Source organism: Flagellimonas aurea, assembly GCF_017313785.1.
GTDB classification, from domain to species: Bacteria; Bacteroidota; Bacteroidia; order Flavobacteriales; family Flavobacteriaceae; genus Flagellimonas; species Flagellimonas aurea.
On record NZ_JAFLNL010000012.1, the window covers coordinates 57,672 to 115,342 of the forward strand.

Annotated in this window: 40 protein-coding genes (2 of these 40 cut by a window edge); 8 read left to right on the forward strand and 32 right to left on the reverse strand. The window is 43.8% G+C overall.

The features are described 5' to 3' along the window. From J0656_RS17235 to J0656_RS17390, 32 genes are all read right to left on the reverse strand, one after another. Positions 1–161, reverse strand: partial view of an OmpA family protein gene (locus J0656_RS17235; RefSeq protein ID WP_207036174.1) — the beginning only. 1,978 nt of this gene lie to the left of the window's left edge; 161 of the gene's 2,139 nt are visible here — the first part of the coding sequence; the start codon lies at positions 159–161; its stop codon lies off the left edge, out of view. A gap of 2 nt (positions 162–163) precedes the next feature. Further along, a complete protein-coding gene (locus J0656_RS17240) occupies positions 164–1,102 on the reverse strand; it encodes a PorP/SprF family type IX secretion system membrane protein (protein WP_207036176.1) in 939 nt (312 codons plus the stop codon). 23 nt (positions 1,103–1,125) lie between these two features. Then, on the reverse strand, positions 1,126–4,002 hold the full coding sequence (locus J0656_RS17245) for a T9SS type B sorting domain-containing protein (protein ID WP_207036179.1): 2,877 nt from the start codon (positions 4,000–4,002) through the stop codon (positions 1,126–1,128). Positions 4,003–4,827: 825 nt separating this feature from the next. Then, the gene (locus J0656_RS17250) at positions 4,828–5,730 is read right to left on the reverse strand and encodes a hypothetical protein (protein ID WP_207036181.1); all 903 of its coding nucleotides are present in this window, start codon (positions 5,728–5,730) and stop codon (positions 4,828–4,830) included. Positions 5,731–6,092: 362 nt separating this feature from the next. Continuing rightward, positions 6,093–6,590, reverse strand: coding sequence for a hypothetical protein (locus J0656_RS17255; protein WP_207036183.1), 498 nt, complete (start codon positions 6,588–6,590; stop codon positions 6,093–6,095). Beyond that, entirely contained in the window at positions 6,587–7,552 is a 966-nt protein-coding gene (locus J0656_RS17260) for a hypothetical protein (protein ID WP_207036185.1), read from the reverse strand. Before J0656_RS17260 ends, J0656_RS17255 begins: the two co-directional genes overlap by 4 nt. Further along, a complete protein-coding gene (locus tag J0656_RS17265) occupies positions 7,536–8,060 on the reverse strand; it encodes a hypothetical protein (protein ID WP_207036187.1) in 525 nt (174 codons plus the stop codon). Before J0656_RS17265 ends, J0656_RS17260 begins: the two co-directional genes overlap by 17 nt. After that, positions 8,061–9,248: a hypothetical protein gene (locus tag J0656_RS17270; RefSeq protein WP_207036188.1), complete on the reverse strand. Its 1,188-nt coding sequence runs from the start codon at positions 9,246–9,248 to the stop codon at positions 8,061–8,063. It lies immediately after the preceding gene. Next, on the reverse strand, positions 9,248–11,140 hold the full coding sequence (locus J0656_RS17275; protein ID WP_207036190.1) for a type II secretion system protein GspD: 1,893 nt from the start codon (positions 11,138–11,140) through the stop codon (positions 9,248–9,250). The genes J0656_RS17270 and J0656_RS17275 overlap by 1 nt, the downstream gene beginning before the upstream one ends. A gap of 1 nt (position 11,141) precedes the next feature. After that, positions 11,142–12,548 carry a GspE/PulE family protein gene (locus tag J0656_RS17280; RefSeq protein WP_207036192.1) on the reverse strand — a complete coding sequence of 469 codons (1,407 nt, stop codon included), beginning with the start codon at positions 12,546–12,548 and terminating at the stop codon, positions 11,142–11,144. A gap of 21 nt (positions 12,549–12,569) precedes the next feature. Beyond that, positions 12,570–13,040 carry a hypothetical protein gene (locus J0656_RS17285; RefSeq protein ID WP_207036193.1) on the reverse strand — a complete coding sequence of 157 codons (471 nt, stop codon included), beginning with the start codon at positions 13,038–13,040 and terminating at the stop codon, positions 12,570–12,572. A gap of 5 nt (positions 13,041–13,045) precedes the next feature. Further along, on the reverse strand, positions 13,046–13,459 hold the full coding sequence (locus J0656_RS17290) for a type II secretion system protein (RefSeq protein WP_225604577.1): 414 nt from the start codon (positions 13,457–13,459) through the stop codon (positions 13,046–13,048). Positions 13,460–13,485: 26 nt separating this feature from the next. Then, entirely contained in the window at positions 13,486–14,619 is a 1,134-nt protein-coding gene (locus tag J0656_RS17295) for a type II secretion system F family protein (RefSeq protein WP_207036195.1), read from the reverse strand. Next, a complete protein-coding gene (locus J0656_RS17300; RefSeq protein ID WP_207036197.1) occupies positions 14,609–15,103 on the reverse strand; it encodes a PulJ/GspJ family protein in 495 nt (164 codons plus the stop codon). The genes J0656_RS17295 and J0656_RS17300 overlap by 11 nt, the downstream gene beginning before the upstream one ends. Beyond that, complete coding sequence (locus tag J0656_RS17305; RefSeq protein WP_207036199.1) at positions 15,087–15,428, reverse strand: hypothetical protein; 342 nt, start codon at positions 15,426–15,428, stop codon at positions 15,087–15,089. Before J0656_RS17305 ends, J0656_RS17300 begins: the two co-directional genes overlap by 17 nt. Next, complete coding sequence (locus tag J0656_RS17310) at positions 15,406–16,623, reverse strand: hypothetical protein (RefSeq protein ID WP_207036201.1); 1,218 nt, start codon at positions 16,621–16,623, stop codon at positions 15,406–15,408. Before J0656_RS17310 ends, J0656_RS17305 begins: the two co-directional genes overlap by 23 nt. Then, positions 16,616–17,461 carry a toxin-antitoxin system YwqK family antitoxin gene (locus tag J0656_RS17315; RefSeq protein WP_207036203.1) on the reverse strand — a complete coding sequence of 282 codons (846 nt, stop codon included), beginning with the start codon at positions 17,459–17,461 and terminating at the stop codon, positions 16,616–16,618. The genes J0656_RS17310 and J0656_RS17315 overlap by 8 nt, the downstream gene beginning before the upstream one ends. A 47-nt stretch (positions 17,462–17,508) precedes the next feature. Further along, entirely contained in the window at positions 17,509–18,957 is a 1,449-nt protein-coding gene (locus J0656_RS17320) for a hypothetical protein (RefSeq protein WP_207036205.1), read from the reverse strand. 418 nt (positions 18,958–19,375) lie between these two features. Continuing rightward, positions 19,376–19,795 carry a hypothetical protein gene (locus J0656_RS17325; RefSeq protein WP_207036206.1) on the reverse strand — a complete coding sequence of 140 codons (420 nt, stop codon included), beginning with the start codon at positions 19,793–19,795 and terminating at the stop codon, positions 19,376–19,378. Next, positions 19,782–20,432: a hypothetical protein gene (locus J0656_RS17330; RefSeq protein ID WP_207036208.1), complete on the reverse strand. Its 651-nt coding sequence runs from the start codon at positions 20,430–20,432 to the stop codon at positions 19,782–19,784. Before J0656_RS17330 ends, J0656_RS17325 begins: the two co-directional genes overlap by 14 nt. Before the next feature lie 161 nt (positions 20,433–20,593). Continuing rightward, positions 20,594–21,100 (reverse strand): ankyrin repeat domain-containing protein, encoded by a 507-nt coding sequence (locus J0656_RS17335; protein WP_207036210.1) that lies wholly within the window; start codon positions 21,098–21,100, stop codon positions 20,594–20,596. 10 nt (positions 21,101–21,110) lie between these two features. Further along, positions 21,111–31,889: a GH-E family nuclease gene (locus tag J0656_RS17340; RefSeq protein ID WP_207036212.1), complete on the reverse strand. Its 10,779-nt coding sequence runs from the start codon at positions 31,887–31,889 to the stop codon at positions 21,111–21,113. Positions 31,890–31,902: 13 nt separating this feature from the next. After that, a complete protein-coding gene (locus tag J0656_RS17345) occupies positions 31,903–32,304 on the reverse strand; it encodes a hypothetical protein (protein WP_207036214.1) in 402 nt (133 codons plus the stop codon). Positions 32,305–32,316: 12 nt separating this feature from the next. After that, positions 32,317–37,299: a hypothetical protein gene (locus tag J0656_RS17350; RefSeq protein WP_207036216.1), complete on the reverse strand. Its 4,983-nt coding sequence runs from the start codon at positions 37,297–37,299 to the stop codon at positions 32,317–32,319. Positions 37,300–37,304: 5 nt separating this feature from the next. Beyond that, positions 37,305–38,045 carry a hypothetical protein gene (locus tag J0656_RS17355; protein ID WP_207036218.1) on the reverse strand — a complete coding sequence of 247 codons (741 nt, stop codon included), beginning with the start codon at positions 38,043–38,045 and terminating at the stop codon, positions 37,305–37,307. Next, complete coding sequence (locus J0656_RS17360; RefSeq protein ID WP_207036220.1) at positions 38,023–43,833, reverse strand: hypothetical protein; 5,811 nt, start codon at positions 43,831–43,833, stop codon at positions 38,023–38,025. Before J0656_RS17360 ends, J0656_RS17355 begins: the two co-directional genes overlap by 23 nt. 7 nt (positions 43,834–43,840) lie before the next feature. Then, the gene (locus J0656_RS17365; protein WP_207036221.1) at positions 43,841–44,458 is read right to left on the reverse strand and encodes a hypothetical protein; all 618 of its coding nucleotides are present in this window, start codon (positions 44,456–44,458) and stop codon (positions 43,841–43,843) included. Further along, positions 44,448–44,990 (reverse strand): OmpH/Skp family outer membrane protein, encoded by a 543-nt coding sequence (locus J0656_RS17370; protein WP_207036223.1) that lies wholly within the window; start codon positions 44,988–44,990, stop codon positions 44,448–44,450. The genes J0656_RS17365 and J0656_RS17370 overlap by 11 nt, the downstream gene beginning before the upstream one ends. Before the next feature lie 2 nt (positions 44,991–44,992). Further along, positions 44,993–45,796 (reverse strand): hypothetical protein, encoded by an 804-nt coding sequence (locus tag J0656_RS17375; RefSeq protein WP_207036225.1) that lies wholly within the window; start codon positions 45,794–45,796, stop codon positions 44,993–44,995. 21 nt (positions 45,797–45,817) lie between these two features. Then, positions 45,818–47,668 (reverse strand): DUF2341 domain-containing protein, encoded by a 1,851-nt coding sequence (locus J0656_RS17380; RefSeq protein WP_207036227.1) that lies wholly within the window; start codon positions 47,666–47,668, stop codon positions 45,818–45,820. After that, positions 47,665–48,945 (reverse strand): fibronectin type III domain-containing protein, encoded by a 1,281-nt coding sequence (locus J0656_RS17385; RefSeq protein ID WP_207036229.1) that lies wholly within the window; start codon positions 48,943–48,945, stop codon positions 47,665–47,667. The genes J0656_RS17380 and J0656_RS17385 overlap by 4 nt, the downstream gene beginning before the upstream one ends. A gap of 741 nt (positions 48,946–49,686) precedes the next feature. Next, positions 49,687–50,019: a hypothetical protein gene (locus tag J0656_RS17390; RefSeq protein WP_207036231.1), complete on the reverse strand. Its 333-nt coding sequence runs from the start codon at positions 50,017–50,019 to the stop codon at positions 49,687–49,689. Positions 50,020–50,396: 377 nt separating this feature from the next. Between J0656_RS17390 and J0656_RS17395 the strand changes: the two genes are divergently transcribed. The 8 genes from J0656_RS17395 to J0656_RS17430 form a co-directional block, all read left to right on the forward strand. Continuing rightward, complete coding sequence (locus tag J0656_RS17395; RefSeq protein WP_207036233.1) at positions 50,397–51,047, forward strand: hypothetical protein; 651 nt, start codon at positions 50,397–50,399, stop codon at positions 51,045–51,047. Positions 51,048–51,091: 44 nt separating this feature from the next. Beyond that, a complete protein-coding gene (locus J0656_RS17400) occupies positions 51,092–52,261 on the forward strand; it encodes a helix-turn-helix domain-containing protein (protein WP_207036234.1) in 1,170 nt (389 codons plus the stop codon). Between the two features lie 183 nt (positions 52,262–52,444). Further along, positions 52,445–53,791, forward strand: a complete 1,347-nt coding sequence (locus J0656_RS17405) for an amidohydrolase (RefSeq protein WP_207036236.1) — start codon at positions 52,445–52,447, stop codon at positions 53,789–53,791. A gap of 127 nt (positions 53,792–53,918) precedes the next feature. Then, positions 53,919–54,536 carry a hypothetical protein gene (locus tag J0656_RS17410; RefSeq protein WP_207036238.1) on the forward strand — a complete coding sequence of 206 codons (618 nt, stop codon included), beginning with the start codon at positions 53,919–53,921 and terminating at the stop codon, positions 54,534–54,536. A 47-nt stretch (positions 54,537–54,583) separates the two neighbouring features. Beyond that, positions 54,584–55,153 carry a hypothetical protein gene (locus J0656_RS17415; RefSeq protein ID WP_207036241.1) on the forward strand — a complete coding sequence of 190 codons (570 nt, stop codon included), beginning with the start codon at positions 54,584–54,586 and terminating at the stop codon, positions 55,151–55,153. 19 nt (positions 55,154–55,172) lie between these two features. Then, complete coding sequence (locus tag J0656_RS17420) at positions 55,173–55,637, forward strand: META domain-containing protein (RefSeq protein WP_207036243.1); 465 nt, start codon at positions 55,173–55,175, stop codon at positions 55,635–55,637. 25 nt (positions 55,638–55,662) lie between these two features. Beyond that, the gene (locus tag J0656_RS17425) at positions 55,663–56,817 is read left to right on the forward strand and encodes a hypothetical protein (RefSeq protein ID WP_207036245.1); all 1,155 of its coding nucleotides are present in this window, start codon (positions 55,663–55,665) and stop codon (positions 56,815–56,817) included. Between the two features lie 47 nt (positions 56,818–56,864). Beyond that, positions 56,865–57,671, forward strand: partial view of an amidohydrolase gene (locus J0656_RS17430; RefSeq protein WP_207036247.1) — the 5' end (the start) only. It continues 1,002 nt past the right edge of the window; the window shows 807 of its 1,809 coding nt (coding positions 1–807); it begins with the start codon at positions 56,865–56,867; its stop codon lies off the right edge, out of view.

Below are 57,671 nucleotides of genomic sequence, written 5' to 3' on the forward strand. Positions count from 1 at the left end.
AGTTCCGGGCTCTTATGGCGTTCCAACAACTGCTCGTACAATGGAATGGCATCACTATAAAACGTTCTTTCAAAATACAGGTTGGCACGTTTAAGCCCGTCTTGTGCAAAAATACCTTGCGAGATACCCAAAACAAATATGATGAACAGTAGTTTTTTCATGTCTAGTAAAATCTTGGGGATTTGTCGTACCCTTTTCCCAGCCCCAAAAGGTCCAGGTCAAAAAGAACAAAGATTTCATGTGAACCGGAGCTATAGTTGCCAAGGTTGGAGAGGGTATGATCATAGGCATAACCGATACGCAGGGCCGGTAAAACCGATAGGTTGAACATGCCGCTCACGGCATCTTCCAAGCGATAGGAAAGACCTCCCTCGAACCGATCGTTGAACAACAGGTTCAAAGACACATCCACCGTAGGCAGTGTACCCTGTACCACTTTCGCCATTGCCGAAGGTTTTATCTTTAGATCGGGATTCAATTCATATACATAACCGGAGGTTAGAAAAACATGTATGGCCTCGGATCCGATCCGATGGATACCATCCTTATTTTCAATATGTTTCGATGTCAATAGGTTCGGAGCGGAAATCCCTGCATAGAAATTGTCCCTGTGGTAAAAGGCCCCTATACCCACATTGGGGAAAGTGTTGTTCAAATTTTCGTCAAAGGCAATATCCTCCTGAAATTCCGGAAGCACAAAACCATTGAAATTGGTTTCGAAGGTAGTGATGCCCCCTTTAAGACCTAAGGACAGATTACTATTTTCATCCAATTTAAGGATATAGGCGAAATCCATATAAATGTTGTTTTCCTTGAGAACGCCGTCCCCAATATTATCGGTGATCAGTGATATGCCCATCTCTACTTTCCGGCTTAAGGGTGCATGTGCAAAAAAGGTCAGGGTCTTGGGTGCACCAACGGCATTTTTCCATTGTGATCGATAGAGCGAACCAAAATTCAACATACCAGGCTCATTGGTGGTATATGCAGGGTTTACAACGCTCATGTTGTACATATACTGTGTATACTGGGGGTCTTGTTGCCCCTTCGCCGCAGCATGGACCAATAGTAGAAGAATAAGATATGGTTGAATTTTTTTCATGGTCTTTTTATATCGACAGATGGTTATCGGTTGAGGTATAATCTGCCCTGGATAGGTCCATAACCTTCTTTATGGTAATCGATGATGTAGAAATAAACACCGTTCGGGGCCATCCCGGACCGGTTCCTGCCATCCCATGCGGGAGTACTTTTATCACCTTTGAAAAGAGTGGTGCCATAACGGTTTAGGATCTCCAAAGTGAAATTTGGAAAAATGACCTCGATATTGGGAACAAAAAAAGTGTCGTTGCGGCCATCCCCATTGGGCGAAAACCCATCGGGAACAAAGAAACCGTAATCTTCGGGATCGCAATGGGACAGGTCGACGGTCACCATGGCCCTTTCAGGGTTCGTGCAGCCGGTGTCGGGGTCGAAGCTTTCCGCAAAATAGACCATACCATCCACGAGCAAATCCGTATCGGCCAAAGGTGTTCCATTTTCCGGGGCATCATACCAAACAATGTTATATGGGGTGTCCTCTATCGCCCCTACTAGATTCGCCACCGTAGGATGTTCTAGCCCGCACAATGCCAAGGTAGGATATTCCGCTATGGCAGGTTCAAGATGATAGATTGTTGGGACCACCTCTACCCGACCTACACCGTAGCACTGTCCATTGGAAGTGGCCGCAAAGTAGCTTTTATTGTCGATGAGCAATGTAGTACCCTCCATAGGGGTTCCCCCTAAAGCCGTTTCGAACCATACGATATCCCCCGTGCTGTTGACACTGGTATTCAAATCGGTGATCATTGGATTTTCGGAACCGCAGAAGGTCGGGTTCATACCCATAACAGTAGGTGGTTCGAGATCGGACAGGGCCACAACGACTTGAATCCGGTCGGAACCCTCACAATTGTTGTCGGGGTCCATACTTGATATGAAATAATCCTCGCCATCGACAAGTGGGGTGTCCAAAGGCAAAATATCCATATCGGTCGCGGTCGCATAGAACAAGAGTTGGCCATTGGCCGACACCTCAATATCGGCCAACATGGGCGTGTTAGGGGCGAACATGCCAAGACAAAAGGTCTGTAATGCATCTGCCGTAGGGGTTTGGGGTATGCCTTCAACGGCAAAGTTTTCACTCAATTCAAAATCAAAGTCAATCCTGCACGGGGTCGTATCGTTCTGGGTACTACCGACCGTAACGGTATAGTTGCCTTGGGGCAGAGTCGCCAAGTCTATTTGGTAATCCGCCATACCTCCTGCAAAATTGATGGTATTGTCGATCAGAACAGCATGGGTCTCCTGCGAAATCACTTCGTAGCTGACCACGTAGCCTCCATCGGCCAACAATGGGGCATCCACCATGACATCGATTCGGGTGGCATCGCATGAATTGTCCACGATAAGGTCAAGGTCAATGGCAGAAGGTATTGGGGTTATGGTGACCGTATCGGTAATAACACAATCCAATGTAAGTCCGCTGGCCACTTCAAAACCAATGGTGTGATTCCCGGTCTCACTGATCTGATCGGCCGGTAGGGTCAAGGCGGCGTTTCCGGAATCGAAAGCAACGGCGTTCATCGTGAACGTGTTGGTGGTTCCACTGGGCGCCAATATGGTATAGGTAACATCATAATCGCCATTGGTCCTATCGAAGGAGGCATCAAAAATATTCGTCAATGAAACCGTGATATCCTCACCTTCACAGGTATCGATCACATCGGCCATAGGGTCGCTAACGATAAAGCTTATGGGGTCTACCTGTATATCGGGGCAGACTTCCTCCCCTAATGAAGTAATGTTCAATACGGTGACCTCGTTCAAGTTGGTGAGGTCTGCATCGATATTAAAAGATCCGGTTCCGTCATTTCCAAGGACCAAGGTACTGGTACTTTCCCTTGTAATTCCCCCTGAGGTCAGTGCGTATGAGATGTCATATGTCCCACTTTGGATCAGGGTATCATCGTAATCCGCGATGTTGACCGTGTATTCGGAGGATCCGTTACAATAATTGACGGCTTCCATGGTGGCCTGGAATGTCGGTAAAATTACGATGTTGACCGTTGTTCGCTCTACAGAACATACGGCATGGGCCGGAAATACCGTATAGGTAAAGGAGAATGTGCCCATCGTGTTTTGGTCACGTATGGCCTGTACATCTATTTCATGATCGGTCAGATCTTCCAATTGATCGGTATTCGGCCCTTCGGACCAAGTGCCGTTCATATCCTCACCGGCCAGCAGACCATCCAGGTCAAAATTGGTCAGGCCCGAAAGATCATCGGTGGTACAAACGATCAGGTCTGTCCCGACACCTGAGTTTGCCGGCCGCTGTACCTCCAATATCAACCGAACCTGTCGGCTGGGGCATGTATCCACTTCGGGCACGGTATGTGTAAATTCATAAACGCCGACACCGGCGGCTTGGGCATTGAAAATATTACCTGACAAATGGCCCGCGGCCGATGGGGTAACGGCTTCCCATAGCCCATTGAAATCTTGGATCTTACCTTGGGTATCGTCCCCAATAAAGCTATGTAGGTTTACCGCAGGATCGTCACCACAGGCATCGGCACTGCCATCCACATTGTCCTCACCGGGATAACCCCCCAAATTGATAGTGACAACGGCCGATTCATTACAGTCAGGGTTGGTATAGGTAAACTCATGAACTCCCGAATTCTTGACCTCCCAAAGGTTAACAATGCCGTTCACCTGGTCCAATGCAAAAAAATTGGCAGGGTCGGTAGTAGACCAAGTCCCCCCAGGTGCTGGTGATCCACCAAGGTTTGAGAACAAATCAAAATTTTGTGTGCCCGGGTCTTGGTCCTTGTTACAGACCGTAACCGTATTATCGGTTCCCGCACATTGCGCCGAAAGATTATGGGAAAGCCCTAACAGACATGCAAACAGTATCCAAAACAAGATGGGCTTGGACATTTTTTTGAAGGTCATTTTAACTTTTTTGAAAACTGTGTCATCATGATTTTTATGGTCTAAATGTAACTTAAATGGTGGCTTCGCTGAAAATTATGTTGTGAACGGCTTCAAATGTAGGGTAAATTTTACACAACACCCGGATAACTTCTTTCAATACAAATACAGTAGAAGAGGAGGTTTGTCAAGAATTTTGGCCCTGTTGCCATTCGATTGAATCAATCCCATATTCAGGAACAAAAAAATAGCGTAAAGTTTACCGAAATCATTTTTGTGCTTATAGATGATTCTTATATATGGGTATGTTCAATCCAGAAGATAAAACACACAGTAAATAACAAACTGTTTATATAGACCATTGTCTAAATCTTTATAAATATAAGGAGTCATGAGCCTTTTCCTTGAATTACTCGGCTGGATCGGCTTCCTTTGTTATCTTTTTCCTATTACAACCTTATCACGGGCAAATGGAATTCCCATCAACCTGTTTATCATTGGTATAAAATTGTGGGGGGCTCTTTGTGGCAAATGCAGCATTCTATGCTCCTTGGGCCGTACGCTTTATCAACCTGGCTCGGGTTTGAATGCCTGCTTTGGGCTGTATAGATTCATAAAGCACTAAAATGAATCATACAATATAGTTGCCCATCCCCTATAAATTCAGAGCACAGTTGAAGCGCAACACAATCTTCCATTATTTCTCCATCGTCAACTTGGATGGGTTTACACAAACCTAAACGACATTCAAATCGGTCCATCCAGCGGTAAACCCAAAGGTTTCCACACCATTATTTAGTCCTAAGTAAAATCTGACCAGTTATCTAGTTTTCATAAACCGATAATTCAATCTTTTTGGTCAAGCAATTCTTGAAGTGCCTCGATTTGATTTTGCTGCCTTAACAATACGTCTTGTTGTTGAAACAAGTAAAGGGTCAGTTCTTCAACTTTTTCAAGTAAAAGCTTGTCCATGTCCCCCAAGCTAAGCCCTTCGGCCCTGACCTCTTCCGCCGAAGGGACTTTAGGCAAGTGACCATGTTTTCTGATGTATTCTTTGAGTTCACTCAAGGATAATAGGTCATAGTAATCCAGAAATACATAATCCGGCCAACTGCCATTTAATTGAACCTGTACTTCTTCCGCAATCAATTTACCATTGACCGCCATTTTAAAACCACTAGGAACCACTGTTGTCCCAATGGCAACCTCACCGGAATAGTGGGCAGTGCCATTGTCCTCATCCCATATGGAACCATACGGAATATTAATAAATGTTATGGTAAAAACATCCGTGCCCTGGAGCGTGCCATTTAGAATATAATCCACCTCAAAGGTATATGTTCCCTTAACAGGTTGCCATATTTCATAATCCCCGCTGATATCCACGAAGGCAGCATATGGGGCAACCCCTTCGCTTTGGGAATGTATAACCGACCCTTGATAACTTACCTCAAAAACTACCTGGTCTACAGTATAGCTGTTCACAGCTTGTAGGTTCAAGCTCCCAATATCCGCCAAATTCCAGATCATACCATCATTGATTTGCACCAATACCGTGTCCATTTCGGCATCAATGAGGTTGTATGTACCCTCGGTCATTTGACCAATTGACATCATGGGCAAACAAAATAGCCCGATATAAAATGTAATTCTAAGTTCCCTGCCAGTTCCAAACACGAACCTGAAACCCTTGAACAACTTTAAGGAACAAGGTCGACATCCCCCGACTTTATGACTGTTACGATTCATTATCAGTAGCTTTATATGAAACATTCATGATTTTGTAAGAAAATACATCTAAATATAAATGTTTTATCCTAAAGGTGTCCTGTTCTTCCCAGATTTTCGTTGAACAACGAAACATATGAAATATTAGGTATTGTAACATGGCCTGCAATGGTAGTAAAACATAATTTATACGGGTTCCCCAGTACAGATTAATTAACCAAAGGGCCATAACCTTAAATGGCTAAAGATTGTTCCATTACGACCAGTTCTACATCCCACCCCATTTTCTCCCGAACTTGAGATAATCACATAATGTTCTCTAAAACGAGTATTACCTCTGGTTGGGCTTGGAGTCTGACTATTGGGAAGACCAGCCATCCATTTTATTTGGCAATGACCTTACGGCTTCCGTCTCTTTTTAGGACAACGGAGTCCTTATATACTTTCATCACCTGAATACTTTCAACTGTCGTTTTTTCCCTTATCCTATGAAGTTTACCGTCAATTTTGATCAACGCCATTTTTTCCGATCTGGAATCTGCTTGCAGGTATCCGTAATATTGCAATTTGGGCCATTGGGTCTTTGATGCTTTGGCCACCTTGGGAGCAGTGTTTTTTTGGACCCGGGGTCTGGTTACTTTATCGGTTACCTTCAGTTTTCTCTCCGACCGGTACTCTAAAAAAGGATCTCGATCCAACACGAGCAATTTAAAGGTATCCTTTTCAAAATAAGGGATCTTTGCAGGAGTGGCATTTTCCACAAGATTGCGGACACCTTCGGATTCCTTTCCCCATATGGAAAAAGCCCTCTTGAGCACAAAGACCCAGATGACCAACACCCCCAATAACAGCACCTTGTTCATTATTTTCCTCTGTTTCATTCTACCGTGATGGTTTTAACGACACTATACTGACCTATGTTGCCCGCCTGGTCTTCCATACGGACCCTCCAAAAATATTCTCCGGGGTTCGAAAACTCATGCTGCCTTTCCCCGCTTCCGCCCGCAACCGTATATGTTTGTAGTATGGCAGAAAAGTCCTCTTCCGTTGCAATCTCCAACAAACTTTGTAACGGGGACTGCACCGCACCGATATCTTCTGGCGAACCCCAGGAAAAATCCACGATGGTACCTACTGTCTCTGCATCGTTGGGAGAAATCAAGGATGGCTGGTTGGGCACTTGGGTATCCAACAAAATCGTTCGATTCGAGAAAGGGGTCTCACTGGTCTCATTTACCCCCTTGACCGACCATTTAAAGGCTGCATCCCCATCAAGTGTATTGGCATCCAAAGTGAAGGAGGTACTGACAAGTTCATCCTGTTGCAAGGTCACCGAACTATTTCCTCCGATGGTCTTGGTTACTTGAAGACTATAGGATTCGGCTGCCTCCAATACAGACCAATTGAGAATAATAGTATTGTTTCTAGTATAAAAATTATCTGATGGGGTGCTTAGAAAAACATTTTGTACGGAAAGGTCATTACTGGACTCGACCAAGAAACCTTCCGGAAAAGTATAACTTGTAGTGTAGGCGAAATTTTCGCCACGGACGCGCCATTCAAATTCTCCCGAAGGAAATGGTACGCTCAACGATGTTTTCCCCACCAATGAATCCAATGTCATCTCCGATGTGTTGGATCGCGATACTTGAACCCTGTAGTTATCCGCCCCTTCCAGACCATTCCACATAAAAGTCACGGTATTTCCAGAAATCACCTCATCTTGGGTAGGGGTTATGATAGTTATAATATCATCCGAAATATCCTCCTCAAAAATATCGTCGCAGGATGTGCATACCAAAACAGCAGCCAAACCAACCAATAGATTACTTATTCTTTTCATAGTTCTGAAATATTAGAAGGACCTTTAGTTCCTTAGTTCTTTTATTGAAGTTTTTCTCCGTAAAGTATTGGATACCCACCAGAGAGGAGACATCAAAACTTTTTTCATATGCGTACACCACCTGGGATAGGGAGGAATAGTCTCCTTGTAGTATGAGTTGATTGGTAACCACATCAAAACCTTTGGTCTGCGAAAAGTGGGTTTCCTTGAGCTCTGCTATGCTTACATCATCATAATTGGTGGCGAAATCCAAAATGGATTGCTGTGCCACGCCGGGATCAACATGTTGCTTCCCGATGACGCGATCATAGCGTTCCAACTGTCGCTGCAGGTCCATAGACCCCTGCCCGGACATTCGCATAAACTCCAACTGCCCACGTACCTCTTGCAATTGTTGGTAGGCTTGTGCGGTCACCTTGAAGGATCTTTTATTCGCAGTAATCAGCAAGAGCACCAACACGATGGAAAGCGCTATCAACTTTTGTTTATATGAATACCTTTCAAACATCTAATCGATTTCTAGTTTAAGGGAAAATGTTTCTTTATCCCCATCAATCCGGTTCAAACGCATGATCTCGATCTTCGCGACCCAGGGAAATGTCATCAGTTGCTTTACCCATTGGTTCACATAATAACTGTTGTTGGTTTCCCCTGATACCAAAATCATATTGGATTGTAGGGAAACCGGCTCATTGGACTTTACTTTTTTATCCAGGGGATTGACCTCAACATGGTTCAACAGCACACCTGATGGTGTTGTCCCTATAAGTTCGTTCAAGTAGAAGGATAGGAAGTTCTTATTGGACACCCCCGAGTTTTCAGCGATAAAGCGCTTGTTGGCTAAATCTTCCTCCATTTTTTTAATCTGGGCATAATTGTCGGTAAAGTGATAGAGCTGTTCTTCACACCTTACATATTCTTTATTGAAATAGAGTAGCAACAGATAACTGCCCAAAAGGGCTGACATAAAAGCAACAAGTCCGCTAACGGCCAACAGCTCAAAAATCTTTTTGCGTTTATATTCCCTCTTATCGCCCCATAACATCCCTTTTTCATATTCGATACGTTCGGAAGGATGCAAATAGTTGAGTACGGCGGCCAACCATACCAATTCACCGCCTTTTACCTTGTCGTTGCCCAGCGTATAGGTTCCTTCCCCTGCATCATTGGATAGCATCTCAAATTTCACAAGGCTTCCATTGGAGAAGGAAAGTTCACCATGTTGGGTCCGTATCTTGTCTTCTTCAATGATTCCCGAGCACTCCCCTACCACAAAGGGACCTATGCTATAATCCACAAGATGGTATCCGGCCCCTCGCAATTGTCCAATATGCTGATCGACAACTTCCTTCCTGCAAATGGACACAAAGTTGTGCTCATTGCCGTGGAGTACATAGCTGTAAAAATCTTCCGGCCGAGCGTTAAAAAGTACCTGTTTTAAGTATTCACCTTGGGCCTTGACCATTCGATTGATGACGCCTTTGTTGGAAAAATTTAGAATCACCGGAATCTTTTTAGGAATAGCATTTTGGACCTCCAGGAAATTGCTACACTCAAAGGTTCTGGACAATCGAAGTTCTCCGCTCTCTTTGCGAACGAAGCCGATATGGAATCGCACTGGATTTCCGAGAACAACGCCTATGACCGCAAATTCCTTCGCATCAAGAAGATTGATATTTTTGATTTGTGCCAACATCAATAGACAACTGTAGGTTTTATAAATACATGGAGCTTGGATTTGCTATTGCTCTTTCTTCTACTACTGAAAAACCATTTCAGCACAGGTATTTTTGACAACCCTGGGGTTCCCGTGCCCGAGTTTTGTTTATCCAGTTCGTCCAATCCCCCCAAGAGTATCATCTCGCCGTTAAGACAGCGAACCATGGATTCGAACTGCTGAGTTGCTTTGCCAGGAGGAGCGTTCTCCCCTTGTCTTCCCAAGAAGGTGCTGCGTTCGACAATAATGTTCAATGTAATCTGTTCATCCTTGGATACAAATGGTCGTATGTTCACACTGAGGTTGGCATCCGTTGACTTCCATTGGCCCGATTGGAGGACATCATTGCCCAGACCACTATTGATCAAGCGATTGTTCTGTTCAAAATAGTAACTGGTCTCCCCTATGGACAGTTTGGCATCATGCCCGTTCAATGTGGATATTTTTGGTGTGGATTTGAGGTTGATCACCGAATTGTTCTCCAAGGCCCTTAGGTTGAGATAAAAATTTTCCGTGACCTTCCCCAAATTAAATATTCCAAAACCGTTAAAAGCATCAATCAAGGAATTCACCGAAGTACTGTTGGCCTGCACATCCGTAGTGGGGAAAAGAACACCCGAGGTAGTTCGGGGCTCACTGTCCAGACCTGCCTGTATGCCTGTCTGTACCTCACTGGATTTTTGATACTGTACGATAAGCACCTCTATCAAGATCATAGGGACCACCACATCGATTTCCTTTACATATTCCTTGATTTCCAATATTCTGGGTCGCGATCCGGAAACAACAAAGCCGTTCAGCTCCAGAAACTCCTTGATCTCAATATTTTCCAACAAATCTTGAGGGAGGGTCTCCAATACCGTCTCAATGGTCCGGTTTTCCAGTTGTATCAATTCCGTACTCCGCAGTCCTTCTACATTTTGGTCCCCGATCAGGTAAAAATCCCCCGACTTTTTATAGGTAAATACCTTCCCTTTGAACGCATGGTCCAAAAGATCATCAAAAGTCATCATTTCTGATACCAGGGTAGTGGTCAAACCATCGGGGCGATTGTACATAAAATAGTTGATATGGAGCTGCTCGGCCACTTCGGCGATCAGGGCCGTGATATCGGCATCGAATGCCTTAATGCTCAAAAAGCCATTTTCCTGAACTTTCACTTCGGCAGAGGACTCGAGACTGGCCAGTGACACTATCCCTTTTCCCTTGCTTTTTGGGGATAAGGCATTGTTTTCCATATCCAATGCCTTTTCCAAATAATAAAATCCATTATCATCAATGGTCAGTACCATCTGATTAGATCTGGCCATCATTTCCACAACTTGGGCAAAGGGCCTGTTCAATATATAAGCGGAGACCTTTTTGTCCCGAAGCGAAGGACCGATCACCAAGTTTCTCCCCGAAACATCCGTGATTTTTTGGGCCACGTTTTCCAATGCCTCATTGGACAGTTTGACGGACAAAAAATCATTTTCTTCATTGTAGGACACCTCTATTTCCTTTGGCTTGGGAGGTTCTACAACAGGCCTTTCCTCTTGTTTCTTGGTAAACACGATAATTTCATTGACAATTTCGACATCGACCCTGTACTTGTTGGCAATGAACATAAATACATCCTTCACAGGAATCTCAAAGAAACTGCTCTCGACCATATTGGTAAGGTCAGCATCCGCACTAAGGTTGATTTTGTGTTCCAGGGCAACCGAATTCAAAAACTCATAAATAGTAAGTCCCGAGATGTCGATGGTGATGGTTTCCTGCAGTTCGGGATGATCGTTTGCATAGGCATTGAGCAAGGCCTCGGTCTCCGTTTGGGAGTGACCATGGAAGGCCCAGATGAATATCGTTAGGTATACCAAGTATCTTTTCATATTATGTTCTGATTAAAAGCGAATATATTTCCTCAATGGAAGTGCGCCCGTCTGCCAATAGGTCGAAAGCTTTCTGTGAAAGCGTAGCGTAGTCATAATGGATATGCTCCTTCAAATTTTGGGGATGTTCCTTGATGGCATGGGCGATTTCCGGTGTAATGGGCAACACCTCGTAAATGGCCACCCTACCCTTGTATCCCGTATAGTAACAATCAGGGCAGCCGCTGGGTGCACAATAGCCCAAAAGCGGACTTGGGAGACGATAGTCCATGGGAAAGTCCTTACGGTCAAATGGGATTTCCGTTTTACAGGAATCACATAATTTCCGCAATAAGCGCTGGGCAATCGAAGCGTTCAGGGTCTCTGCAATATAAAAAGCGGGAACCCCCATATCCACTAATCTTGAAATGGTCCCAATGGCCGAGTTGGTGTGGATCGTGGAAAGCACCAAATGTCCTGTCAAAGATGCCCTAATGGCCATTTGGGCCGTTTCCGCATCCCTGATTTCCCCTAACATGATGATATCTGGATCTTGTCGCAAAAAGGATCGTAGGGCACTGGTGAACCCCAGGCCGATATCCTCTTTTAGCTGTACTTGATTGATTCCCCTCAAGGTATATTCGATGGGATCTTCAACCGTGACTATATTTCTTTTGCTATCGTTGAGGACCTTTAGTGTGGCATATAAAGTTGTCGTTTTTCCAGAACCGGTGGGACCGCTGATCAACACCATCCCATTGGACTGTCTTATGGCCTCGGTATAGATGTCATATTGGTCTTCCTCAAAGCCGACCTCTTCCAAGTTCAGGTGTGCCGTATCCTTCCCCAATAAGCGCATTACGGTCTTTTCTCCGTGCAAGGTGGGTAAAATGGATACCCTTATATCGAACTCCCCAAAATGTATCCTACCATCTTGAGGCAACCGTTTTTCCGTAATGTCCAGATTTGCCTCTATTTTAATTTTATTGATGAGCTCTAGATAGGATTCCTTTGGCACCTTATATTTTTCTATAAGCAGTCCGTCGATCCGAAAACGTATCCGGGCATCTTCCTCATAGGCTTCAAAATGGATATCACTGCTTCCGATCGACTTGGCCTCCAAGATCAGGTCCTCCAAAAAGCCACGTTGGGCCGTAATTCTACCCCCGGGGGATTTCAATGCGATATCCTCCTTTCTGTAGTACTCAAACAGTGCCTTGTTCAACACTTCCTTGGCCACCTCACAAAACATGACCTTCTTGCCCAAGTAAAGCTGAAGTTCCTCCAAGATGGCATCCGTGGGCCTTCCGATTTCTATGAAAAGTTCCAAAGCATCCGCGGAGTCATTTTTGGGTACGATGCGGTAATGGTGGGCCAAATCGGCATTAATGATCTGCCTTAGTTCTACACCTATTTCGATATGTTCCAAAGGTTCCAAGTTTAGTATAGCCTAGGTTAGAAAATAATCGTCCGTGAGGCCCTCCATGATCTTGTTCCCGATAAGGAACAAGGAAAGAAAGCCTGCCAAGGGAACCGTCCTGTATCGGGGATAGATCGTTCGCATGAGCAAAAAAAGAAGCAGTGAAAAAATCATGCCCATTACAAAATACTTGATATAGCCCCTGAACGAGAACAACGGTAGGACCCCGATCAAAAACAGCACATCCCCCCACCCTATCATCTTGTCGATCGGATTGACAAAGGCCCTTTGCTTAAAAGAAAAATATAGGGTCACCACGATGAAATTCAATAGCAGGAACCCCAAGGACCACAACCAGTCCCTGTAGGCAATACTTCCCCAATTCAAGCTCAGGGACAAACCGAAGATCAACAACGGGAGCACGACATGGATCATCCTCATTTTTAAATCCTGATAGACCACCAAGGCCAGAGCGACCATTAATACTATTTGCAGCACCATCCCGATCAATCTTTAACCGATTCCACCAACAACTTGTTCTGATCGATCTCCCAGGTATTGAAATTCCCGTCACCATCAAAATCCGAAAGGGATACCGCCCGTGCCTTAAAGGAATTTACCGAGGCCTCGATAATCTCTATCCGATAGATGGCCTGTCCCCCTTCGTTGATCGTAGGGGCGTGCTCGAAGCCCAAGGCCTCCAGATCATTGGAATATTTGGAAAAGCGGTAAAAATGGCTCTTTTGCAGGCCATACAAATGATTGAGCATACTTTGCGCCTCTATAGCCTTGGCCTGAGCAATGACCGAGGTTTGGTTGGGAAGCACCAATAAGATCAATATCCCTATAATGCACAGGACCACCAAAAGTTCCGACATGGAGTAGGCTTTGGCCCAAAGGGTTTTGGACGATATTTTCATTATATTATGTTTTGGTTTCATTCTTATCATTGTTGTAATATTTTGCTTAAATCGAACATGGGCGAATACATGGCGATAAGGACCACCCCAACAATGGATCCGATGATCACAATGATCAAGGGCTCCACCACCACCCCTATCATTTTGGTTTGGTGCTGGGTTTCCTCTTCGTACTGTAGGGCCAATCGCTCGAACATCTCATCCAAGGTGTTGACACGCTCCGCAACACTGACCATGGAAATCATCTTAAAATCATATACCGGATGTTTGGAAAGAGCCGTTGACAACTGTTCTCCCTTGGACACATCTGCTTTGACCCTTTCCAAACTGGATTCAAATGGATAAAACCCTATCATTTTATGCACCAGTTCAAGGGAGGTGATCAGGGGTGTCTTCGCTCCCAACAAAAGGCTCATCGATTGGCAAAAACGGGTCGTATAGACCTGATGTACCAATTTTCCCAAAAAGGGAACCTTTAACAGGGCCTTGGCGCGGAAGGCTTTATAGGCAACGTTCCTTCGATACAGGTAATGGAGGGCCAACAAAACCGTGAAGGTTAGCAAGGAGGCCACCATGATCCCAGTGAAATTTTCCGATAGCACAATAACTTTTTTGGTCAATGCGGGCAGTTCCTTTCCAAATTGCCGGAATACGGATGAGAACATGGGCACCACATATTGCAGCATAAAATAGAGCACTCCCAAGGTCAACATCAAGACAAAGGAAGGGTAAGTAAATACAGAGATCATTTGTCTTTTGGTCTTTACCTTTCTATCGAAGAATTGGCTCAATTCATTGAGCACCTTACCAAGCTTCCGTGTTTCTTCGCCTATTTTGATACTGTAGTACTCATAAGGTGAAAACTTCCCGGAATCTTTGAAGGCCGCATAGAGCGATTTTCCTTTGATCACCTGCTTGGTAATATCTGCAATAAATTCCTGGTGTACCTTTTTCTTTTGCTGATTTTTCAAAATGTCCAGCGCCTGTCTAAAGTCCACTCCTGAATTCAATAAAGTGGCAAACTCCTTATAGAACTCCACTTTGTTCTTATTGGAAAATCCCTTATTGAGTTCCAATTCCAATAGTTTGGTTACTTTTCCCTCTTTTTTTACAGCCGTTTTTGGCCTACTGGATCGATATGTGGATATATCAACGCCCATGGCCATACATTTTATTGATTTGGTCTGCAATCGGGGTTTCCATCACCTCGGTCATCGTAATGGGTATCCCTCCCAGTTCGGTCTCCAATCTGAGCCTCGTGCCCCATTGATTTTCTTCCCAATGAAATGCGGTAATTCCGATAGCAAAGGTATCCCGCAGCACATCCGTCCGCTCCCGCACTACCCTATGGGCAAAAAAGTGATACTCATGCGTCCTTCCTTCCTTAAAACCAAGTTTTATCACATTGTCTTCCATAGCCTCTATCTCATGGGCATGGAATAGATCGGAAGCCAGTATACTTTTGAACTGATTGTACTCCATCTGCTCCTGTGCATAATCCCTATAGGCATACAATTGCTGGTTCAGCTGTACATAAATGGCATACATCATTCCCATGATCAGGGAACTGACCACCATGGCGATCAAAAGTTCTTGGACCGTAAAGGCCTTTCGATATATCTTGTCACTATTGCAGTACCACATATTCATATATTTTTTCATCATTGGGCAAACGCACGGTAAACTTGATATGATACGCTTCGACCCCTTCCATTTTCGACACCTCTTTCTGGATGGTATATGTGGGAAAGGTAAAATCCTCATGCTCCGGAAACCGTGTTCCTTTATCTGACCATAACAGTTCCTTGACCTTTTGTTCGGCCTCATAGAAGGGCAAGGCCCTATCACTCTGTAGAACATTCACATAAATCACCAGTGCAATTCCTAGACAGACTGCTACAATGACCATTGCCATAATGGATTCCACCAAAGAGGCGGCCTTTATGTTATAGTTTTTTGATGATGCCATACGATCCTATTATATTGTCGTCTATCATAGTCCCCAGAAAACCAGGGTCCAAAGCTTTTTGGTCCACACGGCCATCTTCAATGTAATTTTCATAGGATGAAGCCTCGGTCTTCAGATAAAAGTCATGGGTAAACAGGGAACCGATCACCTGTCCTTTAAGCTCTGTGCTCCCCTCACAATACACTTCTCCTATGACCTCAGCATCTTTTCCTATGGTTATCCGGTTAACCCCGGGTTTACCCCCGACAGTGCCCACCAGAGCGACCTTGCCCAACACCTTGCTCCCGGATTCCAAATAAATCAATGATTCTTCGGGCTCCTCGAAATTGAGATATAGACTTGAAGGATATTCAAGGACCGCACCCTCTTGCAATATGATCTTTTGGGAAGCGGTCACTTGGACGCTGCCCACAAATCCTTTTTGAAAAACCACGATGGGCGCATGGATGACGATATCCTCCAATCGATTGTCCCTATGTATAAAGATGGAGTCCATGGCCTTGAGGACCACTTTTCCCTCCAATTCCCTTTCCAATAGTTCATTTTCCCTAAGATTTAGATACAGTGGAGCATTCCCGAATGCGTTATAGACTTTCTCTCCCTTTTTCAGTTCCTCGACAAAAGCGACCGTATCGGTAAGCCGCGCCGGAACTACAAAACCTGCCTTAGGTTTGGGCAGTTTATGGGTTGAATGCCATTGGGCACCCTCCAAAAAGGTAAAGGAACTAAAGGATTGGGAAGTGATATACCCTTTCTTGATTCCTTTTTGGGGCACATAGGCATCCCCTATGATCTTGGCCTTGCCCACCATCTGCAAAGGTTTTTCGCTATCCGCTAGGTATAGGGCCGGCCGCTCTTTATATTTTTGTCCGATAAGAACACTTCTTGAAACCGTATCCTGTTTTAGCGTGGAACGGACCTGAAGGACATGGTACAGCCCCCAAGGATGGGTTGTTGCCCTCGAAACGATACCATTATCGAAAAGATCGATATCATCGGAATCCCCGATGCTTGTAGGCCCCTTTGCCAAAAAATAGTTGATGGCCGATCGGTTGTTGGCCAAAAGTTCGGTCCGCATTTCCATTTGCAGGGCAAATAAGTTGGAATACTGACTGATCAGCAATAAGGCCGAGCAGCAGATACCAACGACCACACAGATCAAGATTGCATAATATATCGAACTGGCCTTAATCATTTTCCTTGGGCTTTTTACGTTTTCCTTGAAACAGGCGCTTGAAGAAACCGGGCTTTTTTGGCTCCTTTTTTGATGGTTTCGCATTCTGTTGCTCGATCATCCGCTGTCGTGCCTTGGGACTAACCCTTCCATTGGCCTTTTTTTTCTGGAACAAGCGATGGAAAAAGCCTTGCTTTTCCGCAGTTTCCCTGTTATCTACTTCCTCGTTTTCCTTGTTCTTTTTGGTGAAGATGCGTTTGACCCATGAGTCCCTTTTGGCAAGGGAATCATTGCCGGTGGTGTCGATGGGGACCAGACGGCCCCGCTTATACCGGAGGGTATCCCCATGGGCATGGTCCACCCATTCTCCTACTTTGTTGCCCCTCCTATATTTTCCGTGCTCCAAAGCACTGCCCAAACTATCCCATTGCAAGAATTTTCCGTGCTCCCTTCCCTGCTTCCATCTGGACTTCGAGGCCAAATTGCCGTTGGGGTACCAAGTGGTCCACAGCCCCTCCCTAAGGCCTTTTGTATAGGTGCCCTTTTCGGCCAGTTGATTGTTCGGATAATATCTGATGTAGTCTCCATCCAACAATTCCCCGGCATAATTGTCCTGGGAACTGTGCACACTACGGGTCTTGTACCAATAATAGGTACGTTTTGTTTTTGGAACGGGAGTTCGATCCGTGACATGGACGATCTCTCGAAAGCCATCTTCATTGATCACCTTTCTATTTAGGGACATTTCAGGAGCCTGTCCCCGTAGATTCAGCGGCACCCATATCAAAAGTACTCCCAGGGCGAAGATTGCCCAAGGATTGTGAATACGCCAAAAGTCTTTTATAGGAATTAGATGCATAGGTAGGTTGTTGTAGGATTTGGGATGACGTTACTATGATCTTGTGTTCATATCTTGAATTTTTGGAAGGTGATGACATTTCCCTTTTTGGAACTACTGATCGTATTGAACCCGGATGGGGTATATATTCCTTTGAACAAATATTCACCTGTAGCATTGAGCTGTTTCAAATAATCTTGAAACGACCGATCATAAAGGGCTGTATAAATTATCGAACGCTCCAATTTTAAGTTTTTATAAGCATCCGTTTTTATTTCATATTCCGCGGAGAGTCCATTGTAGTGTCTGGATTGACTATAGAATCCATAGCGCTTGTATCTTTCTTCGGCCACCACAGCTCCCGTATCCTTGTCCAACACATAGAAGTCACAATAGTTTGTGCCTTTGGTGGAATTGACGGACACCCCAATAAAGGGCTGGTAAACATCAAATGACAGATACCTGTTGGCACTATTGATATAATGGAGGCTGGTATCCTCCAGGGTATGTTGCTTTTGCCAAAGGAGATTTCCCTTCATGTCGAACTTTTTGATCAGAATTCCCGAATCACCCCGTTTTGGTTTGATACCGGCGTAGATATAAACCGTATGATCATAAGGGTCGAATTTAATATGTCCCTTCGCATTGTCAGTGGCAAAGCTGTAGTTGTCCGTATCCGTGGAACCGACAGTATTTCCCAGGCCGTATCGTTTGACGACCGTGGTCGAGGTAAAACTGCCGTTTTCCAGGTTTGCGATGGCAAACTTATCGTTCGCCGGATCCAGTACTTCAATAGGAAGGTCATGGGTTTCGATGGGCTTTCCTTGATAGGAGAACCGAACCAGCTTGTATGTTCTGGTTGTATCATTACCTTCCACGACAAAGGAAGCCCAAAAACCGGAGTCGTCATGATCCAACACCCTGGTGGCCGAACTGTTCCAATAGCAGTTTTCCGGCGTTTCTATCGAATGGACCTCAATCCCTTCGGAGCCCAATACTTTTTTGACCAAATAATCCGATGCTGAAAAGGTCGATGATTGTGATACCAGGGTTCCTTCACTGAAAAATTTTGTCTTTTTCCCTGTAATTTCCTTCCCGATGATAAAGTAGGCCCCATCGGTCAAAAGTTCATGGTATACCGAATAATCCTTTTCGGATATACCATTGAGCTCCAAAACCCCATCTGAGACCAGCTCCCATTGGCCCGCCTTCGGCTGGTATGTAAAATATGCCCCGGACTCCGATGTGGAATCAAAGTTGGATAGATCGACCTTGTCATCCAAAACTAACGTTCTGGAGGTTTTAAAATCATCGTTCCAAACGCTGTAACGCGTCTTGTAATCTTCCTTATGGGCCCGCTCCAAGATATAAAAGTTACCGGTTTCCGTATATCCCGAATAGGTGATGGAATGGTTTTCATCGAGAACAATCTCTTTTGACTTCACTTGTGCTCCCATATGGGAATTCAAAAAAAGTGATAGGCAAAAAATCTGAAATAGCTTTTTTGACTTGTTCAAGGTTAGTGTTTTTGTATTATTTATCCTACTTTTTTCAAAGAAATATAAACATACCACTATTGATGCAACAAGTGAAAAACATGTTGTCAAAATGCATTTTCTGTATATGAGCGAAGTGTATTACAAAGGATGCTCGCCTTTATGAAAACCAAACCTTGGAAATCGCCCGTAATCCAATACTTGTTTATCCAATGGATACAACATAGATTTCTGATTCCAAGAACCAAAATGCTAGTCTTCTAAATGAAAGTTCTAATTGGGCTGTGGCAAACCAAAGGTATAGTAATTGTTATAGGCAATCACATCCGCAGTCAGTTCATCCATATCGGTACAAAGTTTTTACTGTCCCTACTACTAATCTTATACTTCCTAAGTTTGAATACATTTTTACTTTTAAGGCACAAGAAAAATCCTTGAGTTAGCGAGGAAATTTATATGCCTTTATCTTCATGCTGTCAGACTCCAAATCAACACCCAATAATCCACGCTTTTTGTTGTGAAAAAAATTCATTCTATACAAACCATTAAATCTATGATTCTTAGTTTCTATCCTTAAATATTGAACATTGTCTATTGTTTCAATTCCCCAAATTCCAGTTGTTCTCTCAAATTCAATAGTTTTTGGAATTGTCAATACTGGAAATTTTTCATCTTCAAAAAAAAGAACATTCAAAGACAGGGAATCATTATAAGGTTTTTGATTATAGTATATTTCGTTTATCTCCCACGTTCCTTTTATCTTATCAAAGTAATAATCCTTACTACTCTTACATCCAACCATTAAAAGTATTGGAAAGATTAAATGCAAGAATAACAGTTGTTTTTTATTCTTCCTCATTTACACCTTTACTTTTAAGCGATTTAGATTGGATGTTGTCCTTTTTCACTTCCAATACTTCTCTAGTTTTATCGTCAGCCATTGTTTTCAATTGCTCTCTGTTAGGAATCTCAGGTTTCTTTGCTATCTCATTATAGATTTTCATGCCCATTTCATATAAGTCCTCATAGTCTTCAACTTTTTCTCCGTAAAGAATCGTATTTGCAATCAAGGACAAACTAAAATCATTTCGTGCATATTGTGGGATATATTTATCTCCAGAATTCAAAGTCTCTGTAATAGCTGGTACTACAAATTTTAAATAGACTTTCTCATGCTCTTCGGAAAGTTTGTAGTCCTGTTTTACCTCATAGTCTACCCATTTGCTCAAACCCCAATTAATGGTCTCCACAGCAGTAATAGCTACATGTCCTTTCGCATTTCTTAACCCACCCCCTACTAATCTAGGGTTATATCTATTATCGTAAGTTCCATTGTTTTTAAAGTATCTGAACACTTCGGGTTTTGAGCCTTTCAAAAACTCCATTGTATCATCTTGCTCTAATAAACTCATGTATTCAACTTCCGAATAACCATAGTCAATAGTATTCAATGCTGGATATTTAAGCGACCCATACTTATCTCTAAACAAACTCATGGTAGATGGATTTGAGTTCTTTAGGTTAAGCCTAGCTGTACCCCAAGAAATAAACACTCTACTCTCTTTATAATCCAAATATTCCGCACCTTCCAATTCAAAACCATCACTTAACTATAGACCAAGTTCAGTCCACTTTTAGTTGAAGATTTACAGTCACATCACAACAAATCATCATTTTTCGAACGCAACATCTTTAAAATACTTTCGTCATATTCTGCATTTTCTGCAAAAATTAATGGACTTCTACCCGCATTATTCAAATGATTTGGGTTTGCTCCCTGACCTAAAAGTGCTTGAATCATAGTCAATCTTTTATTACCATATCCATCATCATTAAATACCGCGGCCCATAACGGTTGGTTCCCATAATTGTCCTGAATATCAATATCCACACCTTTTTCAAGACATTTAATTAAGACTTCTTCATCATAAAAAACAGCTAGATGATGTAGAATAGTTTGCCCTTTATTGTCTTGGTGGTTTAAATCTATTCCTCTACCAATTAAATAAAGGGCCAGCATCTTTAATCCCCTAAAAAGAGATACCATCAGTAAATTATAACCCTCATCGTCCTTAGCATTGATATTGACCCCCTCCTTTTCAATCAAATCGATTACTTCGCCCTCTTCATTCTGTTCGGCAAAGTCAAACAATAAATTTTCCATATTTTTATAATTATCTATAGTCTTCTTTCTGAATATCATTTTTACCACTTCTATTTGATGAGGGTGCCTCGGGCCTATAGTTTTTGGGGTCGTTGTATCTTTCTAGCACCTGTTCCCAAGATATATCTCCATCTATGTACTGCTGCCTTAACTTGTCCCATTTTTCTTGTGGTAAATGCCCCATGTCCCATTGGCCGTTTCTAGATTTTGATTTGTCCCACATCAACAATTCTCCAGTATTTGGATCGTATACTTTGCCATTAGGTTTCCCTTTTTGGGCATTCTTCCAAACTTCATCTACCACTCCTTTTCTAAAAGACGGTCTGTTTCTTGATTTATATATCCTTTCAATGGCCTGTCCAAGATTGTTGGCATCCACTGCTGAATAACTCGCTATTGGTAAACGCGAAAAACTCAGCGTATTGCTTTTAATTGATTTAAAAGCTTTGGACTTTGCCAAAAGCCTTAGCTCTAAAAGACCCAAGCCAGCATCCAATGCTGCCCACCCATATTCTTCATTATGGATATTGTTTGTCAAGGAGGCAGCCGTTCCGAGCGGGCTGAACTCAAAGGTCAGCCACAACGGATTGCTTAACCTCTGATACTCCCTGTATGACTCTAAACTTGCTATTTTACTTTCCCTAGCCGATTTTGCCTCTATGAGTCGTTGAGCATGTGATACAGCTTCCAGAACATCCGATTCTTTTTTATAAAAACCATATTGGCCTAAATCCGGCCTACCATCATTTAAGTTTTTGTAAACATACGGAACAATTTCAATAGTTGTTTTACCAACCTTTTTCGCCATATCATCCCAGTAATAATATTCTTCCAGCCCATCCAAATCAATTGCTTGTATAGGAGTATTCCCTGCAAACTGATAAGGAGTATACCAAGGGTAAGATTTGAACAATGGGTCTTGGGATAAAAACCTACCGCCCCTTGAATCATACACTCTAAAGCCATAATCGTAGTGATGACCTTGTCCCTTTAACTCATCATCCTTTTCCTTACCGTTAAACCCATAACGGTATTCTTGGGAGTCAAAATTCCGATTAGGCTGTTGCATCCCGAAGGGATAGTAATTGTTGTAAGCTATCACATCCGCACTCAACGCATCGGTTGCTGTATCCAAGTTTTTCCTATCACCTACCACTACACGAACATTGCCCAAATGGTCTTTCAGTTCATATTGCTTTTCTCCCACATTACGGTACACCACTCCCTGTGCGGCCGGTGGTGTCACCCCATTGACCACAAAAGATTGGTAGGGCTGGTAGCCCGTGGTCCCGTTACTGGATGTAGGTAGGTTGTTCAAGTTTACTACATTGGTGGCAGCCAAGTTGTACTCCGACCCGCTGTCCGTTCCTTCCATAAAGGTATAGAACTTATGGTTCCCATTGGCACGCAGGTCCCCTATCTGGGTGCCCACCACTTCGCCATTAGAGGCACGCACCACCATTTTGGCCTGCTCCCCATTGGATTCCTGCACATGCTGGGTATAGTAGATTTCCTCTCCCGTATGCAATAGCGAACCCTTGCCGATGTTTCCGTCAATGGCCACTTGCTGCACGCTGCCCTCCATGGGCAACCAATTTTCATTGAACTGCCATGTGCGCACCTCGGCCTGCGCCATTTCCGTCCACTGCGTTGGCAGTCCCGTATAGTTGTACATACTTAGGGCACTGCCATCAAGGGCCACTTGCAGTTCGCCATTGCCCAATGTATCATAGCTGTCAAAGGCGGTCAAAACGGCTCCTTCCTCTGTAATGGTTCCCGTTGCGTCCAAGGCAAAACGTACCAGGGTCGCCTGTGGCGGAGTGGTCACGTTCCCACTGCCGTCCAGCACGGCATCCGTGTGCATCGTGGCAAAGACATAGGCCTGTTGTTCCTTGCGGTCCTCCACCACGGCCATATGGCGGCCATAGTTGCTAAAGCTCCTTGCGGAAACCGCGGTTACCTCCAGATTTCCGGAGGCCGTGCTCAAGGTCGCCGTGTTCAGGTCTCCGGAAGTGTCCCTATAGAACAAGTAATAGGTATCGTTACGGCCCGGGTGTTTTACCACCACACTTTTAGCACCGTAGTCCACAGGGTCGGCAGTATCGGCATTGATCAAACCAAGTCCAGGTATTAGTTCCCCATTGGCACCATAGATCAACATGACACCCTGATCTGTAGTATTGCTGAAGTAACCACTGGATACCACACCGTATCCCAAGGATCCTCCCTGGGCATCCTCAATCACAAAGATATTATTGGCCGTGGACACCGGGGTGCTGTTGCCGCCCTGTATCAAATTAGCATTGTACGTCAGTTCCACGAACTCCCCATCCACCATTGCTGTTGCCAGATTGGTTCCAGGAACTATAACTGTGTTGTCTTCATCATCTGTTAGTTCTTCGTCAACGTTCTGTGCTATAAGAACATTCTCAAGGGCCACACTGTTGATGCTCTCGACAAATTCCATGATTACCGAATCATAATCGGCATCATCGGTAAAATCATATACTGAACTATAAACCTCAGCTACATGCACATCCTGTCCGATACGGTCACTACCATACATGGGACGCTCTATAATGCTATATACCGCCCGATAGCTCGTATCTTCGGCATCCCCTGGGAATACTTTGACATCCTCCCGCTTATAGATCCCCATGACATTCCCCTGAGCATCCAAGCTATAATACGTGGTTTCCATCGCTTCGGGGTCATTGATCTGCGGTCCGCTGCCGGCGACATAGGGCAAACGGTTCACCTGCTTGACGATACGGTTCCCCATCCCATCATACGTAAACTTCATATGAACTTTTTGTGTCGCAGGATTGCCCGTATCATCGGGAATGATTTCAGAAACCTTGCCCGAGGTATTCCAGACATAGGACAAGCCCTCACTTTCGTCCCTAATCAACTGGCCAATGGCATCATAGAGGTAATTTCCACTGTTCTGGTCAGGAAGATCGTTGATCTCCGTGCTTATCTGACCGACACCATCATCCACATAGGTCAACTTGTTGGACTTGTTCGGGTCGGTAAGGTCATAATGATAGAGCAGGTCATCCATCAACTGGCCATCATCCTTATACCGTTGTAGGGTCTGTAAGTTTCCATTGCCATCATATGTATAGGCTGTTCTAAAACTATTGGCTTGGCCATTGATATCCTCAAAGGTCTGGTTCCCTTCATTGAAGGCCTTGGTGGTCGCTTCCTTGATACGGTTGAGTTGATCATACTGGTAGGCATTGCCCACTAAATAACTGCTCACCGCTTTGTCCCTGGCCTCTCCAGCCGTCTGGGACACCCAAGTACTTATGTTTCCATTGTACAGGTCCTGGGGAATGGCATTGATCTGGTTTTCCAGCACAAATGGGTTGTTGGCCGTCAATCGGGTATCAAACACTCCATCCCGGGCAAAATCACCGCTGTAATAGCCCAAGGCCATCCCAAACTCATCTTTTGCATGCGTATCCGCAGGGTCCCCAACCGTATTGGGCCCATCTGGATTATAGGCACTTTGTGCAAGATCTGGCGTATTGATGCCCTTCAGCCATCCATGAATCGTATAGGTAAAGTCGAGTCCTTGGATTCGGTCCTCACCCAACTCGGTACGTGCCAAGGGGCCATGGAGGTAATAATCGTAACGGGCATCCTCGTCCCATAGATGGCCGTCCTTAGAGGTCCTTACCGATATGATTCGGTTATCCTCATCATAGGAGTATTGGTGATGGTACTCGTCCACTTTGCCCAAGTTGAACACCACTTCGTTCACATTTCCAGAGATCAGATCATAGGAATAGGCCACGGTGGTCTGTCCAACGCCGGGAAGATGTTGAACAATCCACTCAACGTTGCCATGGGGATCATAGCTATAATAGGTATGGCTTTCTTGTCCATTTTTGTCCAGATTATAAATCTGGCTCACCCTGTTTCTTAGGAAACGCTGTTCCTCTCCGCGATAGGCAATCTCTGCCTTTTCGTTGAAAGTGGTCCGTATATATTCCATCTTTTCTTCTAAAAGAATGGAACTGGCCACGCTTTCATCCGCCTGTCCATTGGCCAAGAAATCATCGGGAAAAGTTTTGCCTGCTAATTGGGCCTCTCCAGCTTCCACGATACGGCCAAGTTCATCATATATACTGTAGGAGAACACATTCCCACTGGATTGACGGTCATTTTGGGAATACAGCAATTGCCCTATATCGTTGTACAGGAACCTTGTTTCTCCACCATCCGGGGTACTTTGTCGACCCAATTGGGAAATACTGTTGTAATCATACCCAGTTACATGGGTATGGTTGGTGGGAATCCTATCGATTTCGCCACTTCCATTGGTGGCCAAGTTAACTCCTTCGGGGGGTACGGTTCGTACCAAGTTACCCGCCCTATCATAATAATACAGGGTATAATGATAAACATCGCTGGAATTGGTATACGCCAAGCTTACGGTATCCTGCAGCTGTTCCACATCCTTTAGCAGATTGGCAACACTGGCCATGGACACTTCTTGGGCCTCCTGTATACAACGTTCCACCATGGCAGCCAAGGCCTGTCTGAAATTGGACGGCCCAATGGGATCGATTTCAAAGGTCCTCGGGTCGGCGTTTTCATTTTCCTGTATCACTTGGGAACTCCAAGATAGATTGATATTGTATTGACGTGCCACATCGGGCTGTGTTACCGTAGTTACCAAACTTTCAACGGTACACCCATTGGCATCGGTCACTGTGACCTTGTAATCGCCAGGGGTAATCCCGGGATAAGTGGAAACCCCTCCATCGGGCACCGACTCTTGATAAACAAAAGATTCGTTGGTCACAGGATTATCCTCAAAATCCGTTGTAGTCAAGATTTCGTACCACCTAAAGGTATATGGTGCCACACCAGAGGAATACCCTATGGCCGATGTACCGGAGGCACTACCGGCAATAGCCTCACAAGCGGTTTGGACATCTTCTATGAATGGAGTTTCCAGCGGAGCGGGGTCCACAATGGAAAAAGTCAATGGAATCGCGTTGGGGCAACCATTGGCATCGGTCACCACCACTTCATAATCACCAGCACCAAGTCCCGTGGCATGATAGCCATTGGAAATGATATCTCCACTACCCTGTTGTTTCCACTCATAGGTAAAGCTTCCAGAACCTCCATTGATTATAACCTCGGCACTTCCGGATGCTCCGCCGGCACAAAGTGGATCTTTGGTTTCCAATGAAGCCACAAAGTTGGCCCTTGAAGTTATATTAAAAGTAATAATCTCCTCACAAAGGCTGATATCATCAGGGTAACCCGTTACTCCTGAAGGCCTTACCGTTACTTTATAATTACCGACACCAAGGCCATTGAAAGCGATTTCATCAGTAATGCCCGCAAAGCTCTGTGGGGTGCCCACATAATCCCCGTTCTCATCCACAGTTCCAAAAAGCACTTCATAATCTGGTACCGAGAAACCGGAACAGAAAGGAACATTATCATCAATGCCCACAACAATATCACGTGTTTCGTTTGCAAAACAGAGTTGATAATATGAAGGATCGTTGTTATCATTGACAACATTCGCTGTTACCGAATAGGATTCGATCATAAAGGGACGTGTGTAGACACAACCGTTGGCCGCTGTAATTTCCAAGGTATACGACGTATTGTCCATCACATTGGTCAACGTATGGGATTGGAAATCAGCAAAAGTACCCGTAAAATCAAGCACGGAAAGTCCGGTTTGATTGTCCACTACGGCGCCATTATATGTGGTACCATTGATGGCACTATGAGCATCCATGGAATCAAAATTCATACTGACATCACCAGACCCAGAATCACAGGGCAGTATGGAGGTACAAAAATTGATAATAGGATTATCTATCAAAGGTACATTCAGGGTCTCCTCAAAGGTACAGCCATAATTATCCCTGAACGTTATGGAAAATGGCCCAAGCGGCAAGTTTTGGACCGTGAGCACCTCTCCGCTATCGACGGTTTGACCAATGGTCACCAAGCCTGGGTGGGAAGTACTTATAATCTCAAAGGGTTGTTGTTCGGTATACCCTGTTCCGGTCTCTCCGTTGACAATGACCTGCACCTTACCATCAGCCTCTCCTGTACAGGTCACACCTTCCACGAGGCTCATGGCAATCGTCGCACCCGGGTACACTTCCGCCATATAAGACACCGTGGTAGTACAGGCAGGATTATTATTCCCTATGGGGGATACGTTTACTTCCAGGTTTGTCGAACTGGACAGACGGAAGGTAAATTGGTTTTCGTTCTGGGATTCTGGGGTTGTATTCCAATTGAAATCAAACCCTGAATAATCGGAAACTCCTTCCAATTCCACTGTGAGTACTATGGGTGCGTCTTCACAAACCGGAGTACTAACTACTGGATTTATGGTTGCCTCAGGTAAAGTGATCTGGCCTGCGTTATCAATATCTTGGGCTGTAGTAACCTGAAGATTACAAGCCTGTTGATCATCCACGCATACGGCCTGTCCACTTTGCAGCACATCCACAACATAATCAAACGAAATCTCATTAAAATCGGTAAGGGTCGTGAAAATACTGAAGGATTGGGTTTTATTCGTATTGATATCGTCAACCGACCAGATAAGGACATTTCCGCTTTGTACAGGTTCCGGTGTGCCACCAACAGTACCACCATAACTGACACCTGCCGGTAAAGTTAATCTGACCTCTTGGTCATCCAAGGTGTTGGAGTCATTATTATCAAGTGTAATATCCACTTGGTTCTGCGTATTGCAAACCAAAAAATCACTGGCCGCAACATCAACGGTCATATCAGGAAGCACCACCCCATTGATGGGGAACAAACGATTAAAGAATAAATTGACCTCGTCATTGCAATTGGTAACCCCATTAAGGTCAAAACGTACTGGAATTCCAGGGTCCATGGTACAATCACTGACCAAATCAATAGAAAAAGTTATTTCATTCTTTCCTGGCAAACGGGAACCTGGAATGGTATTGTCCCCCGCTTCGATGCCCGCTACCCCAGCGGTTACCAAAAGATCAGTGACCAATTCCGACACCTTGATCTTAAAGTTATTGGAACTAGGGGTGTTGTCCTCGATAAAGTTGGCCACGTTGACCAAACCAGTTTGACCATCATATGCATATTGAATATTGGCAATATCCTCTTGTGAAATTCCAGGGGGAAGCGTTACCGTGAGCTCCGTGTCATATACATTGGCATATCTTGAACTCAACACCTTCACCTCATAGGTCAGGGCATCACAAAGATCAACATTATCATCCAAACGATTTACTTCCCAAGTCAACCCTCCGGTTTTGTAACGCAAAGTCAGTTCTTGCTCATCCAATCGATATTGGCAGGAAAGAACTCCTGGGTTTTTTAAGGAACCGATAGAAGCGAGTTCTGTTTGATCGAGGCCTTCAAGAGGATAGTCCCCACAACTCCAACTAGAAAGCAAATCAATATTCTGAACGGCATCATTTTGACAGTCAACATAGGTCACCTTTGGGAAAACTGTAACACAATTGGACCGGGAAATGGTCCCTACTTTCACCAACATGCCCCGGGCAGAATCCGCATCCATTCCTCCATAATAAACAACTTCAAGATCATTCCCTGACTCATCTGTGGCACCCACCAGTCGTGTTCTAGTGTCATCACTTTTAAGTTCCAGGGCTATCCAAGATCCAGACATACTGCTTCCTATGGAGCTAGTTGCCTCATTGCAGAATAAAACAGGCCAGCTTACGAATCTTTCATAGCCCTCTTGAGTAGCATTGGGAGAAATATCAAAGGAGGGGTCTACATAAAATCTTCTTCCCGAGGTGTTTTCAATAATTTGTGGATTAGGTCCTTCCAAGGGGTCGATAAAAGAAAGTGAAAAACGCTCTCCAATGGAAGATCCGTTAGCAGGTATTTCATAGTTTTCATCACATACTGGTTCAAATGCCATCCGGGTCACACGGTAAAGATCATAATTTGTTTCACCATAATCGGGAGCGATATGGTTATCAAAGGTAAAATCCACTCCCACAGTTCCTGGATCGTTTTCTAATGTTGGCGTCCTATCCGAATCACTTACAATCTGTTGAGAACTAGACTCATAGATAGTAAATGGAAAACCATCTTTGATTTGATAATTTTCAGGTGGTTGCACTGTCAATTTATCATAAATTAATAAAGGTCTGTATTCATTGGGAAAATCGTCTACACCTCCAACTGGTGCGCCAATAATAAAATAGCCAGTGTTCAATGTAAGGTCGCAAGTCAAATCAAAAACAAAATCCTGTGGCTCCAACTGTGGTATCAATAAAGAGAAATCAGTGCCCTTTGAATTGGCACACCCTAAATCCCCATTGGATTTTTGACCATAGAACTTGCCTCGAAAAACACTCAATTTATGTTTCCCTCTTGACAATCCAGTCTCGGATTTTGAAACAAATTGTAGCTCTAAATCGGACACCGTAATTGGTTGTTCCGTAGCATTTGATACCGACACACCGGATATGGTGTATGTATAAGTAACCCGTTCTCCAGAATAAGAGATTTGTGGATTAGATAAAATGTAATTATTTCCACCAATCGACAAAGTTCCATCCGTTTGATGAACCAGTAGCCCCGATTCGTCTGAATTGGGTTTGTTATATGCAAACTCAAAAAATAATGTTGTATAGGTTCCCGGATTGGTTTGATTGGCCAAAAGAGTCCCTTCTGAACTTATCAAGACGTTGTCTAAAGGATAGGAGACATCCAATGCCACACCGAGGTCATTCTTTGTAGTTCTTGTTGCCGTTTGCAATTGGTTGTTGGTATAATACTTAACTTCATTTGCGTCTGGAACTGGATCTACATAACCAAAGGTATTACGATCCACATTGAACGAGTCAGTCACAAAATCACAAGTTCCTCCACCTGACGAGCATCCATCATAACTTGTAAAAATAGAACTAGTCACGCTGGCAAACGCAATAGGTTCCAAGGTGTCATAATTCCCGCAAGCATCCAAATACATGTTCCAGACCACATTATCAATTTCAGGTGCGGCATTACCTGGACAATTAACCGATACATCCAGCTCATAATACCCCGAATAATTTCCACCAAAAACCCTATATATATCCCCTATTTGTGTTACGGTTAATGGTACTGAAAGGTTTTGAGACCACCTAGCCCCACTTATCACATATCCATCAGGTAAATGAAAATCAGAATAGTACTCTCCGAACAACAATGCACTATTGTCAGGACTAATACTCGGTGAGTAGCCGTCTACATTAAACTTGAATATGGTAGTTTGGTTTGTGGAAAGCTCCTCTGGAATTTCGGCTGTTGGTGAATTTCTCAAGGAAAATGAATATCGCAAATCATCCGTGTTATTGGAATAATTAAGAGGTGAGCAATTATTATTGCTATAGTATATCCTTTGGCTTGTCAGTGATTTAAAGGTAACATCGAAGTTATTGGGATCCCATACAAAATTTGTTATAATTTGGATGTTCAATATGTTCCCTACCGGCAGATCATCATAAAATCCATCTTTGTCCACATCTTCAAAGCCAACTCCGGATCCATCTGGATCGGTAGTCAACAATGGACTATCTTCCACATTTGCTCGATAACTTGTTGGCGAAGGATCTGCATCCGGAAAAATCACGCCGTTTATGCTGTAACTGCTTGCAAGACCCTGTGTTTCCCTATATATTATATTGTAAGCTGTATCGGAATCCGGGATTGCAGAACCTGTCCCATCATTAATCATATTGAATTCGTAAATCCCTTGATCTCCACAAAGTGTCCCTGAATCAATTGTCTCTCCAGAAGGAGTTGAGCCATAAGAAAATCTTAAACTAGGTCTACCTGCTATAAAGGAGACATAGGCAATGGACCTATTCTCTTGATCGCCATCATTACAAACGGAACCATTGCACCCCCAATTAGCCGTATAATTGGTTTCTAAAGCCGATTGACATGTCCCTGGGAACAACGACACTTTGTCGGTAAATACCATGACCTCATTTTGACCAAAAAACTGATCGTTATTACCGATTAGGGAAAAATCATCGAAAATATAAATATACCTATTGAAATTTGGATCAATTGGAGAAATCATAGTGGAAGAAGGGGTAACAACTTGAGTTCCTGACGAAGTTTCAACAGACAATTCATTATGTACAATTCTATTATCCAAATCCAAATAAAAGGTATACTCGGAAAGGTTTCCCAAACCGGAGTTTCTGACCTCTACTTCTCTTGTTAATACCGTTCCATCAATATCTTTTTCCAAAACACCTGTAAATTGATTAACATCGTTGTCCGCAACCTTAACTTCTAACTCCGCAAAACGTACATTATAAGATTCTGAATTACCTGAAAAATTGATTCCTGGCCCATTATCAAGACTATACGATATGGTATTTTGATTACTGATATCAAATCCCGTTGCATCCCCAATAGTTCCTTGAAAGGCAGTAAGCAAGGAACATTCACCAGTAATTTCGTATGTAAAATTCACCATGGAATTCCCAGAAATATCGGGAATGGTAAAAATCGGGACATTGGAAGTTCCAGTATTGGTATATTGCGAACTGAGCACACTTATTCCGGTGGGCAAGTCGGATGTAAAAGTTACTCCGGTCGCAGTTTGCGAAGAAGAGTTCGTAATGGTCACCGTCAAGGTCTCCGAAGTTCCACATAAGTTCAATGAAGCCGTCGCATTGGTCTCGACCAAAAGGTTGGTGTCTGATTGCGCTTGGGCGTAGCAGGAAACAAAGAACAGAGCAATAAGTAGGTTAAGATTTCGCATTGTAATTTTTTTTTTAGAATTCAATGACCGGTTGGGAAGTGGACACAAGAAGGTTAAAATCCTTGTCAAGAAGTCTAACCTCAATCGTATGCTCCTTGAGCATTCCAAAATCATTTGTGAAGGTCAACACCATATTTTCTGGCGAAACAACCTTTTCATCGTTACCTTTGGCCAAGTAAAAGTTGCCATCCTTCTTTTGGTTCAGTGACGCGGTTTCCATCAGTAGTTCATTGCCCTGCTCCAAAAAATGAACTTCAATGAACTGTACATTGGACGTATCGAACAGTTGCAGTTGCATTTCGTAATCCTCAGATCTGGATTTCTTTATTTGAAAATCAAACATATTGTTTTGCTGTCCATACGAAACACCAACAAAAGCAATTACTGTAATTAGAGTAACTATATTTTTTTTCATGGGTTATATCGTTTAATTATTATTCACCTCTACATTTACCCCCACTTCCGGTGAATTGACCGGGTCGTTCAGAGCGGGGTCGTTAGGAGAGGCCGGTGTTGTATTTGTTTTTATATATTGGTCTCGTTCTACAAAGGTGTCCCCTGGACCGGCCGGATTGCCATTCGACACATAAGGGCTTGGCGCAACTGCAAAATTTTGCACCACCCAGATTCCATCATCGTCAAGCACATAGACCGGTTCATTGGGCAGTCCATTGGAATCATAGGTCAAGTTTTCATTATAGATTCCATTGGAGTCACATTTACTGGGCACATCCAAAACGATGTCCCATTCCATGGCCTGTATCCACCTCGAGTATTCCGCATAGGTCAAAGAGCGGCGTACGTCCCATATCGAAGGATCCGAACCATAATCGTATTTCTCCAAGGAGCCCGTAGCCGATATATTCTGGACAAGGACAGCTTCGCCAGTATCCACGACATCAGCATTATTTGTATCGATTATCCTCAAGGTTTGGTTTTCCCTATTCGAAAACCCTGTCACAATGGGGCCACTGACCCCAAAATCGATGTAGGTCGTATTAAAGTCATTACTGGCCTCAGGGCTCCCTCCATATTCCAGAGGTGATTTGGTGGGCATACGGCAAGGCTCGTCCGAACAAGCATAGGAACTGATCGAACACTGTGATTTACATTGGGCCACAATCTGGTCCACCATAAGTTCAATATCCTCGTAGGGAATAATATTGTCATTGGGTTCGATCTTACATTCCCCGATTTCATAGCATCGATCGGTAAAAGACTTTATCAACTCTTCGCGAAACTCATCCCTGCGCTGGTCGCAATTGGAACTGCATTCCTCCATCATGGCATAGGCATCATTCTCTATGATACTCACTCCAGTGGACTGGGTATTGCCATTGATATCATTTAATTCAACAGTTCCCAAGGACTGTAACTGTTCAAAAGTCCTATTCGAAACATAGGTATCTATCAAGCTTCTCGACAAATAAGGCAAATCCACGAATGCATCCAAAGGAATATCGGGGTCCAGATATTGTAGTTCAAAATCACCTGAATTACTCTCATCCTCTTCTAATAAAATACCGAAATCGGGATTGATGACATATTCCGTGGCCTCATAGTAATTCTCACAGTTGATGACCACCCCATCAGGTTCAATGGTCTCTTCATAGTTTTTGATCATTTCATAAAAACTGAAGCGTTGGTCACAGCTCCAACTGTTGCGGTCATAGGGACAAGTGATATAACCAATACCACAAAAATTACAGGGTACCGGATCTTGCAAGGTCCCCCCACAGCAGGGTACTTCGTTTCCGTTTTGGTCAAAACAGATGTTCGGGTCTCGATAGCAGGTTTGCACTTCCAGGCTTGGAAAGGTCCCATCCACGTAGGTATAATATTTAAAGGCATACACAGGATCTTGGATATTGGGAAAAATATCCCTGAGTATCCCGGTTATTTCATTGTTGGGATCGGTCGTGGGGTCTTCATAATCCGTACTTTGAGTGGCGGGATCTAAGGTGAAGTACTGCCAATTTCCGCCATCCGAACCATTCAACAATCTTGATTCCAGGTATTCCCCATTACCTTCCGATGTGTCAAAATCCGCAATAAACTCAGTAAAATTATTGGAAGGGTCATCCGGGTCCAGAATGTCCGCAAATACATAACCCGTGCAGTCCAAAAAGGTCTTGACCAGGTTGCCGTTTAATTTGTTCACCTCATCTGCTATGTCATCCGTGGTACTGGCGTTCTTTTTACGTAATTTTCGCTTAATCTTTCCTCTTGATATCCACCGTATGATCCAGCTTTTGATACCGTCAACGGCTTCATCCACGGCACCATCATCTTGGATATCCACATTATCGGCCACATTGCTACTCTGATCAATGTCCGCGGTGTAGGGGTTCACACATATCTTGTTCACCAACTCAATGACCAAAGGTTCCCAACATCTGGCCAACTGATCGATGGAATATTGTGCTCCATTGATTCGGACAGGAGCCTCAGGAATATCACAGGTATTGTACTTTCCAATATTTGGATCGGGCGTACCCCCAGTATAGGGGGGAACCGTATTGGGGTCCGACCCATCAAACCGGTTAGCACATCCATTGGCACCATAGTCATCCGTTGCCATATGATAGACCATCTGGTTCAACAGTCCCGGCCGATGCCATCCCCGCATGGCGTCATATATAGCGTCTGCTGCCATTTCCCTAGTATAGTTGGTATCCGTGGATGCCTTGCACTCATAGAGCATGGATATGGCATAGCCTTCAAAATCCAACGGGTATGCATTACTGTTCACTATGGTAATATTGCCATTGCCGTTATCTTGATAGGTAAAGTTTGATGCGGTATCCGTTAAAAATTCATTGTTGGGGTTAATCGCATTTGCTGTGGTATTATAATAATTGGTCGAACCGTTCAATTGGCTCACCGTAGTATTGTCACTAATGTAGGCCTCCAATGCCTCGGGGGATGGCTTTTGGAAAGGAGGAGTATATACAATAGGGACATTAAATTCACAACAGGGCGTGGTAAATCGGACTTCCACTGGTTTAATATCCCCTAAACCTGTGATTTGTCCATAGTCAATGGGCACCAGGTCGTTACCATCAAAATAGATGATTTGGACGCTGTACAGTTCCGGGCTTTGGGCATAAAAATCCAGAAACTCATCGGGAGCTTCAGGGTCCCCGACATCCTTTCTTTTGAATTGATACCCAATAGTGGAACAATCCGTACAATCAAAATTCAAAACATCATTTGTATCCAGGCTTGCCAACAGATTTTGATTATAAAGTAGCTGTCCATAAAAGAAAAGGTCGTTGTAGAGGTATTGCATTTCCTCTTCACAGTCCACCTCATCCAAGGCATTGATCAGCCATTCAAAATAAGGTTCGATAAGTCTTCTGGTATTTTCTTGATTGGCCACCAATTTGGCGGTAATGTCATCCACGGGACTCAAGGTCTTTTGGATATAGTATGTTCCCGCATTCAGACTGACTTGGCCAAAATCCACTACGATTTGGCTATCTTCGGGAGCTATGGACAGGTCTACAATACTCTCTTCCAGAAATTCATGAACAACGGTTCCATTCTCCACGTTGAATACCTGGATATGCAACTTGTAGTCCACCTCGAGCTCCAGATTGTTACAGAGTCCCTCCAAAACCGGTTTGGCTATAGTGTACCCGATGTTGAGTTCGGTACCATCCTCAAGAATAGTAATCCTTTTGGAAGCTTTGAAACCACTTTCCGTTACTGTATTATTGGTAATCCTATCTGTGACACCTTCTACTGCAGGACCTGTATTGATTTTATCCAAAACAGCATCATCCTCGCTAAAGGTCAGTCCCGTGGCAATGGTATTCCCTTCCTTTGTGATATAGGCTACCGATTTGGTATTGTTCGGATCTATGGTAATGACCTTTGCCACCTGCTCTGAATCTGGGGCCTCATCCCCAAAAAGCGCAATAAGCTCTTCCTCTGTAGGGGTACCGTACAAGGTTCTTACCGTCCGGCCCTGACCCGTTGATTGACCTCCCAGCATATGGGTTTTGCCCACTCCCGATTGCTCCACGACACGATCCGTGCCATCATTACTGAAAATAACACGTGTATAGGGGTATCCTTCTGCATTGGGGATACGCTTATCCACATTCATACTTGAATAGTAGCCAAAGGCTCCTGTTGCGTCAATGGTGGAGGGCTGTGAATAATTGGAAACTTCATCAAAATGCTTCGCCTTATATAATTCCCCATTGGTCGTCACAAAATTATTCTTGTAACTGGTGATGCGCTCTCCCTGTACGGGTACGGGCAAGGTGGTCAATGTAGGTCTTCCCGATTTGTCCAATATGGTCTGGGAAATGATTTTATAATTCTTTGATGGAAAATATCGTTGTGTCTGCTTTATCTGATTCAAGGTAGTGGCATAAGTGGCCTGCTCACTGACCTTGCTTACCTCGGTAAAGACCCGACTGTATTGATAATTGGTACCGTCATCGGGATCCTCAAAAAAGAAGGCTTCCACATTGCCTGTGGGATCTTCGAACTCATGGATCCCGGTACCATAGATAGACGAATTCCATGGACCCCAATTTTGATCGTTTCCGATACCATTGTCAAAATAGGTGCCAATGGGACGTACACGCCAAATGTAGAATCCCTGCCCTTCTCCGATGGTCATGGTCAATTCCGTGTCCGAGCCATAAGTTTGAAAACTAAGGGCTTTCTCCCAATTAACGTTGGCACCAATATGACGTTCATCCAATGCAAGGTTCCCATCGATGTTGAACAGACGCAATAATTGAAATTCATAACTGGGAGCAGCACAGCTATCCGCCCAATCAAAGGTAACTGTCTTTCCTCCCACGGATGGTGTTGCAGAAATCAGGTTCACTGAATGTCCAGAGACTTCGATACCGTGAGTCAGCTCATAGTAAAGACCGATACCCAAGTTGGTTGGTAGATCGATTGTGCCCATGGTATCAGATGCCGAGTTGATGGTGGCGGTAATACCCGTTATCGATTCGGTATTATACGAAAGTCCTGTGGCCGTGTCCGCAGCATCAATGTACTGTTCCAGATCAAGATAAACCAATCCCTCAGGGTTCTGATTATTAAGCGCTACATCAAAATTAATGGTGGGGTCGGCACCTCCCGAGGTAAGCAAGGTCAAATCCAGGTTGACTTCAATATCAAACAATATGCCTGCTGTCCCTCCCCCATAACCGTACTGCTCACCCAAATCCAATTTGACCCAAGTTTTTCCCTGTTTAACAAGAAAGTCCGAACAGGGGGTTGGAAAGGTCAAACTGCCCGTTGTACTATTCCCCATAGAGGGTACGGCAATGGCAGCGTGATCGGAGATGACGCCCAATTCCTGCCCCCTGAGTTGGGTAATACAAAAAAGGCAACTCAAGGCCATAAGTTTGGTTATAAAATTTCGTATCCTCATGTTGATCAGTTTTTTCTATTGTCAATTATTTCAAAGTCCCTATATAGGGGTTTCAAGCTGTTCCCTTTGAACAGCTCCGCAATCGGTGGATTGATCTTTTTGGCACTATCGAAGTCGAGTACGTAATAGGTAATGACTTGTCGCTTGATTTTACTCTTTCCATCATACAGGTTCTCCACTTTCAATACACGATGTTCTTTGGTATCATAAGTGATTTTCTGAAGTACCAAGTTGGCCCTTTTAGCAAATTCCAGATTCGGCTCTACGGTTATGATTATTTGATCTTCATCCGCTAACGAACACTCCATGGCCTTTGCAGAGTTCAAAAGGGAACGTTGTACCTCCAAAAGTTGTGCATGGGCATCCATTTCCTTGAATATCCTGGGGTCTGAGCGGTTCCAATAAATGCGTTTCTGTTGCGGAAGTACCACAAAGATGTTTTCCCGATCTCCAAAGACGCTCATCTTCTGATCATGGACCATTATCCGCTCTTTACTGGTCAACACTTCGGTATTGTTGATTTGCACATCCATACCTGTATTGGGGGTAAATTCCGTTTCCATACGATACCTTAAATGGTATACCTTGCCCTCTAGCGGACCTCCCACACCCTCCATACGTTCCAAATAATCCAAGAGCAATTTCCTGCAATCACCGTTGGCATAAGGGCACTCCCTTCCCCATAGGACAAGGGGTAAAAAGGTTAAAATCAAGATGTATTTCCTAAAAGTTATCACGGTTTTCACGGGGTGTATTGTATTGTGTTTCGGTTATAGTTTTCAATCCTTTTTCGGTCTCAATGAGTTTTCTGACCAATTGTCCCTCATTATTATATTGATAGAACAGGCCAAAATGTTGATCGTCAAAAAGAGCTATCAATCGTAGGGACTTTGCATCATACACAAAGCAGGTCGTCTGTGACTCCTTAGGGGCAAATTTGATGTCATCCAGATAGATTGCAGGGTTATCAAAGGAAATGGTTGCACCGATAGGCTGTCCCAATGGCAGGGAAGCAGGTTCGATAAATGCCCGATACAGTGACCACTCCCCTGTTTTGGCAACAAATTCAGGCGAGTAATCGGTACCATTCACGTCGATGATCATATTGTCCAGTTCCCCGCCAACGGGCTTTGCCCAAAATTTAAGCCATCCACCCGATGTACTCAACTGCTCTTGGGCCACAACCGCATCAAAGACAGGAATGCCAGAGGGCACTTGCCAAGAAATATTTCCTGAATGTGCGGTACCCACCGCAAGACCAGGAATGCCAAAGCCTTGTTTATCCTCGAAATGTTCAAAGATCATTTCATCGTATTGGGCGTTCTGGGCTATCATGATCGGCTGGGTAAAATCATAGCCAAACCATGAGGCACTATGCACACCAAGAACATCTTCCTCTTCAAGGGCATTGCCATTGGGGGAGTATTTGGTCACCTCGCTCAACTTAACCCACCGCTGATCTTGCCCGGCCCCCATCGAATAGTCGAATGGAACAAAATCCTCCAAGATTCCACCTTCATATATCTTGCCCAATTGGGTATCCCTATTGGAGGATGGCTTTGTTTGCCCCTTATAGGCATAACTCTGGTGGAGCCTCCATATTTTTTCCAGTTCGGGGATCGCTGTGCCCGAACCATAAAGGAAATGGATGGTATTGTCCATCCAAGAGGACACACCTGCCAATGTATTGAAGGTATTGGAGCTGGAAGAAATTACCCTGTCTGCCTTGATGTTCCAGGTTCCGGCTTCCGTTTCGGTAGGGTTCAATGGATTGGCTCCTGCACCATAGGTGATGACCTGTCCGGAACTGGCCAGCAATTGGTTCGTATACTCCAAATTTTCAGATTTCCTACCCATTTGGGCGTAGTTCCAATGAGCGGGAATATTGAGGCTGTATATGGAACCGTCGTGCAGCTCCCCTGAGCCGGTAACCGGAATACGATGGTAAGCATCATAGGTCTTGGTCAGCACTGGTCGCCCCGTCGCATCGTCAAAGGCCAAATGCTCGGTGGTCGAAGCAATGTTATCGCTATAGGATACCACTTTCTTTTGGATGGCGGGATAGTTTATCACCTTGGTGACAGCATATTTGCTCAACTGTTGTTCACTATAAGCAAACTGTAACCAACCAGAAACAAAAATGGGCGGGGGAAACACTAGACCTACACTGACATCGATCTCAAAATTAAAATCCAAGTTTTGGTTCTGTAATCTGAACCGTTCCATGGTCATATCCATTTCCTTTCCTGGGGTGTCCCAAGTATAGGTGCCATCCCCTTGCATCATAGGCACCTTTTCTCCAGGTTCATAATAATGAAAATCCTGGCCGGAGGAAATATAGCTCGAATTGCCCTTGCTATAATCGCCTCCATAGGTTCGTACCGATTTCGGTTTTCCGTCCATGGCGTTCAAGATGAACCTAAAACCTTGGGATGCCCAGGCTTTATCAATGCTATAACTGAAATTGGGTGTTGGTATGCTGAGTTTATCGTCATAGCTATCGTCCTGTAGTACGGAATATTCTACCCCTTTATCCGGGTTCCCAAAGCCAATATCATATCGAGTATCTGAATTCGGGTCACTTTGGGTATAATCATACAGCTTGTCAAAGGGATAGTCCTTGGTGGTATAGTACTCATATATCGTATGTCCTGAGCCTGTTTTTCCCTTATGGATATTCTCTACGACGACACGGGCATGTTTTACCGACGGTGCGGGCAATAGGGACTCACCGATAGGGCCTTCCGATTGTTCCTTGTCCTTTCCGACAATCAGTCGATTGAGCCATGATTGGTCCTTTTTGGGCAAGAAACCTACCAAGGGGTTTTCTTCGCGCATTTCATTGGGTTCGTTGGTAGCCACACCACTACTGCGGCCATCCTCGAGTTCATATATGTATTCCTGTCCGTAAATTGCGGCATCCCCGGTCTCGATACCCCTGTCGTACATCAATACCCTTTTGACCCGGATGCCATCTCCTCGCTTCGCCTTATTTATGGGTATTTTCAAGTAGGAAAGTTCCGGGTTCAGTGCCTTGCAGACCTCTGTTTTTTGTGGATAGGAAGAGTTCAGGGCCAAACCGGAAACTGTGGTCATCCCCGCTATGGTAAATTCAGCTATGGCCAACGCGTCCCCGATGTTTTCCACCAATGGACCTTCACATCCCGCAAGTTCGGTAATTCTCCGTTCATATTTTGCTTCCATCTGTGATTCGCAACCGGCCGTGAACTTGCCCCAGCGTTGGGTGGTATAAAAATCATAACAAGCTTGTCTAGGGGTCAATCGGTATCCCTCGTCCTCAACGGGACTGTCGAAAAGCCCTACTCCAACTAAATTTTTTCCATCACTGGATCCGTCCAACTGAATGGATATTTCATTGGTACCAGGTTCATATAGAACATCAAGTACTTTGGCATACCCGGTCATATATTCCGATTTGCAGTTGGAGATATCCGCAAAAGTACCCTCAAGGGCATACAATAACTTAAAGTAAATCCGCTTGTCCACCTTTAGATTGCCCAAGTCATTTGCCAAGACATTGGCCACTCCCCCTGATACCGGAGGTATGGTCTCATTAAAATCTTCAAGAAAATAGGTCTTAAGGTATTGGTAGAGATCCTCTATTTCCGCTGCGTCCTCCAATGGGTCATAACCTATGTCGGAAAGATCCAGGGTATACGTCGGAGCATCGTAACTGTCATCCGCATCACTAAGCTTGACCAAGGCCATCACATTCCGGTCCTGTACATAGGAATAATCCTTGCTCTCGTATTCCACCAATATCTGTCCCCCTGAAGGAAGGGTCACCTGCTTCAATTGCCAAGCGGCAGGGTCAAAGACATTCTCAGGGATATCGCCTTGATAGGGCCATTTGATCAAGTTCAGGTGCCTTTCCCTTCCGTTATACTGATTTCCTCCCCAAGCATCCAATAAATGCGGAGCATAGTCCGGGTTTTGGGCATTGACAGAGTATCTGTCGCTTAAAGAGAAAAAACCATCCAAGCTTGGGTGCTCATCCACTAAATACTGTGGATAATCCGCACGGTCCTTATACCTATAATCGAATTTATAGGAACTGATACGGGCGCTCACCACCCCCTCAAACTCCGACCAGACCTTTCGCAAGGTAAGTTTACCGCTGTTTTCGGCAATGGTATTGTTGGGAAAGTTCCCATGGATGTTATTGGGCAGATTTCCCACCAAGGAATAATCATATTTAAAATTTGTGGTCTGCAAAGGCACTTCTGGTCTGCTCTTGGCAAAAAGCACGACCTTCTCCAAATATTCCAATTGATCCAAGCTGTTCTTCGCTCCCTCGTCATTGGAGGAGATGTCCTCTGTGGTAAGTTCTGTGGCCCCCAATCCATCAAAGCGGTCTATACCGGTTCCTTGAAGATACTGCGCCTGATCACTTCCCGGGTCCACTCCAAATCGGGCAGGGTCGGATGTATTGGTCACAAAATAGGCAATGTGTGTTTTGGTCTCCACTTTTTTCAGGAAATGGATTTCCTTTTCCCCGGTGGTTACAAAACCCGTGTCGTCCTTGGTATCGGATATTGAATTTTTTGCATACAACAGCCCATTGTAGGGAATACGCCAACGGTACCAGTCGGAATTGCCTTCATCGTTGTTTTCTCCATACTTTTTATGATATTCGAACTTGGTCCACCCTCCAAAATCGCCTTCGTCCGGCCCCGGTGTCCCCATATCGATATAATCCGAAGTAGTGATACTGGTCAAAAGGGAAGTGACCGGATAGGCTTCCTTCTTCACATCACCGACCATCACGTTATGCAAACATTGGTCCACATCGAAATTGCTGTCAAGGTAAAGCCGTTTAAAGGCAAGATAATTCTCTTCCACACGATCATTACTCTCTACATCCATGGACAAGGTTGCTGTATTTCGAACCATCATATCCACGTCATAGGTATACTTCAATCCAGCCTCATTGTATATACTGAACCCGTTGGTCTCCTTTTCAATATGCGAACTCGGTTTGGCCATGGATTCGTCCAGATCGGTCACTTGTTCTGTAGACAAGGTGGGGAACACATTGGTGATACCTGGAAAATTAGGCGAAGCCGTCAAACTTGCTTTGGCCAATTCGTTGTTACCATATTCCATTTTTCCACCCATGTCACCATAAAATCGGTACATGTGATCTTGAGCGGGCGCATTGAATAAGAAATTGTCCTCGTTCGTGTTTCCCTGTTTTGACCAATCGCCAATCTTGGATTTGGTATTTCCAAAAGCCATGTTGACCCCTACCCCCACATTGGTTCCGATCATGGTTTCTACCCCTATGCCGTAGGTTCGGCGCTTGTTCTGATCTCCATCAATTTCTTCCGGAAAATAATGGCCCACACTTTTACGGTAGGGCCTGAATCCTCCCATGAGTCCTTCTCCGGTCAACATATAATTGTCCGGGGTGGAAAATGGAATACCAATAAAATAATCTCGCCTATCGAAAGCCTGACCCTTTTCCGTAATATAATCCGTTCGATAATCCCCAACCGCAGAAGGAGTGTTCAAATAACCAAAAGTCGTTATAGTGTCCCGAGGTTTTGTCTTGCTCAAACTAAAAGTCCCAGACAAACCGCCCTCTATACCTATAGGTGCAACTGCAGCGTTGATTTGTGCCCCAAAACTCACATTGAAACTATATCCATTCAATTTGGACAATGACGTGGGCATGCCCATATCGGTAAAGGTCCTAAAAGGCGTAAGCGTACCTGTTGCGGCACCTGTTGCCGAGGCTGCCAATTCCTTTTTGTCGATTTGGAGCACATTTTTATCAAACCGAACAAAACCTTTGTCCTTGGTGCTCTGGACCGGAACCAATGTTCCCCCGTTGGTTTTTTGGAACAATCGCATTGGATTGATGTCGGCGCTGAAAGTGATACCTGAGGCCGAACGGTTCATGGAAAGACTTCCAAAACCTTTGGATAGTCCTATTGAAGAAGTTTTTGCAACACCTTGATAATTATTGAACCTTACATATTTTCCCAAGCTCAGCGAGCCAAGACCGGAACCTGATGCCAAATCCATTTGTTGTGACCTAGCCTGCTCCTTTTTACTTGCACTGAACACTTCCAAATTCAATTTCTCCGACCCACTCAAAGTCCAATTTGGCCTGGTCTTGTTGTAAACGTCAATGGGAGTATTGTCATATTCATCGGGCAATCCCCTGACATTTTTGTTAATGGCCCCAGGATTGAGGGTCCATCCATGACCTACCCAGGATGCCTCCTCTTCTGGGGAGGTCCCAGAGTGATAGGACAATGACATGGCATAACCACCTCCATCCGGACCGGGAATCTGAATGACGGGCAAATTATAGGTGAATCCCCCGGATAGGGGGTCCACTAAATTGGTTGTGGCCACAGGTTCAAAACTTGAAAACTCGGGCATATTGGGTCCTGATGTCAATGCATTAATGGAATTTACGCTTGGCAACACAATGGTCAATATCATATCCAGCAATAGGATATAGGCCACTGTTCGAACATATTTTTTGCAGATTGAAATCATGTCGTTATTAGTTTATAAATTGAAGCGTTGGTATCTGTTCCAAGGCTTTCCTGTTAAACATAAAATGGCTGATGCCAGTATCCATAAAAGGGTCGTCGAAAACAACATCGACAACATTTTCCCCTAAACCTTCCACCTGGGTTCTTGGGAATACCACATAAAAGCTCTTTTTTCCCCCGACCTCATAGGTGTTCTCATAAGTGGCCAAAACAGGGGGTATCCTCTCCCCGCCCGCTCCTTTTATATAAAGGTGGTTCCGCAATTCAAAATTTAGGACATTTGCGCGTTCCCGGTAAGCCACCATATCAGGGACGTTATAATTGGACACGCTAACCTCTTCCTTATTGTGTACCACAGTAAACAATAAGGTCATAGAGGAGTCGAACTGATGCTGTAAGGCGTCGATATCTTCATCTCCTTTAATCGATTCCATGTAGGCCAGGTATTCCGGTGGAAGGTACTTAAGTGACATCGTAAACCCGTTGGCCGAGATTGCTTTGACACAACCATTGTCCGGGTCGTCCAACCATTTGAGAAAGGCCGTCTCCGTGCCCATGGTTCGGGTACATCCGCTCAAGACCATCAATGCCACTACCACATAAAAAATCTTACTATTAAATCCCATTGACATATTCTTTGTTCAATGCCTTCAAGACTTCATCGGTCACATCGGTTCCATGGTCCGTATACATTACATTCCCTTGTCCATTGGCCCCCAGGATGACATCATATCCCTTTTCCTTGCCATATCGCTCCATAAAATCGTTGATCTTGTTGTACACGCCCTTTAGAAGTTTTTCCTCCTCCTTGGCCGATTGTTCTTCTAGCTGTGTCCCCAAAACAATCAATTCCTGTTGCATTTTTGAGAGATTTTCTTCTTGTTGGGCATGTTGTTCCGGTGAGCGTTCAGGTTTCAATACTTCATGTTCCCTTTTCTTGGTCTCAAAAATTTTTCTTCTATCATTGAAGCCCTTTGTTAATTCCTCTATTCGTATTTCGTAGGCATCCCTGGCTTCCTTAAAACCCTGGTATCCTTCCAATACCTTTTGGGAATCCACGACGGCCACTGTAGTTTTCGGAGTAAAAAAGGTTGATAACCACCAAAACGCCCCTACGGCAATTGCCCCGAAAACACTATAAATTATTTTTCCGTTCATCTTTATTGTATTATAAATTGACCATTGAATATTTTTTGTTGAAGTGTGAGTTGAAACCTATAAAGGCCCGATTGTGCTTGGGTACCGTCCCATATAAATTTGTTATTTTCCACATCGGGCGGAATATTGGCAAGAAACTCGTTGGGTCCAGTAATCTGTAAACTGGCTCCTTGTGCGCTCAATAGGTCGGATAGATCAAATTCCAATGGTACCGACCGGTCATATTGTACTCCGTTGACAAGGTTTAGTGTGAAAGGAACCATATACCGTACACGTCCATTGGTAAAAGTGACGGTATCCCCTTCGACATTATAAAACTCGGTACTTAATGCCCTCCATTGACCGTTTTGAAACACCTCTACGCTATAGACTCCCTGAATCTTATTGATTCGAAGGTTCAACGCCGATCTGTCATTGGTAGATACAACATTGACCAGTAGGGAAACATCCCCACCTCCTGCGGGTGAGGTGTCGACAAATACCTCGCTCTGCTCGGACCCACTCGTGAGATTATCTATGGTTGACCCATCAAATACAATCTCAAAGTCCGCTATGGGCAGATTTTGAGTGTTGACAGTGATTCCCGAGGCAACACTGACAATCTGTGCGACAAAAAAACTTCCTGATTGGATATGCGTACCGGGTTGAAGTATAATGGCATTGCTTGCTTGGAGATTGACGTCCCCCGATGCAGAGTTGACAATATATTCCGTTTGTCCAATATCAGGCTTTGTGATCGTATTGGTTTGGGCATTGGAGACCATTCCCAAAAGGAACAGTACTACCATCATTGCTAAATTTCTCATAACTTCTTCCGCGTGATTGGTTTATTGATTTCTCGATTGACGTATTTCCTTTGTTAGCTTATCGATTTTCTTGTTTTGCTGAATCAGATAAAGGGTCATTTCTTCAATCTTTTCCAACAGCAGCTTGTTCATTTCTGCCAATCCGAACCCGTTGCCCTCCACTTCCTTGGCAGAAGGTAGATTGGGTAAATGACCATTTTCTTCAATATAGATTTCTAGGGCCTCAAGGGTCGGCAAGGGGTAATCGCCTTTAAATACATAATCGGGCCAGTTCCCGCTCAATTGCACTTGGACCTCCTCTGTTATCAACTTTCCGTCAATGGCCATTTTATATCCATTGGGAACGGAAGTGGTACCAACCGTGACAGCCCCTAGATAGGAAGCAACATTATCGGTTTCGGTCCACACAGCTCCGGAAGGTCCTCCCGACCCAGAATCCGTGGTCACCGAAATTGAATTGCTCGCCGCGCTTTCATTGCCCGCTGCATCCAAGGCGGTGACCGTAAAAGCATAGGTACCGGAGGGGGTCAATCCGGTCACTTGATAGGTATTCACATTTCCTACAGTAGACTCCAAGACCCCGTCCTTAAAAACACGGTATCCAGTTACCCCGATATCATCGGTAGCACCATCCCAAGATAGGTCAACAGTTGTATCTGAATTTGAATCAATGGCAAGTGTCGGACTAGTGGGACTTTGGGTATCTGTTTCCCCTGATACATCCACAGGTGTTCCTGCACTGGCAAATGAAGATGGACTCAATTGATTATTATATTCCGTGGCAATCCATCCATCCGAGCGGTAATTGTTCGCTACGCGCAATTCATCCAAGGTCCCATCAAGAGAAAAAGGTCCATTACTCCGGCCGCCCAGATATAAATTCTGAGCCAGTCCATCCGGCAATTGTTCTATCTGTACCACTTGAGAAAAATCACCATTAATAAAGGCCTTCGCTCCGGTCCCGGTAGCATCGAGCCGCATTACAATATAATTCCATTGATTGGCGACATAGGTCATTCCAAATGGATTATTGCCAGAATCATAAAAATCTACCTCATTGCTTGCCCACAACAACATGTTATACCCTACATTAACCGTTTCACTACGTTTGGCTATTACATAAAAATCGTGATAACTTTCTGGGTAAAACCACCCTGAAATGGTCAGGTTGGAAGTAAGGTTGAGGCTTGAATCGTTCCCTGCATTAATCAGTTCATTTGATCCATTTAGGATGATTCCCTGACCAATTTGAGCCGGTTGACTGTCATTGGAAGCCATGGGCACCGAGGTTGAACCATGATTTGAATAGGGGGCACTATCCATGATTTGTGGTGCAATGCCCGATGGGTCGTCCTCCAAGTGCCATATGGCTCGATAGTCCGACCATACCGCTTGACTTCCATAAGTGGAATCAGAAGCTGGTTGTGATTCTCCGGCCTTGTTGTACCAAATGTAAATGGTTGTGTCCGAGGTATTGGATAAGGTAGGTAGCTTGACCCATATTTGACATTTTCGATTGGACGGAGTAGTACTAGTGACAAATTCCACAATATCAATGGGCAACTGTACATTTCCTGAAGCATCACTTGAAAAACGGATATCCCCGCCGCCATTCAGCGCAGAATAAGTGCCATCATCAACGATTTCGGTGTTTAGTTGATCAAGAGTAATCAATACTGGAAAATTAGTAAGGTCGGAAGACCCTTCCACTTGAGAGGCAGAAATGGTAATGGGCTGCTTTCTAGCCCAACCAGAAAAGCCCATTGGAATTTCATATTCCGCCCCATCATCTTTGGGAGTCATATGAGCAAACAGTACAAAATGGACCATAAAGGACAATGCCAAAATAGAGAACATGGGTAATCTTTTCATCTTTTTTCGTTTTTAAGTTGTTGTTCCAACTCCTCTAACTTTTTATACTGCGAAAGGTTTTCTTCCTTAAGTTCGATGACATGCAGAAAAAGTTCCTCGATTTTTTCCAATAGCAATCGGTTCATCTCACCTAGTTCAAACCCTGACAACTCCACTTGGTCGGCCGAGGGCATATTGTGCAGGTGTCCTTTCGTCCGAATATGATTCTTGACCGCCTTTAGTGACATGAGGTCATAATCCGCTCTAAAAACATAATCGGGCCAAGCTTCGCTAAGCTGGACCCTTACCTCTTCGGCAATTAATTTATCGGCAACGGACATGCCATAACCAGAGGGAACCTCGGTGGTTCCCACGGCGATAGGCCCTATAAAGCTGGCCACACCATTGTTTAGCGTCCAAATAGTACCAGAATTTGAATTGGTTGTAATAGAAAGTATATTGCTCGTAGGACTTTCATTCCCGGCCAGATCTAGTGCTGTAATCGAGATATTATAAGTTGTACCTGATTCAAGGTCGGTCACCTCACAAGAATTGATATCACCAAGAGTCTTTTCAAGGACACCATTCTTATAAACCTTATAATTAGTGACCCACACATCATCGGTAGCACCTGTCCATGATAGTCCAATTGAACTATTTGTAATGTTAGTAGTCGAAAGGATCGGGGCGGTCGGTGGTACCGTGTCACTCTCTACTATGCTCACACTATCAACAAATAGTACATCACCCACTGCTCCATTGGATCCGGACCCTGTGTAAATCTTTAATACAATCGTTGTATCCGTTGCGGTGACATTAAAATTATATTCCGTCCAGGTAGTCCCCGTTGTTATATGGGTTGGATTCGAGAAACCAGTGACCCCTTCCCAAGAAGCAAACGCTGGATCAGCACTTTGCGACCCAGCCTTTACCCAAATACTGATTGTATAAACTTTATCCACAATAGCGTTGAAAGTATACCTGATATTCCTATCATTATCAGCGGTACTTGGTGCCTCGATCCGTAATGCATAACTCCCCTGTTGGGGATCATTCGAGTCAGAAGTAATTATGGTAGAACCTGCGGTCCACCAACCCGAGGTCGTATCATCCTCGTTGTCTAAGCTAGCTGCATTGCTATGGGTATGCAATTGTTGAGATAATACTCGTTGAGAGCCCAACCAGAGGAGCAATATTATCAAGAAGAATCCTTTGGCACGAACCGCTGGGAAAGCTTGGGGCAGGGCAAAATAAGGTTCTGTAAGACGAAGTACGAGCATTTCGTACTTCGATCTCAATCGAAGATTGTTTATCATAAGTAGGTTAGTGTTATTTATGTAAAAACTTACTTTGGGAATAAGTATTTACATCACAATTATAGGTTTTTTCTTACTTATAATTAAATGTCATCCTACATTTTCGATGAAATACAACATTAGATTAAGGTCTTTGGTTTCTCTAATGGCGCATTAAAACAATTTCAGAAGTAATCTTTAAACGAATTACTAACCATACAGTTAGTATTTATGGAAACCGGCTGGGCATCAAGATAAGTTAAAGCTTTTGTCTTGGCGGTATTTGATAAATAGAGATGAAATTGTAATCTAAAGTTTACATTGTACGAATCAAAACTAAAAAGTTCTCACATATCAAAAAAATAGGCTCGGTTCGGGACTTAAGTACCAAAACTTTAGTGTGATATTTAAAATAGTAATGCCTTTAAGGAACCGTTTTTTGATTAAGTTCATTAACAAGAAAACTATAACCCTGTAAGGGTTAAATACTCAGAACCACCAAAAACGGTTAATTGAACCATCTTGGATTTAGTTATAATTAAATCTGCATCCATTACCTTATTAATGTTACCGTACTTACTTTTCTCCGTTTCGAAGGGTATAACGAACACTTTTTGCAAGAATATTTTAAAAATATGATGGAGAAATTTGGACTCGGGCCGGGATTCAATTGTAGTCTCAAATAAAATTTAAGACAAATTAGCTTAAAACAAGATTCGAAAGCATTCTTTTGTTAAAGTTTAGTTAAACCAGAGCCCCATTCGGTGGTACTATAAATTTAGTCCTCGAACACCCCCTAAAAACACTGAGTTTTTCCAATTCGGAAAATACCATCATCCCTTCCCCGAACAATTTTCCTTGGTTCGCGGCATTGAAGGGACAGACAACACATGCCCCTGATTTGGGCATCAAAGTTTTGTCCGTTACATCAAAACAGGCTTTGGTCAAATCATAGCTCCGACTTTCAATCATCCGTTTGATCCGATGCCCTTGATATTCTCCTTCAAGGCTTTCCAGCATCTTCTGTTGTTCCCCTGGCTCGAAAAGGGCCACTTCCACCCCAAGTGAAATGGTCATTTCCCCATTTCGGACATAGGCCTTGAACCCCCTCGATCAACCCTGCCAGTTTGATGCGCTGCCGGACAATGTGAACTTGAAAGGAAGGATAACATATATTTTATTGTTTTTCTGGTATAGGGGATAGGTCTTTGCATATATAGAATATGGAAAAAGGATTTGGTCAAGGAGATCAAATGAAAAAACAATCAATTTCCAACCTTATAAAGTAAAAATCTTCAGAATTCCCCCCAGTGGCCTTCATTAGCGCTTATATACATCAATGGAAATTGCGTCACAAAGCCATTTTTAGGAAAATCCCTACGTTTTTATAAATTTGAATACTATTTTTATCGTAATGCTCAAATTGTTCAAAGTATTTTTCTAAAAAAGCTAAAATGAGAAACTTTCACTTTTTGATATTGATTGTATTGATAGTTGGTTGCCAAAGCAGTAAAAATATGCTATCAGCCGAATGGGTCAAACCAAACTATTCCTCAAGGACATTTGCTAAGCTAGCAGTGATTGTAGTTAGTAAGGATTATGAAATAAGACAGGAAGCAGAAAAAGCAATAGCCCATAATTTGACCAAGAATGGTCAAAATGCGGTCAAAGGGACTTCATTTTTACCCTTAAATTCCAGTGAGAGCGACTGGAAGCCTGAAAGTGTGGCCCAGAAATTAAAACAGAACCAAATAGATGGAGCCCTTGTCGTTGGATTGGTCAATACCAGAGATCGTCAAGTATACAAGCAAGGAGAGGACATTGTCTATCCCTCTGGATATGTAAGAGTGGGGAGAAACATTTATAGAACCTATGGTCAGGTCCAAACACCTGGCTACTATACCCATGAAAAAGAGTACATTATAGAATCCAACCTATACGATTTGGAACAGTCCTCCACCAATAAAAAGGATGCCTTGGTGTGGACAGGGCAATCAAGTGTGGGAAGCTACCCATCACTGCGGCAAGCATCCAACTCCTATGGAAAAAGGTTGGTGCGCCATTTAATGGAAAACAATAGTATCCTTCTGACCAATTCGCAATGATTGACAATGAACCTAGACCTTCATGAACTTCCTATGGCCAACCGATGATACTTAGATACGAATTGTTGGTCATTATTTCTTTTGGTGCTTTCCTTATAGGTGTTATATGCGCATGGATTCTATTCTCATTCACCAAAAAAAGGAGGTTTTCCAATAATGTATTGGCATTTGGATTGCTCGGATTGGCAATGATCATTGTTGCTAACACTTTGACCTATACCGATATTTATTTTCGTGTCCCACACCTATTCAGGAGTATTTTTTTTGTTCACTATTTGATACCGCCACTTTTTTACATTTATGTCAGGAGTATGGCGAATGGGGAAACGGGGTTTAGAAAGTATGATTGGCTATTTTTTGTCCCTGCGACACTTCATTTTATGGAGATGATCCCTTTTTATTTAACCGGGGCGGATGAGAAGCTGGACCTGATTCGCTCCCTCTTTCAATCCCCTACCAATCTGTTTGCGCATAGGGAAGGAATGCTGCCGCCTTTCACGCATCCTTTTTTGAAAACCTTTTTGGGATTGATCTACACCTATTTTTCCATAACAATATTATTAGGTGTTCACAATAATTTTGAAAATGGAACAATGACAAAGAAAATGGGAATATGGCTCTGGGGATTGGTCATACAGCTTGGAACATTTTATTTATTGGCATTCATCATTTTTTGCTTCCCCTACTATTTTTCCAATTTTATCATTGTAGTTGATATTCTGATCATGGGCGTTCTGTTGTCCACTGCCTTGACCCTAATGTTCCATCCCTCGGTGTTATATGGAATGGGTTTGGATGTACAAAAACAACAGGACAAGAATGGAAATACCTTTTCTTTGAGCAATGAACAGATGATTTGTTACGAACAGACCATAACTTCCTTTTTTAAGGATGAGCGTCCATTTTTGAACTGCGACTACAAAATCAACAAGCTATCCGAGGACATTGGTGTCCCAGTCCACCATATTTCTTATTTCATCAACTATACTTATGGACTGAGCTATTCCAATTTTATCAACAGGGCCCGTATTGATCATATTATCTCAATATATCAGGATGAGAAATACCGACAACTCACCTTGGAAGGGATTGCAAAGGAAGCTGGATTCAATTCACGTAATACTTTTATTAGGGCCTTCAAGAAATATATAGGTGTGACCCCCTCCGAATATTTTCTTGGACAAGTTGAAAATAATGATTCCTCAAATCCCTAAAACTGTTCCATTTTCTAAAATTGAACAAATTCTTACCACGGTTGGTGCCTGAATATTGGGCCAAAATCTAATTTTGGAACAACGACGTTTTATGTAGTTTGTTTCCCAAAGTAAGTTCGACACCAAATCCAATAGGGCGTTCCACATGCCAAGTCAAAGATGATTTACCTTAAATACCGAGCCATGAAAACGAATAAATACAGTTTATTTCCAACGCTACTCCTATTCTTTATCAATAGTTTGTATGCGCAAACCGACATCTCACAAATCATCGAAACTTCCATCGACAAGGACCAAAGTCGATTGATAGAGATTTTCAAGGACATTCACCAGAATCCCGAACTGGGTTTTATGGAGACCCGCACCGCGGGCGTTGTGGAAAAGGAATTAATGTCACTTGGCTATGAGGTAAAGACAGGAATTGGCGAAACTGGTGTCGTCGGGATCCTGAAAAACGGAAACGGCCCCACGGTCATGTACCGGGCGGATATGGATGCCAATGCCGTGAAAGAAACCACAGGGCTTCCTTATGCCAGCACGAAAGTTGTGAAGAGGGAAGATGGTTCGGAAACACCGGTCATGCATGCTTGTGGACATGATGCCCATGTCACATGGATGTTGGGTGTTGCCAAACTTATGGCAGAACACAAAGAACTCTGGAAAGGCACTCTGATCATGGTAGGCCAACCGGCGGAAGAACCTATTCTGGGGGCAGAGGCCATGGTGAACGATGGGCTGTACACCACGCATGGCGTTCCCCAACCTGATTACTTATTTGGGTTACACACCGCACCGGTCGGTGTCGGTCTAGTGGCTGCCGCAACTGGAGTCCGCATGGCAGGAACAGATCAAATTGATATCACATTTCACGGGGTGGGAGGCCATGGTTCCATGCCCAACCTCACTAAGGATCCCGTTGTCATGGCTGCTTCGGCGGTCATGCAATACCAGGCCATTGTCAGTAGGGGAATCGACCCGAAGAATTCTGCGGTCATCACAGTGGGGTCAATTCAAGCTGGAAGCGATAACAACGTCATTCCAGCTTCCTCTTTAGTCAAGGTGAATTTGCGCTGGTTCAACGAGCATGACCGGCAACTGTTGATAGAAGGGATCAAGCGTATCAATGAAGGCATTGCACATGCCTACAATATGCCCAAGGACAAATTTCCGGAAATGAAAATGAAAGGTTGGTCAACACCCTTGGACAATGATGTCGAATTGACCAAGACGGTCCAGAACGCACTTGAAGGCCTGGTCGGGGAAAAGAATATCCTAAAGGAAGATCGCCTGCCCTCCGTCATGGGGTCGGAGGATTTTCATCACTTGGTGGTACACAATAAAATCAAAAGATACTGTTATGCCCAGGTTGGGATTGCCCCACCAGAAATGTTCGAACAAGCACTTCAGGAAGGCAAAGTCTTTCCATTTGGTGCGCATAACGGGGACTTTCAAGTGGATCTCGATGCCATTCCCTTGGGAACAAAGGTAGGAGCTACAGGACTCTTGGCTATTTTCAAAGAATCAGAATAAGCAAGCAATATACTAAACACTAACCATAACTATTTAAATCATATTCTTCTACTGCTTATAGTTTTAAGGACTAAATAGCAGTCATTGCTTGCACGCTACGCAGAAAAAGAATTCAAACCATGATCAAATGAATTTACAAGAGAAAAATAATGCATGGCTTTACCGAATATTACATCTAATTATGGTATTGGGTCCAATGCTCTGCTTTTCACAATCCGTATGGAAATCCCCCACCTACCAAAAAAGGAAATACCGAAAGGTAATGGTAGTGGCCAAAACCTCTGATGGATTGGCACAACGACAACTGGAGGATGCCACCGTTCAACAATTAAAGGAAAATGGGATATCAGCAATTCCAGCTTATGCCCATATTAAAAAAACTGATTATGCTTTGGAGGAAACCTTGAGGAAAAAAGTGGATGAATTAGAGGTAGATGCATTGCTGGCATATACGTTTGACCACCCAAAGTCGGCATACAAAAGTTCTCCCTCCGTGGACGCCCGTGTTGGAGTGCCCGTCAAGATGGGAATTTTCAGGGGCTTTTTGGGCACCAGTGTCCCCTTGGCCGGAGAAACAAAAAACGTTGACAAAATCTCAGGTAAGGCCACTTGGTACACATGCACCAGTGATGAAATGCAATGGAGCCAATCGTTAAGTGGCAAACTGAACAAGGATACCCAGAAGTTGGCGGAAGATTTTGCCCAAAAAACCATCAAAAGTATGGTCAAGCACAATTTGTTTTAACCATGAACGAAGATTATCGACCAAACCTACCTCAATGTGATAGGCTAATGAAAAAAGGATTTTTTCCCAGTCTGTATTTCATTGTTGCAAGCATTTTTTCATTGTTCAACTCTGAAATAATTGGCCAAGAAAAAGATAACCAAGCCCAATTTAAAGTTCACCACACCTTGGGCGCGGTATTGAGCCATACCCAAATTAGCCAAGGTATCCAGCAAGATGGGGAACGAAAGTGGTTGGCACTGCCCTCCTTGGGAATTAACTATAACTATATGTTCAATCCAAAATGGAGTATGGGACTGCACAATGATATTGTCATTGAAGATTATCAAGTGGAGAACCATTTAAGAAGTGGCGGAGGTGACCGGGTCTTGGAAAGGTCATACCCTATTGCAAGTGCTTTGGTGGCAGGGTATAAACCAGAAAAAAGTATCAGTTATATCCTAGGCATAGGTGGGGAATTTGCCCAATCGGCAAGTTTCTTTATGGTCAGAATTGGATTGGAATACGGTTTTCATATCGACACGAAATGGGAATTGAGCATAAATTTGATCAACGATTTGAAAGTAAATGGGTATAACTCATTTTCTTACGGTCTTGGGGTTACAAGAATACTTTGACCTCTTAAATATATGAACTATGAAAGCCTTATCTATTTATCTCACGCTCATGGTACTGATGTCCATGTCCTGTAAAAGTCATCAGAATACAATTGGCAATTCATCAAAAACAAAAGAGACCACTATGGATGATGGCATTACCGAAAAATACTGGAAATTGATCGAGCTCAATGGCCAATCGGTTGAAACACGGGAAAACCGAAAAGAGATCCATATGATATTAAAGGACAGGGATAGCCTTGTCACTGGATTTGGGGGCTGTAACAGTTTGAGTGGGACCTATGCCTTGAACAAGGCCCAGAGCAGGTTAAATTTCTCAGGAATAAGAGCCACCTTAATGGCTTGTGAGGACATGGAAACCGAGCAAAGGTTTCACGCAATGCTTTTGAAAATTGACAACTATACCTTAAAAAAAGACACCTTATCATTGAACAGGGCCAGAATGGCTCCATTGGCCAAGTTCAAGGTTGTATACTTAAAATAGTTCAATGCCACAAAACCAATACAATATGTATTTGAAACCGATCAAAACCACATATGCAATCCTCAGTACGGCACTTGTTGTACTAATGCTGGGTTCCTGCTCATTAGTCCGTATCGAAAGTGAACAGGAGCCATTAACGGTAAAGGCATTGAATACTAGACTGATGACCCAAGACTTTGTCGGGGAAGCGATGGAGGTCACACAAAAAACAGCTGATACCATACTAAAAGACAAGCCCTCTCCGGAGACCCAAAAATTACTTTTGCTATGGAAAATAAACACGGCAAAGCAACTTAAGGTCCACGGTTTTCAGGCAGCACCTGAGGTTGCATTATTGGATGTATGGACCTATATGATCAGAACCAAATATTTTTTTGCTGCTCCCAAACCTGATTATATGTCCGATACGACTTATCAAACCCTACAAAATACAACAACTGCAAACGCCAATAAAATAAGTAAGATTGCGCAGAGTGTCCACAGCAAAAAGGATTTCGAAAAATTGGCATTGTTCGTTGAGGAACAGGCAAGAACAAATCCCATTACTAGCTACGATTTTGAGACCATTTCATCGGTCAAAGAGGATTATTTAAAACTGACCGAAACCCCGGATAGTTTGTCGGTGCGAACGGTCGGCACCTTGTCCGAAGTGGTCTCAGATTTGGGAAGCAAACTGAGTTATGGCAGTGAGCTCACCAGAAAACAGTTGCAATGGGAGACTCTTTTATACCTAAAGGAAAAGGGGTTGGATACCTTGGATATGCAAAAAAAATTGCAGGAGTTTCAGGATCAAACACATCGTTTGATCACGATAGCGGAAAATTCACCACAACTCTTGGACAGTGCCCTAATCAATTTTCGGAATCAGATCGACCCTATATTCATAGGTTTGGAAAGGGGAATTACATCTTCCATGATCGCCCTGTCCAACGAATTTTCCGAGATAGACCTTTTATTGGAGCGGGAACGGTTGGCATTGGACTCCATACTTCAGCGCGAGCGAAAGATCATTACTGAGGAAGCGCATTTGCTCATGGATTCCGGTATAAAAAATACCATGGAAGAGTTACGGAAAACCATACGGACCCTTACCGTTTTGGCCATCTTTTTGATCATCGTAATCCTTGGGCTTCCCTTTTATGCCGGTTATTTATTGGGTAAAAAGAAAAATGTAGCTTAAGACAAGCAATGGATATCTCACAAAAAATAAACCAAGAAAGCTAAATCATGAGAACACTTATTCTTTTAATTTCAGTTTGCACCCTGTTCTGCGGGTGCCAGAAAGAGCAAGGTCAAGAAAAGGCCGATACCATTTACTTCGGTGGTGACATTGTAACTATGGAAGGTGAATTCCCAGAGTATATCGAGGCATTGGCAGTTAAAAATGGAAAAATCCTTTTTGCAGGACCGGAAAATGAAGCCATGGGATTCTCCAGCGATTCGACCCGTTTGGTGGATATTATGAACAAAACAATGATTCCTGGCTTTTACGACCCGCATTCCCATGTGGTTTTTCAATCGGCAAAGTTTGGGTGTGTAAACTTGGATCCCTACCCCATAGGGGATGTAAGGACCATTCCGGACATTCAGCGTAAACTTCGGGAACACATCAACCAAAAAAAGCCAAAAACGGGCACTACCATCATAGGCTGGGGATATGATGATACGGGACTGGAAGAAATGCGTCACCCCAATAGGGACGACCTAGACGCCGTCTCAACGGAACATGCCATTGTATTGATGCATATTTCATCCCACCTGATAACTTGTAACAGCAAGGCCTTGGAGTTGGCCGGTATCTCTGCCGGCACAAAAGATCCCAATGGTGGTAAAATACAAAGACGTCCAGGAAGTAATCAACCATTGGGTGTTATGGAAGAACAGGCCATGTTCCTCCTTATGAAAATATTGCCCATCCCGACCATTGATGAGGCCATAACCTTGATGGAACAAGGTTTGTTGAACTATGCGGCAGAGGGAATCACCACATGTCAGGATGGCAACACCATGCCCGATGCCATGAAATTATTGCAA

Coding starts and splice junctions, on each gene's coding strand:
- J0656_RS17240 (WP_207036176.1), bottom strand. CDS start 1,102: ATGAAAAAAATTCAACCATATCTTATTCTTCTACTATTGGTCCATGCT.
- J0656_RS17245 (WP_207036179.1), bottom strand. CDS start 4,002: ATGACCTTCAAAAAAATGTCCAAGCCCATCTTGTTTTGGATACTGTTT.
- J0656_RS17250 (WP_207036181.1), bottom strand. CDS start 5,730: ATGAATCGTAACAGTCATAAAGTCGGGGGATGTCGACCTTGTTCCTTA.
- J0656_RS17255 (WP_207036183.1), bottom strand. CDS start 6,590: ATGAAACAGAGGAAAATAATGAACAAGGTGCTGTTATTGGGGGTGTTG.
- J0656_RS17260 (WP_207036185.1), bottom strand. CDS start 7,552: ATGAAAAGAATAAGTAATCTATTGGTTGGTTTGGCTGCTGTTTTGGTA.
- J0656_RS17265 (WP_207036187.1), bottom strand. CDS start 8,060: ATGTTTGAAAGGTATTCATATAAACAAAAGTTGATAGCGCTTTCCATC.
- J0656_RS17270 (WP_207036188.1), bottom strand. CDS start 9,248: ATGTTGGCACAAATCAAAAATATCAATCTTCTTGATGCGAAGGAATTT.
- J0656_RS17275 (WP_207036190.1), bottom strand. CDS start 11,140: ATGAAAAGATACTTGGTATACCTAACGATATTCATCTGGGCCTTCCAT.
- J0656_RS17285 (WP_207036193.1), bottom strand. CDS start 13,040: ATGGTGCTGCAAATAGTATTAATGGTCGCTCTGGCCTTGGTGGTCTAT.
- J0656_RS17290 (WP_225604577.1), bottom strand. CDS start 13,459: ATGAAAATATCGTCCAAAACCCTTTGGGCCAAAGCCTACTCCATGTCG.
- J0656_RS17295 (WP_207036195.1), bottom strand. CDS start 14,619: ATGGGCGTTGATATATCCACATATCGATCCAGTAGGCCAAAAACGGCT.
- J0656_RS17300 (WP_207036197.1), bottom strand. CDS start 15,103: ATGTGGTACTGCAATAGTGACAAGATATATCGAAAGGCCTTTACGGTC.
- J0656_RS17305 (WP_207036199.1), bottom strand. CDS start 15,428: ATGGCATCATCAAAAAACTATAACATAAAGGCCGCCTCTTTGGTGGAA.
- J0656_RS17310 (WP_207036201.1), bottom strand. CDS start 16,623: ATGATTAAGGCCAGTTCGATATATTATGCAATCTTGATCTGTGTGGTC.
- J0656_RS17315 (WP_207036203.1), bottom strand. CDS start 17,461: ATGCATCTAATTCCTATAAAAGACTTTTGGCGTATTCACAATCCTTGG.
- J0656_RS17325 (WP_207036206.1), bottom strand. CDS start 19,795: ATGAGGAAGAATAAAAAACAACTGTTATTCTTGCATTTAATCTTTCCA.
- J0656_RS17330 (WP_207036208.1), bottom strand. CDS start 20,432: ATGAGTTTGTTTAGAGATAAGTATGGGTCGCTTAAATATCCAGCATTG.
- J0656_RS17335 (WP_207036210.1), bottom strand. CDS start 21,100: ATGGAAAATTTATTGTTTGACTTTGCCGAACAGAATGAAGAGGGCGAA.
- J0656_RS17340 (WP_207036212.1), bottom strand. CDS start 31,889: ATGCGAAATCTTAACCTACTTATTGCTCTGTTCTTTGTTTCCTGCTAC.
- J0656_RS17345 (WP_207036214.1), bottom strand. CDS start 32,304: ATGAAAAAAAATATAGTTACTCTAATTACAGTAATTGCTTTTGTTGGT.
- J0656_RS17350 (WP_207036216.1), bottom strand. CDS start 37,299: ATGAGGATACGAAATTTTATAACCAAACTTATGGCCTTGAGTTGCCTT.
- J0656_RS17360 (WP_207036220.1), bottom strand. CDS start 43,833: ATGATTTCAATCTGCAAAAAATATGTTCGAACAGTGGCCTATATCCTA.
- J0656_RS17365 (WP_207036221.1), bottom strand. CDS start 44,458: ATGGGATTTAATAGTAAGATTTTTTATGTGGTAGTGGCATTGATGGTC.
- J0656_RS17370 (WP_207036223.1), bottom strand. CDS start 44,990: ATGAACGGAAAAATAATTTATAGTGTTTTCGGGGCAATTGCCGTAGGG.
- J0656_RS17375 (WP_207036225.1), bottom strand. CDS start 45,796: ATGAGAAATTTAGCAATGATGGTAGTACTGTTCCTTTTGGGAATGGTC.
- J0656_RS17380 (WP_207036227.1), bottom strand. CDS start 47,668: ATGAAAAGATTACCCATGTTCTCTATTTTGGCATTGTCCTTTATGGTC.
- J0656_RS17390 (WP_207036231.1), bottom strand. CDS start 50,019: ATGACCATTTCACTTGGGGTGGAAGTGGCCCTTTTCGAGCCAGGGGAA.
- J0656_RS17395 (WP_207036233.1), top strand. CDS start 50,397: ATGAGAAACTTTCACTTTTTGATATTGATTGTATTGATAGTTGGTTGC.
- J0656_RS17400 (WP_207036234.1), top strand. CDS start 51,092: ATGATACTTAGATACGAATTGTTGGTCATTATTTCTTTTGGTGCTTTC.
- J0656_RS17405 (WP_207036236.1), top strand. CDS start 52,445: ATGAAAACGAATAAATACAGTTTATTTCCAACGCTACTCCTATTCTTT.
- J0656_RS17410 (WP_207036238.1), top strand. CDS start 53,919: ATGAATTTACAAGAGAAAAATAATGCATGGCTTTACCGAATATTACAT.
- J0656_RS17415 (WP_207036241.1), top strand. CDS start 54,584: ATGAAAAAAGGATTTTTTCCCAGTCTGTATTTCATTGTTGCAAGCATT.
- J0656_RS17420 (WP_207036243.1), top strand. CDS start 55,173: ATGAAAGCCTTATCTATTTATCTCACGCTCATGGTACTGATGTCCATG.
- J0656_RS17425 (WP_207036245.1), top strand. CDS start 55,663: ATGTATTTGAAACCGATCAAAACCACATATGCAATCCTCAGTACGGCA.